Below are 57671 nucleotides of genomic sequence, written 5' to 3'. Positions count from 1 at the left end.
GTCCTTCAGGGCGTTCACCATCTTGGTGCCCTTCGGGTGCCAGAACACCATGCCCGGAGAATGGTCTTCGATGTGGTAGAGGTCCATTTCCTTACCGATCTTGCGGTGGTCGCGCTTTTCGGCCTCTTCCAGGAACTTCAAATAAGTTTCAAGACCTTCCTTGTCGGCAAAGCAGGTACCGTACACGCGGGTCAGTTGGTCACTGTTCTGGTCGCCATGCCAGTAAGCACCGGACATCGAGAGCACCTTGAAATTCTTGAGCTTGCCTGTAGAAGGCACGTGGGGGCCGGCGCAGAGGTCTTCAAAGTTCTTGCCCGGTTCGCCAGTCACGTAGAAGCTGAGCGTACCGTCGCTACCCTCGCGGGCGAGAGCGCGCTGCGCGTTATCCGTCTTGTACTTGTCGCCCTCGGTGCGCTTCAGGCCATCGGCGGCGCTGACTTCGCAACGGGTAAACGGACGGTCTTCCTTGATGATTTCCTTCATGCGCTTTTCGATGCGCTCGAAATCCGACTGCTGGATCGGGGTCGGTGTCATCAAATCGTAGTAGAAACCCTTTTCGATAGCCGGACCGTAGGCGAGCTTCGTGCCCGGGAACAGGTCGCAGATGGCTTCGGCAAGCACGTGGCTGCAGCTGTGACGCAGGAGCATCAGAGCATCCGGGTCGTCGTTGCTCGGCGTGATAATCTTGATGGTGCCGCTCTCGGTGAGCGGGCGCGTGAGGTCGAGGACCTTATCGCCGAGTTTGACGCCAAGCGCCTTGCGTGCAAGACCTTCGGAAATGCCCTTCGCAATTTCGAGGCCGGTGGTGCCCGATGCTACGGAACGTACGGAGCCATCGGGGAAGGTGAGTTCGATTTGAGACATAAATAATCCTTTTTGTGGGCGGTTCTCGCCCGGTTCCCCAGAAATACGACATCTGGCGGTGCGCACAAATGTAGAATATGATATAAGATGTGGCTAGTGGGAGGTCCTCCTAAAACCCCGTATTCATCAGTCCATAGACAACAACCGAAAAAAACGCCCCTCCGAGCGCTCGAAGGGACTTGCTATTCTAATAGTAACTTATCTAGTTAATCCCAGGAGGGATTGTTTAAATTCTTTATTCTGGTTGGATTTGGGCGATGAGCTGTCCTTCCAGGAACTTCTAAATTGGCTGACTTCTGAGTGTTCCTCAGTCTTCGAGCAAACTCGTCGGCACTCATTATGCTTATTGTTGGACGTTTTTTTTCTACGAATTGACCTGTGGTAGTCTTGGTCTTTTCGTTATGATGTTTTTGGGGCTGGTAGGACTTGCTGCAAGGCTGTTGGGCTTCCTTTGCAAGAGATCTACCAAATAGCACGATCAGGTTCTTGAAGAATACCTTAATACTGATCATCGAGTTCTCCTAAAAACAGAGGGCTTGAAGCAATCGTTCTGAGAATTCTTCTCAAATTAGACGGATCGGTTAAAAGTGTGCCTAATAATTCAGGTGAAAATTTTCTGTAGTACATCAGATTACTCCTTGCTGACGCCATTCGGCATGTTCTTTTTCAAGCTCGTCGAGTTTCCTCTCGAACCGTTGCATCAGAGGCTTTAGCTGCTGGTAAAACTGAATCGTCAGTAGCAGAGTTTCCAAATCTAACTTCGCGTCATTTTCCTTGCGGACTTGGAGTCCGCAAAGAGACATTGCGAATGGTGTCCACCGGAAGTCGCCTTTAGATTTGTTTAGTTTCTTATTTATGAAACGGAGTCTGGCTCCTGAATCACCTTGAATTTTCATCCAGTATTCGGCATCGGCATCATACTGACTTTGAGGATAAGGCTTATATTTAGCCATAATTAAAATCCTTTATTGTTGTTCCCGTCGTCTTCCGCTGGCGAAGAACTTGGGGCGGTTTTATTTAATCCAGCGACGTTAGGATAAACTACTCTGCACAAGATGTGCAGAGCTGTTTAGAATGAGGTGCATAAAAGAGCGTTTACTCTTCGAGCCACTTCAAGAATTTTGATACGGCAGTTGAGACTGCCGCTACGGCTGCAGCCTTGCCGATTTCCACGAGGATCTTTTCCATGGTGAAATTCTCCAGGTTGTTCATTGACTGACCCTTCGCTGTAAAGGTGCAATGAGTGAATGTTCAGCTTATTCTGATAAATAGATACTAGGAGAAATTCTAAACTTGACTCTGTCACGGATGCTGTGACTCGGCCTTAATAGTATTGGCCCTGAAGAAACATGGGGCACCTAATAATGGGCTTAACCGTAGAAAAAATCGGATATTAGCCTGAAATAATATGAGACTCCAAAGGAGTGACCATATTATAGAATTTAAAAAAAAAGCTGTCAAGGGTGATGGGGATTTTTTTTGTTTTTTTATATTCGCTTTTGAAAATTGGCGATATGCTGAAGATGACCCTAGTTTTGACATCTATGGATTTAGTGATCTCGCAGAAGGTGGTTATGATGTGACGTTGGGGCTGGGGGGAGTTCATAATAAGGGCTTTCAGACATATTACGCCGCTAAAGACGCCCTTTGTGGCATTGATAATTCTAAGCTGAAATTTGGTTGTATAACGACGGAGACTCCTTCTTTGAGGGGACCTGTTGTCATCAACTCAGTTGCTCCTATACGCTGCGTAAAGGACTGATTGAAAAAATAGATTGAATTGTTGTTATATTTTGAAGCATGAAAACTTTGATGTATTCCGTTGTTTTTCTTTTCTCCGCATTCATTGTCGCGTGCTCTACGCCGACGGTTTCTAGCGATGAATCCGATGAAAAATCTTTGTCAAGTGTAGAACAATCTTCATCCAGCGTTGCAACAAAGTCAATATACGAAGCGGTGGAAGAATCCGGTTTGTACACGACCAAGGATTCCGTGGCCGCTTACCTTTGCAAGTTTGATAAGTTACCGAGCAACTATGTCGGTAAAAATGAGGGGCAGTCCTTGTACGAATCTAAAACAGGGAACACTTTCGAAAAATGGAATTTTAATCCGTGGACAACGCTTGGCGTGATGATTGGTGGCGATGTCTTTGATAATCGCGAAGGTCTGTTGCCTAGCGGAAGTTACCACGAAGCGGATGTCGATTACTCCGCCAAGAATCGCGGAACGAAACGCCTGATTTACCAATCCGACTGCGTTATCTACTATACCGCAGACCACTACGAAACTTTCAATAAATTGGAAGTCCGTTAGAAAAATCTATTGATTTTCTATACCTACACCTTATACCGCGCTCTTTGCCTAGCAACGCAAAGTTCCGCTTGTTTGGCGTGTTTTTCGTCTAAAGCCTTGTAAAGGCTTTCACGACCGAGTCCGGTCTTTTCGGCAATCTGCAACATTCCCTTGCTTCTGGCGATATGCCCAATGGCGCGGAGAAACAGCGCGGGGTCATCAGATTCGCTGACTGTGTTCAAGTATTCGGCGACGATTTCCTCGTTGTCGAGGTATTCGGCAATGTCTAAGCGCTTGTGCATACACAACAATGTATCTAATCGGATACGCATTGTCAAGAGGTTAACTTGAATAAAAAAACTCCCCAACTTGAGGTGAAAATTGGGGGGGAATAGTCCGTTTAAGCCGTATTTTTTATGTTAGGAATGAAAATTGATAAAATATGCAAAAATAATTCCTAGAAAGAGGACGTTCGGTATTATTTCTTGATGGAACCGAAGATTTGACTGAAATTGGAGAAAATGGCGTAAAATCGGCATTTTTTGCCCCAAAAACACGCAACGAAATCCGGCTTATATATGAATAGCACACTTTTTCGTACGAAAAAGTGCGCTTATAACACACTAATTCGGTTGAAAAAGTGCGTTTCATTATTGACAATTCGGTTGGAAAAGTGTAGTTTTGGGATATGTTCAAGAGAAAAATCCTTAAAGAATTTGAAAATTGGAAGATCTCGGGGGGCAAAAAGAAGGCCCTGGTTGTCAAGGGAATGCGCCAAATCGGCAAGACATCCAGCGTCCTGGAATTCGCCCGCAGCAACTACGAGAACGTCGTCTATATCAACTTTAAGGAAAATGAAAATGCGAAGAAGGTCTTCGAGGGAGACCTGAACGTGAGTCGGATTACCATAGACCTTTCCGCGCTTTTTCCTAATGTGCATTTTGTCGAGAACAAGACCGTCATCATCTTCGATGAAATTCAGGAATGTGCAAACGCCCGCGCAAGCATCAAGCCTTTTATGGAAGACGGTCGCTACGATGTCATCTGTACCGGTTCCCTGCTTGGTATTAAGGGGTACAACCGAAAAAAGGGAAAAGGCGTCCCAACCGGTTTTGAAAGAATAATTTATATGAAATCCATGGATTTCGAGGAATTTCTGTGGGCGAAGGGTATCGGCGAAAACGTCATCGCATACCTAAAGGATTGCTACGAGAAAAAGGAACCCGTGAGCGAGGCGACGCATAACGCCATGCTCCGCTACTTCAAGGAATACCTTTGTGTAGGCGGGCTCCCTTATGTTGTTTCTCGATTTGTCGAGACGAACGACATGAACGTCGTTTGGCAGGAACAGCAAGACATTCTTGAAGAATACAAGGACGACTTTGGCAAGCACCTTGACGAGAACGAAAACGAGGAAATCGACCGCACGCTTCTTGGCCGTATCAATCGCGTCTTTGATTCAATTCCCGCCCAACTCGCGAAGGAAAACAACAAATTCGTTTATTCGCAACTAGAAAAGAAGGGTCGTTCCGAAAATTACCAAACCGCAATCCAATGGCTCTACGACTGCGGCATAATCAACATTTGCCACAACCTGACCAACATCGCAGAACCCCTTGAAGGCTACAAGATCGAGAATACGTTTAAGATTTATGTGCAGGATTCCGGCCTGTTCGTCGCCATGCTGGAACGCGGCACCGCGGCCAAGATTCTAAGCGGTGATCTGGGATTCTATAAAGGCGCCATCTACGAGAACATCATCGCAGATTGTTTCTCTAAACAAGGTCGCAAACTATTCTATTTCCGCAAAGAATCTGGGCTAGAAATTGACTTTGTAGAAAATATCGGCGGCGAACTCGCCATTATTGAAGTCAAGGCGACAACGGGACGTTCCAAGTCGGCAAAGACCGTTTTGAATAACGATAACTACGCAGCCAAGGTTTGCTACAAGCTTTCCGAAAACAACATCGGTGTTGCAGGCAAGATGGTTACACTGCCGTACTACATGGCAATGTTTTTGGAGTGATTTTATAAATTGGCAGGGGAAAGCGTTAGACTTTCGCTACAACCACCCCAAAATAAATCACAAATCCTCCATAACAAAAAAAATCTTTCAAAAACTATTGCATTCTCGGCCGAATTAACTTATATTACCATTGTAAAATCACAATTTGACCGTTACAAAATGTTTTTTAAGGATGTTTCGAACATAAGAACAGGGCTGGTTACGGCCCGAAAACAGGCAAAAGGGCCCGAAAACGGCAATTTTCGGGAATATCGCCTGCTCAGCCTCCGTTGTATCAAGGAACCTGGCGTTCTGGACGTGGGCCTTGCCGATCCCTACGCCGCCAACGATGAACTGAAACCGGAGTTTTTGACCCAGCAGGACGATATCCTAGTTCGTCTTAGCGCCCCATACACGTCCGCTTTGGTCAATGACGAATCCGCCGGCTTTGTGGTGCCCTCCCATTTTGCGATTATCCGCGTTGATAAGTCGAAGGTGGATCCTGCTTATGTGCTGTGGATTTTGCGCCAGCAATCCACTTTGAAGCAAATCTACCAGAATGTAAGCGGAACCATCGCGTTCGGCACAATCAATTCCAGTTTCTTCAACGATTTGAAAATCGACATCATCCCGCTCGAAAAGCAGCGGTTAATCGGCGAGATTCTGAAGCTTTCGGAAAGGGAACAAGCCCTGCTTTCGGAACTTGCGAAGGCGAAAGCGGAACTGAACATGGCGATAATGGCCAATGCGTACAAAAGTTTAAGTAAAGGAAAATAGCAATGACGACAAAACAAAACATCGAAAAAGTCCTCTGGAATGCATGTGACAGCTTCCGTGGTAAAATCGACAGTTCCCGCTACAAGGATTACATCCTTTCGATGCTCTTCGTGAAATACCTGAGCGACGTGTATAAGGAAACTCGCGAGAAGTACGAAAAGCAGTACAAGGGTGACAAGCAGCGTGTGGAACGCGCCATGAGCCGCGAGCGTTTCGTGATGGATGAATCTTCCACGTTCGATTACCTCTACGAAAAGAGGAACGACAACCAGATTGGCCAAAAAATCAACGTGGCATTGGCGGCAATCGAAAACAACAACAGCGCCAAGTTGCACGACGTGTTCCGTGCTATCGACTTCAACTCTACGGTTGACTTTGGTGAGCCCAAGGAAAAGAACGCAACCCTCAAAAACTTGCTGGAAGACTTCAAGGATCTTGACCTTCGCCCGTCGCAGTTGGATAACGCAGACATCATCGGCGATGCCTACGAATACATGATTGCAAACTTTGCATCTGATGCGGGCAAGAAGGGCGGCGAATTCTACACCCCGAACAAGGTTTCTGAACTTGTCGCGCGCTTGGTGAAGCCCAAGGAAAACGACCGTATTTACGACGGTACTTGCGGAAGCGGCGGCTTGCTGCTCAAGGCGTTTGCACAAATCAAGAACCGCAAGGCCCGCATTTACGGTCAGGAACAGAACATGCAGACATGGGCACTCTGTCGCATGAACATGTTCCTGCATGGCGTTGACGATGCCGTGATTTGGCAGGGCGATACGCTCTCGAATCCGGGCAATATCGAAAACGACCACTTGATGAAATTCCAGTGCATTGTGGCGAACCCGCCTTTCTCCCTGGACAAATGGGATAGCGGCTTCTTGGGCGATGTTGCTGAAAATGACAAAAAAGCGAAGATGTCTGCCGACCTGGACACGTTCCACCGCTTTGACTGGGGCGTTCCGCCGACATCCAAGGGCGATTACGCTTTCGTGATGCATTTCCTCCATAGCCTCGACGACGCTACGGGCCGTATGGGCATTGTGCTTCCGCATGGTGTGCTGTTCCGCGGTGCAAGCGAGGGGAAGATTCGCCAGACGATTATCGAGAAGTTCAACTTCTTGGATGCCGTTATCGGGCTCCCGGCGAATTTGTTCTATGGTGCCGGCATCCCCGCCTGTATTCTCATTTTCCGCAAGAACCGCGGAGCCAATAATCACGTCCTCTTTGTGGATGCAAGTGGCGACGAGCATTACGAAAAGGGCAAGAATCAGAACATCTTGCGCGAACAGGACGTGGCGAAAATCGTCGACACCTACAAGACTTATCTTGCCGACCCGAGTTACGGAGGCGAGGAAAAGTACAGTTATGTAGCGACTCTCGACGAAATCAAGGAAAACGACTACAACCTGAATATCCCGCGCTATGTCGACACTTTCGAAGAAGAAGCGTTGGTGGATATTGACGATGTCAAGACGAACATCAAGAACATCGAAGATGAACTCTCGAAGGTCCAGAAGCAGATGGCTAAATATATGAAGGAACTCGGACTGTAAATACAACAATTATCATTTTCGTGAAGCCACGAAAATGATGTTGAGATATCATAATAAGGCAGAAATAGGAGCGTGGTATGGTAAAAAAGATGATTCAAGCGAAAAAAGAGACGATTCATGCCTTAGGGATTGATATTGGTATCTATACCGCAGATTTCGAAAATGAGTATATCTCCCTGACGGATATTGCTCGTTTTAGAAGTTCTGACCCAAGAATTACGATTCATAGTTGGCTTAGAAATAGGGATGTGGTGGATTTTTTGGGGTTGTGGGAAGCCCTTCATAACACGGATTTTAAACGTAGCGAATTCGATACGTTTAAAAAAGATGCCGGTAGTAACGCTTTTACTTTCTCTATAAAGAAGTGGACCGATGAGATGGGAGCGGTGGGCATTGTCTCGAAGTCTGGCAGATACGGTGGCGGTATTTTTGCGCATAGCGATATTGCCATGGAATTTGCTTCGTGGATATCTCCTGAATTCAAACTGTATATTGTCAAGGATTATCGGCGCCTAAAATCGGACGAAAACAGCCGCCTGTCCCTAAATTGGAACCTGAATAGGGAAATTTCCAAGCTGAATTACAGGATTCATACTGATGCGATTAAGGGAAAACTCATTTTGCCGCAGTTGACCTCGATGCAGAAGAGTTTTGTTTATGCCGATGAAGCTGATTTGTTGAACGTGGCTCTTTTTGGAGAAACCGCCAAGGAATGGCGGGATGAAAATCCGGATAAAAAAGGGAATATTAGGGACTATGCCGATATCCCGCATCTTTTGGTTTTGGCGAACCTTGAAAGTTACAATGCCATTTTGATAAAGGAAGGGGTGCCGCAATCAGAACGACTTGTAAAATTACGTGAAACAGCAGAAAGTCAACTAGGAACTATTCTATCGCTTGATTTACAAAAGCCGATTTTGATTGAAAATGGAACAAAGAGGATAGTGAAGTAGACCATTTTCGCGGAGTCACGAAAATGGTAAGGAGTTTTTATGGCAAAAATGGTTAACGATGCGTTTGATGAATTTATGAGAGATTCTGTAAATTTAGATCCTCAAGATGTGTCTGATGCAAAGGATAGTAAGAATCACTTGGTAGATATAATATCTAGTTATGATAGTGATGATTTCTTTCATCTTTGCAAAGATTTTAATGAGGAATTCGGGTCTTTTGCAAGAAAAACGAAAATGGGAATTCTGGATGATATTGATATGATGTTTGGAATATCCGCGGATGGAGCAACTTATAATTCGAATGACAATTGGCAGAATGTAAGAGTTTATGGAAATTATCGTGTTAAACAGCATCGAGAATGCATGGACGAAAAGACTGGTTTGCTTAATAGTAGGCTAGTTTTAAATAAGTTCAAAGACCGTTTAGGACAGACATATTCTACTTCAGATCATCCTGTTCGAAATGGAGAAGCAATAAAACTTAAATTGACATATAATTGGTCGTTTGATGTTGTTCCATGTTTTTATACAGTTGAAGATTTTTTTCTTATTCCTAATGGATATGGTGGTTGGAAAAAGACTGATCCAACGAAGGATCGTGATTTTGTGAAGAAAGTTAATAAAAAGCATAATGGAAAGGTATTACCTTTGGTTAGATTGTGCAAAAAATGGTTCGAAGTGAAAAATGTCAGAACCCCAGCGTCATATATGTTTGAAACTATGGTTGTGAATTATTGTAATGATCGATTGATGCTTAGTGAATATATAGATTTAGAATTTAGGGATCTGTTGAATTATTTGAGATATGCCGTTTATTACCAAGCTGTTGACATGAAGGGAATACAAGATGATGTTAACGAGCTTAGTGATGAAGAAAAAGAAATTATTTCTTTTAAAGCTTATAAAGATTATAAAAAAGCGTGTTTAGCAATCAAGGCTGAACTTGATGAAAAGGACTGGAAAAAATCAATAAATCTTTGGGGCGAAATTTTTGGAGAGGACTTTCCGACTTATGGCTAGTGTTTTTGAAAAACAAAATGAACCTGAAATGCAAATGCTTCTTTGTGCTCAACGAAAGGAGTATTCTAAAGTAAAAAGAGGAAGATTCTGGTTTCTTTTTGCATCTGTAATTGTTGTCTCGACTTTAACGATATGGGTGGCTATTACAGATAACTCTAAAGTGGATAGCGTTTTGACCGTTCTTAATGTCGGAATCATTTTTCTTCGAGAACGAATAATGCGTATTTTTGACAAAAAACAAGAATTTGCAGCCAAGATTCAACAATATTTTGATAGTTCTTGTTACAATACCGCTATTGGTAAAAAAATAATAAATGGAGAATCACTATTTACAGATTCCAAGATTGCTGAAATTCAAGCTGGTGTTTGCCATGAAAATTTGAATGATGTTGCAAACTGGTATTCTGATTATAGGTCGATGCCTGCAGAAAAACAAGTTCTCTATTCGCAGAGAGAAAATTTATCATGGGATGAAAAACTCCGAATATTTTATAGAAAAATAGTCATCATTTTACTCACGTTAATTTCGTTATTTATCATCATTTATGGAATAAAATCATCTGCACCTTTTGAAAAAATGTGTGCTTTGATTTCTTGTATTCTCGCATTTATAGAATGTGCTTGGGATAGTATTGAAAAAATAACTAGAGATTTGCGTAGATTAGATAAACTATTTGCTCAATATGAGGAAACAGAAAAAGCCGTTTGTTCTGGTAAAATTGGATTTCACAAAAAACTATCTGATTTGCAAAATGAAATATTTACACATCGAAAAGAAAGCTTTTTGATTCCTGATTTTGTTTATAAGTTGAGAAAAGAATCATATCAAGAAATTGCTGATGCTACGGCAAAAATGCTAAATTCAAAATGACGGAGCGGCTTATGGAAAAGAAACAATTAGTAAGCGCGTTGGAGCGATTGGCTAATGAGGGCGATAACATTGTAGAATCTGCTGAAAGTCGTCCTATCAGTTCGTTCAAGTCTGCAATGTTTTGCAGTTTCTCTTCTTTCATGGAGTGGCGATCTGCAGTATTAACCATTTTAAAGCAAAACGGGTTGCACCAAAACGAGTTTGCCAATCAAATTGAAAAAGTTTCTGAAAATACCGCTGCAAGGAAAGTGTATGTTGAAGCTGCTGTTCAGCAATTAAAAGGCCTTATAAAAGCATATGAACAGGATTATATAGAAATAGAAAATAATAATAAAGCGAAAGGCGGTGTGTCAGATCTTGAAAACATCTTCAATAAATTTACTCGTGTAGTTAGACAGTTGCGTTCTCGTCACGACAATCGTGAAACTCTTACGATTAAAGATGAATACGATGTCCAAGATTTATTGCACGCTTTGCTTGTATTGCATTTTGATGATGTCAGAGCGGAAGAATGGACGCCTTCGTACGCAGGTGGATGCGAACGAATGGATTTCTTGCTAAAAGATTTGCAGACGGTGATTGAAGTTAAGAAAACTCGTTCTAGCATGTCGAAGAAAGAACTTGGCGAAGAATTGATTATTGATATTGAAAAATACAAGGTTCATCCTGATTGCAAGCAACTTTACTGCTTTATTTATGATCCTGATGGATATCTTGGCAATTCTTCCGCAATTAAGAACGATCTTGAAAAAAATCATCAAGGTTTTGTTAAGATTTTTATTAGACCTGAGGTTTGAGAATGACTCCAGAGATTGAAAAGAGAATTAAGGCTGTGCGGGCGGGGCGTGTTCCAGCTGGGTATAAGAAGACTCCCATAGGAGTTGTGCCGAAAGAATGGAATATGACAAGCCTTAAAGATATTGCTAATCACGTTATTGAAAAGAATAAGAATAATGCTGTTCACCTTACGCTTACAAATTCTGCTACAAAAGGTGTTATCAAGCAGGAAGACTATTTTGATAAGCAAATATCAAATAATGAAAATACAGATGGATATTACCTCGTCAAAGATGGCGATTTTATTTATAATCCGCGAATATCAGAAAGTGCCCCTTGTGGACCGATAAACCGTTCCCATATAGGCGAAATTGGAATTGCTTCGCCTCTGTACACGGTTTTTCGTTTAAAAGAGAATGTCCAAAATGTAGATTATATTGAATTGTATCTTAAAAGTCCTTTTTGGCACCGGTATATGTGCGGTGTCGCGAATTATGGTGCACGTCATGATCGTATGAATATTACAAATGACGATTTGTTTGCAATGCCATTGCCGCTGCCACCGATTGGTGAGCAGAAGAAGATTGCGGAGATTTTGGCGACGCAGGATAAGGTGATTGAGTTGAAGGAAAATCTGATTGCCGAAAAGCAGAGTCAAAAGAAATATTTGATGAGCATTTTGCTGGGCGACGATTTCAAGAAACCCTTCAAATTGAACGGTGTAACCATTGATAAGAAAAAATGGGAAAAGAAAAAATTTGAAGATGTTTTGACATTTTTGAGAAATAATACATTTTCTCGAGCAGATATGGATGACTCCCAGGGACAAGTAAAAAACGTCCATTACGGAGATATTCTTGTTAAATATGGAACTATTCTTGATTGTGATAAGGATGTCATCCCATTTTTGAAAAAAGAAAAGCAGAATTATTTAAACATTGCTTATTTAGAAGATGGCGATATTATAATTGCCGATACTGCAGAAGATGAAACATGTGGTAAGATGGTAGAAATAATTCACAAAAAAAATAATCTAATAGTTGCGGGTTTACATACCATTGCTTGCAGACCTGCAAATAAATTATTTGCCTCTAAATGGCTTGGTTATTATATGAATTCTCCGGCATATCATAATCAACTAATTCCTTTAATAACAGGCATAAAAGTATCTTCTATTTCTAAATCAGTAATTTCTGAAACCAACATCGCTATACCCACTCTCCCCGAGCAAAAGGCGATTGCCGATGTCCTTTCTGCGGCAGATGAAGAAATTTCCCTTTTGCAAAAGGACTTGGAACAAGAAAAGCTCAAGAAAAAGTCTCTGATGCAACTCTTGCTCACCGGTCTTGTGAGAGTGAACGAATAATGTTCAAGGTCACAAATTGTGACCTTGAAGGGAATGCGGTATGAGTGTAGCGAAGGATTTAAAATCATCAGAAAATTGGAAGTCGCAATTTGCGACCTCCAATCTGGTTGATTCAAAAATCGCCAATAAAATTGTGGTACTCCGTGATGTCCAGGTAATGATAGATCGCGATATAGCGGAATTGTATGAAATTGATACAAAAGCTTTAAAGCAAGCTGTTAAACGAAACATTGAAAGATTTCCAGACTCCTTTTGTTTTGAATTAGATAAAGACGAATTTGAAAATTGGAGGTCACAATTTGTGACCTCCAAATCTGACCGACAAGGTTTGCGTTACGCTCCTTACGCATTCACAGAGCAAGGTGTTGCTATGCTTTCGGCTGTTTTGCGTAGCGAAAAAGCGATTAAGGTCAGCATCGAAATTATGAACGCTTTTGTGCAAATGCGTCATTATTTGCGTAATAATCTTGCTCTTGCCAATCGATTGACTGCCGTAGAAAATAAGGTTGATTCAAAATTCAAGATAATCGACGAAAATTTCTCGAAGATATTCACTGCATTAGATTCATCTCCCAAGAAAGCGAAAGAAGGAGTGTTCTTCAAAGGGCAAATTTTTGATGCTTATGCCTTTTTCCAAGACCTCATTAAAACAGCGAAAAAAGAAATCGTCCTTATCGATGGTTATGTAGATTTATCTGTTTTGGAAAGGTTCAAGGCAAAGCAAAAGAATGTTTCGGTGAAAATTTATACTGACCCGAGAGCAGAACTACGGCAAATTGATATTGACAAATTCAATGAACAGTATCCAACTTTAGACGTTGCGCGCACAAAAAAGATGCATGACCGGTTCATGATTATCGACAATAAGGAACTTTATCATATCGGAGCGTCGCTCAAGGATTTGGGTAAGGCGTGCTTCGCGTTTGAAAAAATGGATGAACCCAAAAAATGGATTTCAGCCATTCTAACGGACTTGAGGTAATTATATGGCAACTACTAATGAAATACTAATAGTTCGTTCGCAATATAAGATGGCGGATTAAGTGGCGGATTATTTGGCGGATAAAATGGCAGATTATTTTGGCACATTAAATGGCATATTAAATGGCACATTAGGTTAAAAGGAGCATGATTTATGAGTTTTACAAATCAATCAGACTTGATGCTTGAAGATAATGCAAGCAAGTACCCCGCAATCGAAGTGCTGGCGAAGCTGGGCTATACCTACATTTCGCCCGAAGATGCTGCCCAGGAGCGTGGCACGCAATACAATGTATTGCTCAAGGATATCCTCCGCAAGCAGCTCCAGAAAATAAACCAGTTTGAATACAATGGTATTGCTTACAAGTTCTCCGCCGAGAATATCGAAAGGGCTGTCGCAGAACTCGATGTCCCGTTAACCGAAGGTCTGGTAAAAACGAGCGAACGCATTTACGATGCATTGATGCTCGGCAAGAGTTATCAGGAAAAATTGGTGGACGGGACAACGAAAAGTTTCAACCTGAATTATATCGATTGGGACAATTTCGAAAACAACGTTTTCCATGTGACCGAGGAATTCTCTTGCGACAGCTGGGACAAACAGAAAAATGCCCGCCCCGATATTGTTGTGTTCGTGAACGGAATTCCTTTTGCCGTTATCGAGTGCAAGGCTCCCGATATTTCTGAAGAAAAGGGTGTCGAGCAGAATATCCGCAACCAAAAAGCGGAGTATATTCCGCAGCTGTTCAAATACGTGCAGATGGTTGTCGCAACAAACAAGAATGCGGTCAAGTATGCGACTGTGGGCACTGGGAAAAAATTCTGGAATATATGGCGTGAACAGGATACAGAATGGCAAACGAAGCTTGTCGATCAGATTGTGGCGGGGCGTGTCCCGACGGAACAGGACAAGACGCTGATTTCGCTGTTCGAAAAAGAACGCTTGCGTAAGTTCGCGAAGTATTTTGTCGTTTACGATGCCAACATCAAAAAGATTTGCCGTTATCAGCAGTTCTTTGCGGTAGAGGCGATTATGAAGACCATTGCCGAAAATGACCCGGCAGGCAACCGTCAGAGTGGCGTCATTTGGCATACGCAAGGCTCGGGCAAGTCGCTTACCATGGTGATGGTTTCCAAGTATATTCTTGAAGAACTGTGTTCGGTAAGCCCCAAAGTGATTGTCGTGACCGACCGTAAGGAACTTGACAAGCAGATTGCAAAGACGTTTACGCACACACGCCTGACGCCGGCCCGCGCTACAAGCGGCAAAAACCTTTGCGACCTGATTAACGAGGGCAAGGCCGATGTCATTACATCGATTATCAACAAGTTCAATACGGTAGATAATCAGGGTGTCAAGAACAATTCCAGGGATATTTTCGTCCTTGTTGATGAAAGCCATCGTTCGAACTACGGTTCGCTTGCGACCAAGATGCGAACGGTGTTCCCGAACGCCTGCTACATCGGCTTTACCGGCACGCCGCTTCTGAAGAACGAAAAGAACACCTTGCAAAAGTTCGGCAAGCTGATTCATAAATACACGATTAAGGATGGTGTAGAAGACAAGGCGATTGTACCGCTGATTTATGAAGGCCGCTTTGTGGACCAGAAAGTCGATGAAGAAAATATCGATTTGTGGTTTAAGATGGTGACGAAAAAGCTGAGCAAGTCGCAAATTGCAGAACTGAAAGCGAAGTGGAGCAGCATTCAAAAACTTACGTCTAGCGATTCGCGTATTCGGCGTGTTGCAATAGATATTTATCAGCATTTTATGGACGGCTTCAAGGAATCAGGATTCAAGGCGATGCTGGCTTGTAATTTCAAACGCGATGCCGTGCGCTACAAGCAAATTTTCGATACCCTTTGCGACATCAGGACTGAGGTAGTCATTTCGGCCCCGGATATGCGCGAAGGCCACGATGATATTGACGAAAGTTCCGATGACCTTGTTGTAAGCTTCTGGAACAAGATGATGAAGCAATATGACGATGCCGATGACTACGAGGATACGCTGAAAAGCCAGTTCTACGATGGCGAAATTGACATCTTGATTGTCTGCAGCAAGTTGCTTACGGGTTATGACGCTCCGAGAACGCAGGTCCTTTACATAGACAAGGAACTTAAGGATCATGGGCTGCTACAGGCGATAGCTCGTACGAACCGACTATACGAAGGCAAGGATTTCGGCCTGATTGTAGATTATCGAGGCCTAATTAGCAAGTTGGACGCCGCCATGGAAGTGTATAGCGGTGCTGGACTTGAAAATTACGATTCGGCGGACATCAAGGGCGTTGTCGTCGATGTCATGGCTTGCGTGGCACGCCTCCGCGAGACGTATTCGCAACTATGGGATGTTTTCGCACCGGTCAAGAACAAGGAGGATACGGAAGAGATTGAAATCTTTTTGGCAGATACAGAAGTTCGTGCCAAATTTTACGATGCACTCTGCCTTTTTGGCCGCGCTTTTACAATGGTGATGAACTCCGTGAAGGCTTTTGCCGCGTTCGAACGCAAAGAAATCGAAATGTTCCGCGATACCTTCGTATTTTTCTCGAAGATTCGCCGCAGCGTGAAAATCCGCTATGCCGATGCGCTCGATAATTCGGAATACGAACCGCAAATGCGAAACCTGCTGGATACTTATATGTCCGTGAAGGATGTACAGCAGATTTACGAGCCCATCGATATCATGAATATCGGCGATTTCGACAAGGTTGTTGAAAAACTGCCGTCGGACAGATCTAAGGCCGATGCTATCGTATCGCACCTCACAAAACGCATAAAGCTGAACCGCGATGAAGACCCTGCCTTTTACGATAGCTTCTCCAAGAGAATCAACGCCGTCTTGGAAGAATTCAAGAATAGGATTCTTTCAGAAAAGGAATACCTCAAGAAGATGTTTGAGGTGTTAGGAGATTTCCGTAGGGGCGACACCAAACAGAAGTTCCCGGAAAAGATTGCGGGTGATTTGGATGCGCAGGCATTTTACGGTGTTACCATGCCCGTACTTTCTGAAAAATACAATATGGATTTCGAAACTATCGCGACTGTTTCGCAGAAGATAACGCAGATAGTGCGGACTCATGATACCGTTGACTGGAAGACGAATATCGATATCCACAACCGCATTAGGCAAGATATTGACGACTTGTTCTATGAACTGGAAAACGACAAGGGAGTTGCTGTGGATTTTGACGACATCGACAAAATCACGGAAAGCGTACTGAATGTCGCCATGAGGAGATTCTGATGCTCCGTACCGTTGAGGCCGATGGCAACGCGATAAGTTATACGCTTGAGCGAAAGCCTGTCAAGAATATTAATCTGCGTATCCGTGCCGACCAATGTGTTTATGTGTCGGCACCCAAAGATGTGGCAGCAAAGATGGTTGATGCATTCGTTGTGGAAAAATCGGCGTACATATTGCGCGCACTCAAAAAGTTCAAGGACAAAAACCGTGAGACTGTTTCAGAGAACAAATTTGTCAATGGCGAAACGGTCAAGTTCTTGGGCCGCAACTTGCGTCTCAAAATAAAGAATGCATTGCGCAGTAAAGTAGAATCAGACGAAAGTTATGTGACCTTATATGTTAAAGACGTGCAAGACGCCGATTTGAAAAAGCGCGTGCTCGAAACATGGCTCCGCAAAAAATGCAAAGATGAAATAACGGCTATTTGCAAAAAAGTTTACCCACAAGTAAAAAAATATGGCATCGCATTCCCGGAAATCCAGCTCCGCGAAATGGTTTCTCGCTGGGGTTCCTGTTCCCCGAAAAAAGGATTCATGACATTCAATACGGCCTTAATCGCTATGCCCGTGTCGTGCATCGAATACGTAGTCACGCACGAATTTACGCATTTCCTATACCCGAACCATTCCAAAAAGTTCTACCAGCAGCTGGCGACATTCATGCCCGACTGGGAAGAACGGAAAAAACGGCTGGAAGGGTGATATCAATAATTAGGATAATATGCAAACTCCACTTGAAATTCTGAAAACGGTCTTCGGCTACAGTTCCTTTCGCCCGATGCAAGAGGATATAATAGCGAATGTTCTCGAGCACTGCGATTCGCTTGTACTAATGCCGACTGGCGGAGGAAAATCCCTTTGCTATCAGATTCCCGCTTTGATTCTTGAAGGGACAACGGTGGTTGTATCTCCGCTTATTTCTTTGATGAAAGACCAGGTGGATGCCTTAAATGCTAGCGGCATTGCCGCAGCTGCTCTCAACAGCAACAATAGCGAAGAAGAGAATTTCAAAATCCGGGCGCAAGCAAAATCAGGGCGGCTAAAGATTCTGTATATTTCACCGGAACGCCTGCAAAGAGAAATTCCTTGGATGCGGCAAAATTTACGCGTCCCCTTGTTTGCGATTGATGAGGCGCATTGTATCTCTCAATGGGGACATGATTTCCGTCCGGAATACACCCAGCTCGGAAATTTACACGATGATTTTCCGCAAGCATGTATAATGGCGTTGACGGCCACGGCAGACAAACTGACTAAAGAAGACATTGTCAAACAATTACGCTTAAATTCATATAAAGTTTTTATCAGTTCGTTTGATAGGCCGAACTTGAGTTTAGATGTACGCCGTGGATATACGGGTAAAGAGAAAACGAAGGCAATTCTTTCCATTATCAAAAGGCATGCGAACGAATCGGGCATCATTTATTGCCTTTCCAGAAAGAATACGGAAAAAGTTGCTGAAATTTTGAGTAATGCAGGTGTTGCAGCGAGAGCGTATCACGCAGGAATGTCGTCAGAAGAGCGAAATGCTGTACAAGAAGATTTTATAAATGACAAGATTGATGTAGTTTGCGCGACCATCGCGTTTGGCATGGGAATAGATAAAAGCAACGTCCGTTTTGTAATACATTACAACCTGCCTAAAAGCATTGAAAGCTTTTATCAGGAAATTGGTCGCGCAGGGCGTGACGGTTTGCCTTCAGAAACGGTTCTGTTTTATAGTTATCAAGACATCGTAACGCTTCGTGGGTTCGTAAATGAAAGCGGACAAAAGGAAATCAACTCCGAAAAACTTGACAGAATGCAAGAATATGCAGAATCGCTGATTTGTCGTCGCCGAATTTTACTGAATTACTTCGGCGAATGTGATAGCGAAAACTGCGGAAATTGCGATGTCTGCAAAAATCCGCCACGCCGCTTTGACGGGACCATCTTGGTGCAGAAGGCTCTTTCTGCCATAAAGCGCACGAACGAGCAAATCGGTTTCTCGATGACGGCACAAATTCTCAAAGGCTTCAATGATGAAGAAATTGTGCAAAATGGATATGATAAAATCAAGACGTTCGGTGCGGGAGCCGATGTCACCTTGAAAGATTGGCATGATTATCTATTGCAAATGTTGCATTTGGGATTTGTCGAAATTGCCTACAATGAATCCAACCATTTAAAAATCACCGATAGTGGTAAAGAAGTCCTTTCGGGAAAGAAAATCGCTGAGTTGGCTGTTCCTGATAGGACGGAACCGGAAAAAGATCGGAAACGAAAAAAGAAGGGATTCGTTCATTCGGCTTTTGACAAAAGTGTTGCCGCTGATGACGGCTTATTTGAAGCATTACGAAAGTTGCGCAGAGATATTGCCGATGAGAACAACTGGCCTGCTTATGTTGTACTTTCGGACAAAACTTTAAAAGAACTGTCTAGCACGCCTCCGCTGTCCATCGAAGACTTGTATGGCGTATTCGGTTTTGGAGAAAAGAAAATTGAAAAATTCGGTCAACGATTTGTTGACGCGATTACGGATTTTCTTGGCAACTCCGGGCGTTCGGTGCAAATATCGCACGATACTATTCAGCAGGATAACGGCATGTCCCATATGGAATCTCAGAAACTGCTGTATGCCAAAGCATATGAGCCCTGGAGCGAAGAAGATGACTTAAAACTGGAACAGCTGTACAATCAAGGATTGACAACAAGTGGACTTTCTAAAAAAATGGGACGCGGAAATGGAGCGATTCGTTCCCGGCTAAGAAAATTGGGAATTGTAGAGTAGCGAATTCCCTTGACGCAGACAATCTATTTGTGTATATTATAATCGATATTTGATAATCCTCGTGACAGTCGACATAGACCTTCGGGTCCGTACGTGCATTCGCGGCGGGGCGCATTAACCTTCTTGTTGATGCTGTTGGATAGCTGGTAGGAACACGACCTACTCGAGTGTGCTCGCTAAGGCGGGTGCCAAGTAACGCCAGGGCTGCAACCACTTAGTGCTTTAGCACTTAGTGGGCCATGGTCCCCTTTAGGGGAGAAAGCCCCCGCCAACAGAATCGCAAGACCATCCCATAAAAAGAAAACAATGCCATAGTTGTCGCAAAAAAATGTGACAACTACTCAATACGCATTTTTTGCGTGTTGTTAAATCATTTTTTAAGGAGATATCATGTTCGATGAAATTTTCGGAAAATTCAACGGAGGCCCGAATCGCGGTGCTAACAACGCCATCGGGGATTTTGCCAAGGTGCTAGAAGAAAAAGATGCGGAAATCAAACGGCTTAAGGAACTGATTCTGCGTTGCCCAAAATGCGGTGCGAAACTGCGTTACCCGAGAGGATGAAAGGGGTGCCGATATGGATGAAAAAGAATTGAGGAAAATCATTCGTCAGGGCGAAGGCTTGACAGTCGAATTCAAGAGGGCAAAGACTGCATTGCCCGACAATCTTTTTGAATCTGTTGCGGCATTCTTAAACCGCAATGGGGGCCATATTGTCCTTGGTGTTACAGACGACAAAAAAATTGAGGGCGTTGATCTCAATTGCGTCGAAAAAATTTGCAAGCAAATAGCGAATTTAAGCAACAATCCTGAAAAGTTGGATCCTCAGAACTTGATTGACCCGCAAGTTGTTGACTACAAAGACAAAAAATTGATCTACTTCTTTGTTCCCGCCAGTTCGCAGGTCCACAAGACCGGCAAGAAGGTCTTCGACCGTAGCGTCGATGGCGATTTTGTGGTAAAGACGCAGAGTGCAATTAGTGCGATGTATTTGCGCAAAAGCAACAGCTATACGGAAAATACGGTTTATCCGGGGCTTCGCGAAATAGACATTAAGCGCGGAATGCTAAAAAAGGCCAAGGATTTGATTCGTTCCATCAGGTCCAATCACCCGTGGCTCAAGTTGAACAAGGAAGATTTTTTCAAAGCGGCTGGTTTGATTCGCTATGATTCTACCATTGGAAAGTCGGGCTATACGCTTGCGGCACTTATGCTGTTCGGTACGGACGAAGCGATTTCAAGTTATTTGCCATATTATAAAATTGAAGCAATAGTCCGCAAACAAGACTTGATGCGCTACGATGATCGCTTGACCGTCACATGCAATCTGATTGATGGTTACGAATTGCTGAATGGGTTTATCGAAAAGCATCTCCCTGACAAATTCTATTTGGATGGGAAAACTAGACTCTCTTTGCGTGACAAGATTTTTAGAGAAGTGATTGCGAATATGCTGATTCATCGTGAATACATGAATCCGATTCCAACAACACTCGTTATTTATAAAGATAAGCTTGTGACGAATAACGCGAATAAGCCCTTTGCGTACGAGAAAATAGCATCTCAACTTTGTTCTTATCCTAAGAATCCGCATATCGCCACAATGTTTGCCCAGATGGGGTTTGCGGAATACCTCGGCACGGGCATCCGTAAAATTAGTGACCTGTGCGAAATTTATTCTGGGCTAAAACCCAAATTTGTGGATAATGATATTTTTATAGCGGAGATTCCGTTGACTGATCATGTGCCAGAGGGAGAAAAGAGCGGCGGATTAAATGGCGGATTAAATGGCGGATTAAGTGGCGGATTAAAAATTGAACTAAATGAAACACAGCAGAAAGTGTTCCTGGAAATCACAAAAAGACCTGGAGTTATGATAAAAGAACTTTCTGGCAGACTACAAATGCCTATTGACACACTTGATAAGGTTGTTTCGTCTTTGCGTAAAAAAGAACTTATTGAACGTCGTGGTTCTAAAAAGACTGGCGGCTATTGGGTAAAAAAGGAACCTACATCCACAAGCTGGTAATCCTTGTAGATTTCCTTGACGCGTTCCACGAGTTCCCTGCCGATGCTTTGGCCCTGGTATTCGGGGCGCACGAGAAGGTAATTTAAATTTTGTATCCAAACTTTCGTAATTTTTCGACGTATTTCGGGTCGCCTAGGCGCGCCTTGGATTCGGCCATAAACTTATCGTTGTCCTTGGCTGCGAAGCCGAGCTTGATCCGGAGCGCGATGAATCCGCTAACGACGCCGAATAGCGAGCATAGGATGCATGCCAGGGTAAGCTTTGTGGAATTGTTTCCATGCACGAGCGAAGTTTGAAGCAATACTCCGCAGATTATTGCCATTGACAAAAGCAATGCGGCTCCTTTTGCGTAGAATTTTGCATTCTTGCTACGCGGATCAAATCCGTCAATCGCCACCTCGCGCCAGCGCCTGTCCAGGTATTCGCTGCGGCAGGCCTTGCATTCGCGAATCGGACTGCCGTACATCCACATGTTGCAAGTTTCGCGGTTCTTGGTCTTGCATTCCGGGCAAACCCATTCGGCATAATTCATTTTCATATAAACTCCTAAAAGCTGCTAGAAAGATAGCCTTTTTAAAGCCTGCTATTCCTTCCGGCGATAAACATTCGCCAAAATCGCACCCGAAATGTTGTGCCATACGGAGAAAATTGCGCCGGGTACGGTCGCCATGGTGAGGTCCGAGAACGCTGTCGCCGCAAGGCTTGTGGCAAGGCCGGAATTCTGCATGCCGATTTCGATGGAGAGTGCCTTTGTCTTGGGTGTCGAGAATTTCAGCAACTTGCCGAGGCCGAAACCGCAGCCGTAGCCGAGCAGGTTATGGAGAATCACGACTGCAAACACGATAGCGCCCGTGGAGAGAATCTTTGCGGCATTGTGCGAGACGACCGCCGCCACAATCATCGCGATTGCAATCACCGAGACGAGTGGCAAGACCTTCACGGCACGGGCGGTCCATTTGCCAAAAAACTTGTTGATGACGAACCCGAGGGCAATCGGCACGATGACGACTTTCACGATGGAAAGGAACATCGCCATCACGTCGACGTTCACCGTCGTGCGGAGCAATAGGTAAGTTATTGCCGGTGTCAAAATCGGAGCGAGCAGCGTGTTCACGCTCGTCATGCCCACGGAGAGCGCCACGTCGCCTTTCGAGAGGTAGGTGATTACGTTGCTCGAAGTCCCGCCGGGGCAGGTACCTACAAGGACCACGCCCGCCATGAGGGCGGCATCGAGCCCGAAAATCTTGGAAAGCAAAAACGCGAGTCCGGGCATCACGATGAACTGCGCCGCACACCCGATGGTGATTTCCTTCGGCCGGGCAAACACAAGTGCAAAGTCGCTCAGCTTGAGCGTGAGCCCCATGCCGAACATCACGACCATCAAGAGGTAATTCACCCAGCTGAGTTCAATCCAAAGGGTCGATTTCGGGACAAACAGCGAAAGCGCCGCGATGGCTAAAACGACAACCGCCATCCACTTACCCACAAATTCACTGATTTTTTCAAGAACGTGCATTTTTAAACCTTTTAAAATTAACAAGAAAGATAGTCTTTTTCCCGACCCGTGGTTCAAATCTCTATGCTTTCTTCATCGCTTGCAATAAAGGCCTTGAGGCGTTCAATAGTGTGGTCGAAATCGTTCTTGACGGAACATTCCCAAATGGTTGCAACGCGGTAGCCTTGTAGCGAAAGTTTCCAGTTCGTCTTGATGTCGCGCACCATATTGTTCGTGAATTTTTCGTTCCAGAATTCGGGATTGCTCTTGGGGCGGCTCGTAAACTTGCAGCCGTGCTGGTGCCAGAAGCAGCCGTTTATAAATACAACTACGCTGTATTTGAGAATAAACAGGTCGGGTGTGCCCGGCAAATCGCGGCGGTGGAGTCTGTAACGCAGTCCCGCCTTAAACAGTGCCCGCCGCACAAGCAGTTCGGGCCGGGTGTCTTCCGAATGGACCGCCTGCATCATTTGCGAACGGTTCATGGGTGCGTGTTTTTTTCGACGGCATTTTTTCATGGGATTAGTATTTGAAAAGATAGTCTTTTTATTTATATTCAATGCATGACCAATTTTATCAAGAAAGCTTTTATCGTAGTCGCCTTTTGTGGCGCTTCGCTTTGCAGTTTCGCTGCAGATGTTAAACCTTACGTGGAAGCAGATGCGCTCCCGAACGCACTGAACTTCTACCCGGCACCCCCCGATACCATGTCGCCGCAGTTCATGTACGATATGTCGCAGTACATTTGGGGCAAGACGATGCGCAAGGATTCCGCACGTGCGGCCCTGGCCGTAGCCCAGGCGGTAGAAACGGTCGAGGACATGGCCAAGATGTTCAGCGAACCCTTCGGCATGGAAATTTCGGCAAAGAAGACTCCTGCCATCATGAACCTGCTCGAACGAGGAATCCGGACGCTTAAGCAGGTGGGGCGCTTGCCCAAGAGGCATTACATGAGGCGCCGCCCCTACGACCGCTTTAACGAACCGACTCTTGTCCCTGCCGAAGAAGAGCGCCTGAGAACGAATGGTTCTTACCCGTCGGGGCATACCGTCCGTGCATGGTCCATGGCTTTGTTGCTGATAGAGGTGAATCCGTCCGCTCAGGATGCCTTGTTGAAATACGCATACGAATGGGGACAGAGCCGCGTGATTGCCGGGTTCCACTGGCAAAGCGACGTAGACGCCTCCAAGGTACTTGTTTCGGGCGCCTACCCGAGCCTCCATACAAACGAAACCTTCATGGCCGACATGCGCAAGGCTCAGGCGGAATTCAAGAAACTTTCTGCCGCAAAGAACGGCAAGAAGGCGAAGTAGTTTTTCTACTTTACGATTCCGACGTCGCTCGTCTTGACGAAACCGCGGATTTTTTCACCGAGACGGATTTCGACGAATCCACCCTGTTCCGAAAGCACTTCGAAGGTTGTACCTTCAGAAAGCGTGTTCAGCGTTTGCGACTTGTTGTTCGGGGCGCTTGTCACGTCGGCATCTTTTGCGGTTACGACGCCTTCGATGTTGGTCTCGGCGACAAAAATCTTGTAGCCGGCACTCATCGCGATAATGCAGAAAACGCCAGACAGCGCAAACATCGCGCCAATCAATACGTTCTTAGTCTTGCCGCTGCGGCTGATGCGCCTTGCAATGGCGAGCAGTGCGATTGCCCAGAAAATTCCGAGCAACACCCACATCTGAGTCCTTAATGAAAGTGCGTGGTGGGCTTTGAACAGGCCGGAGAGAAGCGGGTTTTCTTCGCCGTCTTCTTCAACCTTGTCGCGGGTCATGGCCTGCGCGTACTTGAGATTGTGAATAATGTCGTCGTTATTGGGGGCGAGGCGCAGCGCCGACTTGTAATAGTAAATGGCAAAGCCGATCTTGCCTTCCCTAAAGTAGGCGTTGCCCAAGTTGTAGTAAAGGTCTGAATTTTCGGTGCCGTTGTCAATGCAGGTGCGCCATTCGTCAATGGCTCGCTCGAATTCGCCTTCGTTATAATAGACGACGCCGGATTCGATTCCGTTGCAATGTTCCGCGGCAAAGGTGCTTGTTGCTCCGGCAATCAGGGCGACGAGAGAAAAAAGAAAGACTTTCAACTTCATACTTCCTACTTCCTACTTCCAACTAATTCGCACAATTTTTCGACGTCTTTGAGCATTTGTTGCTGCTCGTCCTTGGTCGGGTTCACCGGAGCAAATCTGGCGAATGCGCACTTGTCAAGCCAGCTGTCGATAGCCGTAATGGTTTCGTTCTTGACGCCGAGCTTTTCGAGTTCTTCGTTCATTTGCGCTCTGGTCATGCCCTTGAATTCCAGGTTGGTCTTGTCGCTCAGGTAATCGATGAGGCCGTTTTCGAGGGCTGCATAAAGCGCCTTGGCGTCGCCCTTCTTTAAGGCTTCGCGGGCGTTTGCAAATCGGACCTTGAGCATCTTGTCGGCCTTGCCCTTACGCACCAGGGCTGCGTCGCTGTTGTGCTTGCGGCGACTGCGCACGGCAAAGGTGACAATCAGGTAGAACGGAATCGCGGCGGCAAAAATCACCCAGTAAACAATGCTTTTGTAGGGGGCGGTCGTGTTGCTGGCGTCGTTCACCTTGTGAATAAAGCGAATGTCGGAACCCAGCGATTCAATTTCTTGTTTTTGCACGGCAGCGGGGCCTTGGGCGACCGGTGCCTGGAAGATTGCTTCGGCGGCGGCTTCACCCTTTTCTACCACAACGTTCCAGGGGCCGGCCTTGGCAGTTTCGTAAGTCTTTTTGTTCGGGTTGAACCAAGAGTAAGTGATTTCGGGAATGGTGAATTCGCCCTTCTTTTTGGGGTACAGGAACACGCGAATGTTCTTGGTGGTAATCACCTTGTTCCCGGTAATCTTCTTGTTGATTTCGTTTTCAGGCGGTACCGAACGGAACTCGCCGAAGTCGGGGAGCTTGGGGTCGGTAATGGATCCCGGCAGACCGTCGCCCTTGATGTTGATGGTCAGCGTCATCGCTTCGCCGACCTTGAGGTTGGTGCGGTCGAAGTCCGCGCTAAAGCTATAGTTACCGACCATGCCGCTGAAGTCGGCAGGCTTGCCTTCGGTGGGGAGCGGCTTTACAGTAATATTAATAGTGGGGGTCTGCGTCTCGGTTTCTACAGATTCCTGCTTGACGCTTCTGCTCGAGAATGTCATGCCGCCCATTTGCTTGTTTTCTTCGACCACCTTGGGTTCGCCGCGCTTGGTGTACTTGAACTTGAACGGCGGAATTTGCAGGTTTCCGCTCTTGGTGGAGGCTAACCAGGCGAACTTGGCGCTAGCCTGCATTTCGCGACGGCTGCCGTCAACCGGTTCGAACTTCATGTTGGCTAGGTCGCTGCGGTGAACGATAAAGTCGTCGCCCGTGTTCATGTCGGTGGCCTGCAGGCCGCCTTCAAAGTGCTCGTAGGTGTGGAATCCGAGCGTTACGCTGAACTGTTCGCCCTCGTAAACGGACTTCTTGCTCGGGGTAAGGCTTACGGCCAGGGCGTCATCGGTGTAGGCACGCTGAATGCTGATGGGAATGTCGCCGGTGAGGTTGCGTTTTTGGCCGTCGATGGTCAAGAAAATCTGACCGACGCTGAGTCTGCCCGTCTTTTTGGGCGCTTTTAGATTAAAGGTGTAAACGCGTGCCTTGTAACCGCCGCGACTCCCGCCACTGAAAAACGAATTGAACATGTCTTCCATGCTGGGGCGAATCACCTGGTCGGCGCTGTCGAGCTTGACGAGCGAAAAACCGTTGGCAGTCTCGATTTGTAAATCGCTACGGTTTTCAGGAAGTTCTGCTAACGGGAATACAAGCTGGAGTCCAAAGGTCTTGCCCGATTCCACTCGTTCCCGATCCACTTGCAGGGACGGCCGTGCTTGTGCGCACAGGGCAGCGGCTAGGCAAAATAAAATAATTCGTTTCATGCCCCCAAAAATACCAAATTTTAGCCTGAAAAACAAAGAAAAGGGGGGAGGTCTCCCCCTCGCTACAGCCTTCGTCTTTCGCTACCCCCTCTGCGGGCACATCCCGCAACGCCCTATCCTCCAAAGGGGGGGGGCTTTTAAAAAAAGTTGCGGAATATATATTATTTCCCCTTGACGCGTTAGTAAATTTTTGTTAAATTTGGCGCGCTGTTAAAAAATGGCGATAAAACGTCGAAAAAAAAGGATGGAAGGATAATATGTACTGCATTCTCGCTGCCCTGCTGATCAAGAGCTTCAAGAAGTACGCCAAGCGCGCTTAATTCGCCGCCTGGCTATTTTTTTTAGAATTCTCTCTCTGGTGATTACCGGTTAAGCTGAATAGGCTGATCGGTATTTTTTTATACCTTAATCGAGGTGGCTGTCGCCTTAATCAAAGTTAAGACTACGGCGGTAGGGGGTAAAACCGGCGTTTTTGATGAAATCTTCGGCTTGCTCGATGCTGGTGAGGCCGTGGTTCTGGAGCACGTTTTCTTCGATGACGATGCTGTTGATGTCGTCGGCGCCGCTATGTAGGCCGAGTTCGCCGAGCGAGAGTCCCATGCCAAGGAGCGAAACTTCGATGTGCGGGATGTTGTCGAGGTACAGGCGCGAAAGTGCCAGGAGCTTGAGGTATTCGTCGCCGCGCACGTGGCGGATCGGGAACTTGTCTGTCTGCGGCTGGAATGTCCAAACCACAAAACTCTTGAATCCGTGCGCGATGTCCTGAGTCTTGCGCACGTATTCCAGGTGCTCGATGATTTCTTCGGGCGTCTCGACGCTACCGAAGACGATGTTTGCGCTACCGGGGAGCCCCTTCTTGTGGCAGGCGGCGAGCGTGTCGCACCAGACTTGGGCGGGCAATTTTTTCGGGCTCAGGATTTGACGCATACGGTCGGAGAGAATCTCGGCGCCGGCACCCGGCACAGAACTCAGGCCCGCCTCTTTAAGAATATCTAGCAGCTCGTCGAGCGTGATTCCGTTGAATTCGGCGATGCGCACGAGCTCCACCGGCGAAAAACCGCGAACTTTCACGTCGAGTTCTTGCGTAAGCATTTTCAGAACATCGGTGTAGTATTCAAGCGGAATATCCTTGTTCACGCCACCTTGCAAAAAAATCTGGTCGGCTCCTTTGGCCTTCGCTTCGAGCGTTTTCTTTCGGATTTCGTCCAAACTAAGCACGTAGGCTTCGGGACTGTGCGCGGGCCTGCAAAAACTACAGAAACTGCATGTGATTTCGCAAACGTTCGTGTAGTTGATGATGCGGAAAGCCGTATAGCCCACCTTGTTGCCCGGATTGATTCGGTGGCGTACGGTGTTGGCGGCTTGGGCGACCTCGGTCCACGGGGCGTTCTTCAAAATGTCTAGCGCCTCGGCCGGTGTAAGTCGAATACCATTGACAGCTTTTTGCAAAAGGGAATTCATCGGTGAGTAAGATAGAAAAAAGTGGCCGTTCTTTTCTATGTACTTAATTGGGAGCATCGCCCCCTTTGTACGTCAAAAGGGCTTTTTTTTTGAAAGTTGCGAGCCAAAATCCCTGCGATAATTGTATTTTTCTTTCGGTACCGAATGATACCTTTAAAAATGCACAAATTGCAAAAAAAGGTGAATACTATGCAAGTTGATTTGAACACTGTCGATTGGAAGACGCTCCCCTTCGGTTATTATGACACCGATTACAATGTCCGCTGCTACTACCGCAATGGTCAGTGGGGCAAAATCGAACTGTCTTCTTCCAAGGACATTAGCATCCACATGGCCGCTACTTGCTTGCATTACGGCCAGGAAGGTTTTGAAGGCCTCAAGGCTTACACGGGCAAGGACGGCAAGGTCCGTATTTTCCGCGTCGACGAAAACGCCAAGCGCATGCAGAACACGGCTAACCGCGTACTCATGGCTGTGCCGCCTGTTGAATTGTTCCGCGAAATGGTCCACACCGTGGTGAAGGCCAACAAGCGCTTTGTTCCGCCGTATGGCTACGGTGCAACGCTCTATATTCGTCCGCTCCTCATCGGTATGAGCCCGGAAGTGGGTGTGAAGCCTGCCGACGAATACCTGCTCATGATGTTCGTGACTCCGGTGGGTCCGTACTTCAAGGACGGGTTCAAGCCGGTGGACATGATGATCAGCCGCAACTTCGACCGCGCCGCTCCGCAGGGTACGGGTACGGTGAAGGTCGGTGGTAACTACGCTGCCAGCTTGCTTTCCCTCGCCGAAGCCAAGAAGCTCGGCTACTCCAGCACCATCTACCTGGATGCGAAGGAAAAGAAGTACATCGACGAATGCGGTCCGGCAAACTTCTTCGGTATCAAGGGCAAGACCTACGTGACCCCGAAGTCCGAATCCATTCTTCCGTCGATTACGAACAAGAGCTTGCAGCAGCTGGCTGAACACCTCGGTTACACCGTGGAACGCCGCCAGGTTCCGTTCGAAGAACTCGCTGAATTCTCTGAAACCGCCGAATGTGGTACCGCCGCCGTGATTACCCCGATCAAGAAGATCGTGGATCCGGTTGCCGGCAAGGAATTCACCTACGGTGACGGCAAGAATCCGGGCCCGGTTTGCACGGAACTCTTCACGAAGTACACTGCCATCCAGTTCGGTGAAGCTCCCGACCCGTTTGGCTGGACTGAAGTGGTGGAACTGTAGTAGACAGTAGGAAGTAGACAGTAGACGGTAGGAAGTAGAATCTTAACGGAAACTGTCTTCAGAATTTGAAAATTTCCCGCGGAGAAGTCTGCGGGATTTTTTTTGTGATTGCGATAATTGCGTTTCTACATCAAATAATATATATTGGTAAATAATGCGCTTGGGCTATGAAGGGGCTGTCTATGGCTTGTATTAAATGGTTTGTTTTTCTAGGCTTTGTAGTCATGCTCGCCGCTTGTGGGGACGACAGTGATTTGGTCATTGAAACGTCTTTCGATGCGGCTGTTGAAGATGTCGAAGATTCTTCTAGCAGTAGTGGTAGGGTCGAGTCTTCGTCCAGTAGCGCGGTGTATTCGTCTGCCGAAGAAAATTCTTCAAGTAGTTCGGAATTTGCGGAGGAAGAAAAAGGCAGGACTATTTCCGGTGTTGCCCAGAAGGGGCCGTTCGTCGCCGGGTCCACTGTCAAACTTTACGAATTGGATGAAAAAACTTTGACTAAAACGGGAAAGTTTTTTTCTGGAGAAGTCGATTCAGTTGGTGATGGTGGGTTCAAGGTGTCGAATGTGGAATTGACGAGCCCGTATGCTCTTTTTGAGGTGACAGGCAAGTTCCGTAATGAGCTGGCAGGCAAGTTCCCTCATGAGGTGATAGGTGAAGAGTCTAGCGATGAAATCACCTTGCGTGCTCTAGCCAATCTTGATGGACGCGAAAAGGTGAATGTCAACTTGCTTACGCATATGACGTATGAACGTATTCTTTTCCTGTTCGGGAAGGGGATGGACTTTGCTGCTGCCAAGAAACAGGCCGAGTCCGAAGTTTCCAAAGCGTTTTATTTTGGTCGCGAATTTGAAAATTTTGAAGACATAAATATTTTTGGCGATAGCGAAGAAAGTGCTGCTTTGCTTGCTACTAGCGTTCTTGTTGGCCGTAACGAGAATTATTTGATTATGTTCCTGGACACTTTTGGGAATGATTTTAGGAAGGATGGTACATGGAATGACGAAACCACTAGATACAATGTTGGAACCAGGTTTGATTACGATGTGCAGATTGTAGAACGAATCCATAATAATATTATGGGTTGGGAAAGCGGTCCTGTTCCGAAATTTGGAAAGTATATAAAGAAGATGTTGTGTGGCTTTCGAGGTTGGAGCAAATGCAATGTAGAATGTAAAGATGAAGGTGCTTTTATTCGCACAGGCAACAATTCATGGGATGTTTGCCGAGGTGGCGCGTTTTTTCGTGCTGATTACTCAACTGTAGATACGTATGGATGGGCTGCAGGAACTGATGGGGAACTACAGAAAGGCGACTCGACGGGTCGTATATATAAGTATGACGAAGACTTAAAGGCGTGGATAATAGCGGATTATGTAAGCTATGACTATGTTACCCTTATGCTCAATGGATGTACGCATAAGCGTGAAGGCGAAATTGGCTTGAATCCCAGGGATAAAACCTATTATGTTTGCGCGTATTATATGGATTCTGAAGTAGGAATAGATGGATACGATTGGAAGAGAGCGCGGGAAATAGATTTCATTAAGCGAGATAATAAATGCGATAGTGAAGACTTTGGCCGGATTATTGCCGGAATAGATACCGTCACAAATAGATATTACTGTTCCGCGAATGGTTGGGTGGATTTTATGGCATGGAGTTTTGATGTGCCGAAGGAATACCGTTTTTATCCAGATATTGATTATGGATCCATGACAGACAAACGTGACGGCAAGACGTATAGGACTGTAAAGATTGGTAACCAGACCTGGATGGCAGAAAACTTGAATTATGCGGGTGACGGGATAGGGCATTGCTACGATGATGTCTCTGAAAACTGCGAAACGGGAGGGCGCCTTTATAAATGGGATGTGGCAAGGGATGTTTGTCCCGAAGGCTGGCATTTGCCATCAAAGAAAGAGTTCGAAACATTGTTCTCTGCTGTAAAACGAGTGTATGACAAATATGACAAGGCGCAATACAGCCTTGCCGATATGTTCAAGGCTACCAGCGGTTGGAAGAATGAATACACGAGCTGGACTCAAGGCCTAGATGTGGTCGGTTTTTCTGCGGTGCCTGCAGGTGGAAAGCATATTTATTCATACCGCATGCCTGAATACAACCTTGCTGGCAGTTTTGCGTTTTTCTTGACTTCAACTGAATACAATGAAAGATACGTGTACGTGATGCTGTTGGGAACGGATGAAGCCTCTGTAGTATACGATTATGAGGAAGGCGTTCCTCATTATGACTCCAAGGAATCGGAATTTTCTGTTCGTTGCCTCAAGGATGCGAAATAATCGACGGAGGTGATTATGGTTTATACAAAATGGCATGTCTTGTTAAGCATTGTTGTCTTGCTTGTTGCTTGCGGGAACGACGATTTGGTAGTGGAAACGTCTTTCGACTCGTCTGTAGAAGATATAGAAGAAATATCCTCCAGCAGCAGCGCTAAGGTAAAGTTGTCGTCTAGCAGCAAGGGTATTTCGTCTGCCAAAGAGAATGTCTCGAGTAGTTCGGCGCGCGAACCGGATTCTTCGGCGACAGACTCCGTGCCTGCAGCAGTCATCAAGGACAAGACAATTTACGGTGTAGCCCAGAAGGGACCGTTCCTCGCCGGAACCAAAGTCAAGATTTACGAACTGGATGCAAAAACCTTTGCCCAAACTGGAAAATATTTTGAAGGAAAAGTTCAGTCAGATAAAGACGGCTCGTTTGTTGTGCCAGGAGTGACCTTGTCGAGCCCTTATGTCCTTTTCGAAGTTTCGGGCAGTAATATTACCTTGAACGCACTCGCCGACCTGAGCGACCATGATACGGTGAATGTCAATGTGCTTACGCACTTGGAACAGGATCGCGTCTTTTATCTGCTCGAACAAGGACTCAAATTTTTTTCAGCTAAGATACTGGCCGAGGTGGATGTCTTAAGCGCGTTTTACATTATGGGCTCGTTTGCAAGTTTTGTAGACATGAGTATTGCCGGCGATAAGGGAAGTGCAGAGTTGCTCGCTGTTAGTGTACTCTCGCTATGCTATGGTGGCGAAAGCAAATTAGCGGAATTCTTGAAGGATTTTGCAGCTGACATCAAGGAAGACGGTAAATGGAATGACGAAATTGCCAAAGCAAAAATTGCGGATGAAGCGCAAAATAAATATTTTGAAGGAAAACTTGATGCAATCTACCAGGATATCTTGGGTTGGAAAATAGGTTCTCTTCCGAGTAGTCAAGACTATATAAAGCGTATAAATGATTTCTGGTCTAGAATTTATGACATTGGTTTTTGTCCTGCTTATCCTGCTTATAGTACAGACTCTGTGGCAAGGCATGTCAATAATAAGAATAGTTCAATTTATAACTCCGACATTTGCTTTTATTGCAAGATATCGGGGGCTTGGACTTGGCTCAGGGGGTCGTGTATAGATGGACCTGTAGATGAACCTAAACAAGAGGAAGTCCCTGCTTCTGGGTTTGATGGCCAGTTGCGTGAAGGTGACAGGGGTGATGTAGAAAAGTTCGACGAAATTCTTGGTCGCTGGGTGGACGCTAACGAAGAAGATCGTACACTTATGCTCGATGGCTGTACTTTTAAGCGCCATGGCGAAATTAGCAAAAGTCCTAAAGATGGAGCCTATTACTATTGCGATAGTTGCCCTGATGCTATTCTTTGGTATAATATTGGTGCGGCACCTGGCGAGCCCCCAAGTTGGCGGAAAGCGGTGGATGTAGATTTCGTTAGGCGCGATGAAAAATGCGAAGCTGGAAATGTTGGCCGGATCATTGAAAGGGCTGATAGCGTTACCGGGAGCTTTTACTGTACGGCGAATGGTTGGACTAATTTGAAGGACTGGAGCTATGATGTGCCGAAGGAATTCCGTTTTAATCCGGATATTGATTATGGAACTCTGACGGACGATCGTGACGGTAAAAAGTACAAGACCGTGAAAATCGGAGACCAGGTCTGGATGGCCGAAAATCTGAATTACGCCGGCCCTAATGATGATATTAGCCGTTGTTACGAAGATGCGCCTGTAACCTGTGAAGCTGGGGGACGATTGTACAGTTTGTCTGTGGCGGATACCGTTTGCCCCAGTGGTTGGCACTTGCCTAAAAAGGAAGAATTTGAAATTTTGCTTACGACCGTGGGTGGAATAGATAAAGCTAGCAATGAGCTCAGGTCTATCAGTGGTTGGACGAATGATTACAGCGGTTCAGATGCCTATGGATTTTCTGCGGTGCCTACTGGAGGAGCGTTAGTTGAATCGCATTATGGAGATTTTTTCAGTTACAGCGGCTATAGCGCGTTTTTCTTCTCTAGCGATGGATACGTCTTGTCCATTCAGCTATGGGGGAGGACGTCCTTTTCTGGCAAGGGAGGTGCTGTCAATGATCCTAATGAAGCCTTACTTCCTGTCCGTTGCCTCAAGGATGCGGAATAGCCGAACGGCGTAAAATGCCTCGCACCTCAATCATCCCAAGCGTTCTTTAAGGCGGGTGTAGCGGCGGGTGCTGCGGTTGTTGCGGACGGCCTGGTGGAAGGCGCCGGGGGCAGAAAGGATCCACACGTGGCCTTTCGCGCGGGTAATTGCCGTGTAGATTAAGTTGCGCTGCAACATCACGTAGTGGCTGGAGTCGAGAATCACGATGACGGCGGGGTATTCGCTGCCCTGGCTCTTGTGGATGGTGCAGGCGTAGGCGAGTTGCAGTTCGTCGAGTTCGTCGTCTTGGTAGGTGATGAGCTTGTCGTCGAAGAAGACGGCGATTTTCCGCTTTTCTTTGTAGATGCTGTAGACGATTCCGACGTCGCCGTTAAAGACGTTCTTGTCGTAGTTGTTCTTGATTTGCATGACGCGGTCGCCCACGCTCCAGCCGATGCCGACCATCTTGTGGCGCGGAACGCCCGGGTTCAAGAGGTCTTGTAGGAACGGGTTCAGCTCGATGATGCCGAGCGGACCTTTGCGCATGGGAACAAGAATCTGCAAGTCGGATTTAAGGTCGATGTCGATTTTGCTTTTGACGCCGGTGGCAATGAGTTGCTGTAAGTGGAGCTTGGCTTCTTCGGGCGTTTCGAACGGGACAAAGTGGAAGTTTGGGCCTTCGATGGGCGACGGCGTGATGCCCTGATTGATGCGGGCTGCCTTATCGGCGATGTCGTTGTCGCCGGATTGCCTAAAGATGTGCTGCAGGCGCACACTTGGAATGCGCGGACACTGCAGCAGATCGTTGAGCACGTTGCCCGGGCCCACGCTCGGGAGTTGGTCGGCATCGCCTACAAAGACGATGCGGGCCGTTTCGGGCACGGCGTCGAGGAGCGAGGCCGCAAGCCAGGTGTCAACCATACTGAATTCGTCGACAATCAGCAAGTTGCAGTCAAGCTTGTTGAATTCGTTCTTGTTGAATTTTTTGGTGACGGGGTCGACGTCGAGCAGGCGGTGAATGGTGTAGGCCTTTTCGCCGCAGCAGTCGCCCATGCGCTTGGCCGCGCGGCCTGTCGGGGCGGCGAGCAGAATGTTTTCGCCCATCTTGCGGGCAAGGTGTAGAATTCCCTTGAGAATCGTCGTCTTGCCAGTGCCTGGGCCGCCAGTAATGATGCAAATCTTGTGGGCAGTGGCGAGGCGAATCGCTTCGCGCTGCACCGGGTGAAAGCTGAATTTATGTTCGCGTTCCCAGTCGACGAGTTCTCGCTCGAAGCCGTAAGTCGGCAACTCGTTTTCGTTGAGTCTGCGCTTGATGATTTCGGCGATTTTCTGCTCCGCGTTATCGAGCGGCGGAAAGAAACAATCATCGCCGTGGCGCTTGATGCGACCCGCTTCGCAAATGCGCTTGAACTGATCCAATAGATTTTGAATCGCGTCGTCGTCGGTGACATCGATGCGCAAATTCTTGAGCGTGCGGCCGATTAAATCGTTGCTTGGCAAATAGCAGTGACCGTCCGAAAGTGAAGCCTCTTGCAGCGAGTAAAGGATTGCCTCTTGCAGGCGCATGGGGCTGTCTTTGGGGATGCCGACTTTCATTGCGATTTCGTCGGCTTTCAAGAATCCAATTCCCCAGATTTCTTCGCAGAGAATGTAGGGATTTTCGCGGATTTTACTGATGGTGTCCTGCCCGAATTTCATCCACAGCTTTTTTGCAACGCTGCCCGTGATCTCGTGATTGTACAGGAACAACAAGGTTTCGCGGCTGTGGCGGTTTTCTTGCCAACTCGCAAGGAACTGTTCAACCTTCGCGGCCGAAAGGCCCTTGATTTTCTTGGCTCGGAAACGGTCCGGTTCGTAGTCCAGAATATCGCGAAGTTCGTCGCCGAAAGTTTCGACGATGGCCTTAGCCGTCTTGGGGCCTATTCCTGGGAAAAGCCCGCTGCCAAGATAGGCTTCTAGATTATTGTTTTGCGTTTCGACGATTTCGAAATGCTTGGCCTGGAATTGCTCGCCGAATTTAGGGTGGCGTCCCCAGTCGCCTTCGAAACGCAGGTTTTCACCTACGGAAAGTTCAGGCAAGGTGCCCGTAACGACCACCACCTTCTTGGTACTGTTATCAATAAGCCGCAGCACGGTGAAGCCGTTCTGCGGACTATGAAAGGTAATGGACTTGACGGAACCTTCGAGAACCATTTATTGAGCTTTGGGGACCTTGCCTTCGTCCAGTTCGGGGTTCCAGCGGTCAGGATCGAAACCTTCCATCTTGGTGAGCGTCTTGCCCCTAGTGCAAAGCAGGAATCCGAGAATGACGGCGTCGTGCAGGGCAATCACAAGGGCGGTCTTGTAGTCGAGACCGAAGCCCAGCGGAGCACCCTTCAGGTTTTCGGGGCTCACCCAAAGAATATAGTCGCAAGTAATGAAGGTCATGAACATGCACGGAATGAGTGCAATCCAGAAGTTCTTCTTTTTGCTGCGCAGGTAAACCGTGGCCACGCAAAGGCTGCACACGGCCATGAGTTGGTTGCTCCAGCTGAAGTAATTCCACAGGATGTTGAATCCTTCGGGGTTCAGGTTGCTCCAGAAGATGATGATGGCGCAAATGGCGAACATAGGCACAGTAAGGAGCAGACGGTTGCGAATGGAGGTCTGTTCCATGCCGGTGAGTTCTGCAATCGTGAGGCGTAGGCTTCTAAGGCTAGTGTCGCCACTGGTGATAGCAAGGACAATCACGCCCACGACAACGAGAATCGAAATCGGAGCCCAGGGAATCACGGTAGAAACGAGGACGCTCAAGACCTTGACGCCCGAAGCGCCAGTCAGGAGTTCCGGCATCTGGTGGTAAATGAACATGCCGCCGGCGGCCCAGACCATGCCGATCAGGCCTTCGATAATCATCATGCCGTAGAAGGTCTGACGGCCTGTTCTTTCGGTGACTTCGGTGCGGGCGACAAGCGGGCTCTGCGTGCTGTGGAAACCGCTAATGATACCGCAAGCAATCGTCACGAAAAGCATCGGGATGATTGGCTGACCAGCCGGATGCTTGTGGAAGTTGCTCATGATGTCGCTAAAGCAGAATTCGTCGAGTACGTTCAGGTTCGGGACGATTCCCACGAAAATGGCGAGGGAGGCAAGAATCAGGAGTGCACCGAAAATTGGGTAGATACGTCCGATAATTTTATCGATGGGGAAGAAGGTGCTCGCAAAGTAGTAGACGAAAATGCAGGCGACCGCGACCCAGAACAAGGTGGGCGATACGGCAGAACCAGCAAGAATCGGGGTGTTGATAAGGGCTGCAGGCGTGTTGGTGAAGACGGCGCCTACCAAAATGAGGGCGACCGAGATAAGCGTCATCACGACCTTGGCCGGTCCCTTGCCCAGGAACTTGCGGGAAAGTGCCGGCACGTTGTAGCCGTTGTTGCGCATGCTGACCATGCCGCTAAAATAGTCGTGCACGGCGCCGCCAAGCACGTTGCCGATAGGCAGCAGAATGAACACGATGGCGCCGAACTTGATGCCAAGAATCACGCCAATCACAGGACCGATGCCTGCAATGTTCAAAAGCTGGATAAGGACGTTTTTCCAGTGCGCCATGGGAACGCGGTCAACGCCATCCGGGTTTTCGAGGGCGGGAGTCTTGCGGTCGTCGGGGCCGAAGACATGTTCAACGAATTTTCCGTAAGTAAAGTATCCGCCGATAAGAATCGCGATACCGATCAGGAATGTAATCATGTGATGCCTTCTTTGTTATAGTTAAAAGTAGACTGTAGGAAGTTTTTATTCTTCGTTAAAAGTATCTTCGGTAGAGGCCTCAGCAGAGTTTTCTTCTACTGCGGGGGCTTCGGGCGCCTCAACCGGTTCATCAGCCGGAGTTTCTTCTATGGTGGAGGCTTGTTCTACCGGGGCTTCGGTTTCGCTGGACTGCGTTTTCACGTTCCCGCCGCGGACATAACCCTTATCCTTGGCAATTTCGTCGGGAGTCTTGTCCTTGCCGAATTGCGACTTGAAGTAGAGCACGTTTGTCGTGAAGCTGGACTTGCCGGCGTAATCGTAGCCGAGAACCGGGTGGAACGAGTTGATTTGCAAGGCGATTGCAATGCCGAAACGGAATCCGTTGTTGCCCTTGACGGTAATGTCGGGGTAGATTTCGTTCTTTCTGAAGTTGGTGTAAGGGTCGATCTGGTAGAGTTCGCCATAAGACAGCATTTCGGCACTCTGGTAGCCAAGCGACATCATGACTTCGAAGAAGTTGACGGGCTTGTAACCGAAAACGAACGAGAAGTTGTGCGTAGAAACATCGAGGCCAAGCTTGCCATCGAATTCGTCGGGACGGTAGCCGATGGTACTGGAGTTGTAAGCATAAACAATACTCACGTCAAACGGTTGGGCGGCTTTCGGGAGCATGTACTGGAAGAAGTGTCCGAAGCTGTACTGGAATCCGATGCCGAACAGGCTGAATTTACGGAGGTCGCTGATGGAGGGCAGGTACATCATGCGGAGTACGGCTCTGAAGTGGTAGAAACTTGCGCCCATTTGCAGGTAGGGGTAGGTGAATACGCCGAGACCGTTCAGGGTCTTGATTCCGTAAATGGTGTCGGAAGGAGCTTCCGGGTTGCCGTGGTCGCCAAAGATAGTCGGCTTGCCATCGTAGCTCTTGTCGTCATCGCCAATGGGAATGATTGAAATCGGAAGGCCCGCTTCAAAAGTGAAACTCTGCGGTACGGAAGCGCTTGCATACCAGTTGCTGTTGAGCACGTTGCCCAGGTTGTCGATAATGGGCTTGACGTAACCGGAACGATTGCCGTATTGGCTGTCGAACGCGGACATGGATTCAAACTGAGTGGCCCAACCGCTATCGTCCATAGCGGTTGCTGCTGCGGCTCCCATAATAAGCGCTGCGAGAAATAGCTTTTTCATACGCCGCCAAAGATAGAAAAAAGCGAGTGCAGCGCAAGTTTAGCTTGCTAAAACTTGCATTGCCGAGCTACACTATCTTGCCCTTTAGGGCAAATTAGAAAAGGCGCCGCTTGGGCGCCCTGTGTTAAAATTGGTACTGCACCGAAACGCTGGCAAAAACGAATGACTGCCACAAATACGGGTCTAGATCATTGTTGTCGATTCTAGAACAATGCACGTTCTTGAACCAGTTTTCGTAAATCTTGATGGCCGGAACCATGGCCAGATTTTCGGTAATGTAATAGTGGATGTTTGCAATGAAGGCGACTGCAGAACCCATAAATTCAGAGTCGTAGACATCGCTCCCGAAGAAGGCGGAATTTTCGGATTTCACGCTGCTGTAAGAATAGCCTGCGCCAAGACCGATCTGGAAAAATTCCGGATAGAATAAGTTGTATGTAACTTCAAGTCCGGCACGCCAAATGCGCACGTCCTGCTGGTAGGAGTCTTCGGGAAACCCGATGATGTCTTGTTCCGATTTCCAATACTGGAATCCGAGTCCGAAGGTGAATGCTCCGAGGTTCACGCCCACCATGAAATCGGGTGCTGCAGTAAACGCGATTGAAGGCGGGTGAATGTCGCCCTTGACTCCGGCGGTATCTTTGCCGGAAAGGACGCGGTCGTTAAAGTCGCCCTTGGAAACCTGCGCGCCAAAGCCTGCGCTTACATAGTAGGTGCGCGGCCAGTAATAATCTTCGGCAAATGTGAATCCGGCACAAAGGCAAATAAGCAATGCAATAGCTTTCAGTTTTTTCATTTTTTAACCCCTAACCAATAACCCTTATTTGCTGGCATAGTAGAACATGGCGTCGATGCACTTCTTGGCGGCAACGCGGGTTGCTTCGTCAAGTTCTACGTGCTGAGCCTTTTCCGGATGACGCAAGGTTTCCAAAATGTTTTCGAGCGAGTTCGACTTCATGTACTTGCACATGCTGCAGCTGCCAATGAAGGTCTTGTTCGGAAATTCGTACTGCATGCGAGCGTTCAGGCCGCATTCGGTGAGCAGCAGGAACGGCGTACCTTCGGGCTGTTCCTTGATGTAGTTCACCATCTGGCCGGTGCTGCCCACGTAGTCGCTGAGGAGGGCGACGCCCGGGTGGCATTCGGGGTGGCTTACGACCTTGAGGCCCGGGTTCTGGCTCCTAAAGAAGTTGATGAGTTCGGAATCGTAGGTCTCGTGAACGTAGCAGCAGCCGCTGTGGAGCACGATTTCTTTCTTGATGCCGCGCTTCTGCATTTCGTCGATCAGGTTCTGGCCCATGAGACCATCGGGCACAAACACGATCTTGTCGTTTTCGAGGCTAGAGACAATCTTCATCACGTTGCTGCTGGTGACGCACACGTCGCAGTTCGCCTTCACGTCGGCAGTGGTGTTGATGTAGCACACGAAGGTGTGGTCGGGGTACTTTTCGCGGAGTGCCCTGACTTCGGCGCCGGTAATGGAGTCGGCGAGGCTGCAACCCGTGAGCGGGCCCGGAATCAGCACGTCCTTGGTCGGGTTCAAAATTTTGGCGGTTTCGCCCATAAAGCGCACGGCAGAGAACACGATTGTCTTCGCGCTTACCTTGGTGGCGTCCTGGCTCAGCTTGAAACTGTCGCCGTCATAGTCGGCCACGCCCAGAATGATTTCGGGGGCAACATAGCTGTGGGCGAGGATCACGGCGTCGCGTTCCTTTTTCAGCTCGTTGATTTCGTTGATGAGGGGGAGCATCTGTTCGCACTTTTCCATGGAATAGGTGCAAAGGACGGCGCCCGGCTGAATGGTGCTAAGACGTTTGTAGAGTTCTTCTGCTGTCATGGGCCTAAATATAGCAAATTGTAAAAATATTTCTATATTTGAAAGCGAAAAGTTTCCTGTGCCCTGAAAAGCCCATGCGGGAGCCCTACTGGGTGGCCCGCAAGGAGAGAATCCCGTGAGAGCCGGGAGCGGTCGCGCCGCTGTAAGGGAGGACGAAACCGGCATGAACCAATGTCGCTTGCGATGTGAAGGAGCCGGGAGTAGAGTGAGCCCCGAGCCAGAAGAACTGTGGGAAACGCTTTTTGAGGAACGATGCGAACGACGTCTTTCTTAAAGGCCGCACGAGCTGCGGTCCTTAGCTGCTCGCTTATTGGGGGTGGGCTTTGTGGCGCCTTTGCGGAACCTTCGGGCAATTCCCTGGAGGATGTTTCGGTTATTTCGGCAAAATCAGTCGCGGTCGATGAAAATTCTTCAACGCAAGATTTGGGCTTGAGCGAGGTTTCTGCTCCCTCGGTGAGTGGTGTTGCCGTTTCTGGTACGGACTATATGGAAATCCAGCCGTCCGCCTGGGAAGGCCGTGGCCTGTCTGCTGCAGAAATATTGTCGTCACTTTCAGGAATTCAGAGCTATACGCAAGGGGGCATGGGTAGCTTTCAGACGGTGAGCATCCGTGGCATTGCGGCAAGAAACATCTTGATTTGTATTGACGGAATGCCGCTCAATGACGCAAGCGGCGGTGCAGTAGACCTTGGAGCGATCGATCTCAATAATATCGAGAAAATCGAAGTCTATAAGGACCGGGTGCCCGCCAAGTTTGGGGGAGCCGGGATAGGCGGTGCCATTAACTTTATCACCAAAAATTCCGTTCGTGCGATGCGTAATCCTACAGGACGTGTTTTGGCGAGTTATGGCTCTCACCATTCATTCGAGGGGTCTGCACAGGTAATAGCCACAGTAAAAGATAGCGTGCAGTTCTCGGCGACAGCGTCGATGCGCCATAGCGATAATGATTATGAATTCAAGAATCGCAATGGCACTCTTTATAACGGCAATGACGATTTTAAGGACAAACGAAGAAATGCCCAGTTCACGGAATATTCAGGAAATGTGCAGTATCGAATGCTTCATGGTGGCGGCTATTTTTCGACGCTTTCGGGTAATGTAATCCATACGGAGGCCGGAAACCCCGGCACCGAGGATTTGCAGACAGTCGTTGCAAAATTTACGGGGGATATGGGCCAATTTGCGTACCGCCTAGAAACCCCGGAATATTTCAATCATCTGCTCGTAGAAACGGGTGTTACCGGGAAATTTGAAAAAAATATTTCGGCATCGTATTATCCGCTTGATAAAATTGGTTTTTTGTCGCAGAATTATAGGGAATTTGGACTTGCGGGGTACAGGTTGATTCCCGATGTTTCGGCAAATCTTGTTTTTGGACAGTTTGAAGCGTTTTTGAGGGTGTCGGGAAGTGCTGAATATTGGGAATCCCGCGGGACTTTGCAAGATTTCGAAGTGAACCGATATACGGGGAATCTTGCGGGCAATATAGAATATCGCTTTTTTGAATGGTTCAGTCTTTTTGCCGAAGGAAACATCCTTAAGTCTATAGATGACATTGGTGGCGGAAGGGTCCTGATGTCAACAGGAATGGCTCAGGTAAACGAGTCGACTGACCGCGATTTGAATATGGGCGGATTGGTTCAGGCGAAATTCGGAAAGCAGGATTCGTGGTTCGGAGCCAATGTTTCGGTTGGACGATTTTTTAGGCAACCCCAGCTGATGGAACTTTATGGAGTGTATGCGGGAATGCTTTCTAGTCCTTCGCTTAAAGACGAATCGGCTCTCAGGTTTTCGGCTGGGGTTTATTTGTCGACCCCTCAAAAGCGTTCTCTGTTGCGTGCAACCTATTTTGAAACGCATGCGGAAAACGGAATATATTGGGTTACGAGCGGAAACCTGATGAAAGCGTTCAATATTAATGAATCGTGCATTCGTGGTGTTGAACTTGAACTGGAAAGTCATCCAGTGAAAATGTTCCAGACCGTATTGCGGGCCACCTTCCAGGACCCGCGTGAAGAAGGAAAAAACATGGCCTATAAAGGAAACCTTTTGCCGGGAGAACCTGTTCGCAGCTATTTTGCCGAAGGTACGCTCTTTTTGCCGTTTGATTTGAGTGCAACGTTCCAGATGACGTATAGAACCCGGATTTTCAGTGACCGACTGAATTTTACAAGGCAGCCTCCGGTAACGCATTACCACGCATCACTTTCTTGGTTGCCGTGGGATAAGACTCGCCTAGTTTTTGCCGTCAACAATATATCGGACGAAACCTATCGGAACATTTATACCCCCTACCCGGCGCCGGGTAGGGAATACAAGTTCACAATCATACAGGGGTTCTAGCCCCCGCGCTAAAATAGCGTAAAGCCAGAAAAGGACAAACCATGAATAAAAAACTACTCTCATTACTCGCATCGGTCTCGTTTGCGCTGTTCATGAGTGCTTGCGGTGACGACAGCAGTTCCTCGGCAAGCATTGAATGCTTGGACAACGAAAGCTGCCTGGACGACGAAGATCTCAGCAGTGATTCTGACGATGCCAAAAGTTCCAGCTCGGCCAAGTCCAGCAAGAACAAGTCCTCAAGCTCAGTCAAAAAAGACGAAAAGTCCAGTAGCTCCGAAAAGGTGACTTCTAGCTCCAGTGAAAAGAAGGACGAAAAGTCCAGCTCCAGCACAAAGGACGAAAAGTCTAGCTCTAGCGAAAAGAAAGACGAAAAGTCCAGTTCTAGCGAAAAGGTTGAATCTAGCAGCTCCGAAGCTCCGGTATCGAGTTCCTCTGAAGAACCGCAGTCCAGCAGTTCTGTCGAACTGAAGGTGACGTACCTGTCCACAACCCCGAATGCCGCTGACCTCGAAGTTTCGGGCGACACGCTGTTTGCAGTGTTCCAGCGTTATACTCTGTCAGATGACGGTTATACCGCCCTTTTCAACGACAACGGCTTGCTTGCCCTTTACAAGTTGAGTGACGGAACTCTTCTTGACACCATTCCTCTTGTGACGAAGAACCCGTCGGCCGTGAAGGTTGTGAAGGGTAACGTCTATGTGGCAACCCATGGCGAATACAATGAGTCCTGGGGAACCGATGCCGACGATAACCGCGGTATTGAAAAGATTGACCTGAAGAAAAAGAAGTCTGAACTTTGGGTGAGCGGTACTGCACTTGGTGGCGGTGTAACCTTGTTTGAAGTCAATGCCAAGACGGGCAAAGGCTATGTGGCAATCGACAAGTACTACGGATCGGTGCCCGTCGTGGAAGTGGACCTTGCAAGCAAGAGCGTGAAGAATATCGATGGCGTTACGGATGCGACCGGCGGATTCTTTATGGATGCGTCTGGCAAACTCTATATCGGTGACCGTGGATTCATGGATTGGGAAACCTATGAAATGGGGAACATGAATGTTCGCGTCTATGATGGCACCAAATTGACCGCGATGTTCAAGGACCTCGATCCGGATACGTATGAAGGATTTATGTACCAGCCTGCAGGAATATCCGTAGTTGGTGCTGACACGTTCATTTATATCTCCGACTATTCGTCTGGCAAGCTCTATTGGGTTGTCGATGAAGGTGGAGAAAAAGGTGTCTGCGATGATGTTGACGCTATCGCCTTCTCTGGCGATACGAAAATCGTGACCGTGAACGGCAAACTGTATGTTCTTGATCGCAAAGGAAAGGGCAGCATTTCGAATATCAATGTGTCTGCAAAGGCTGTTAACTGGCAACAACCTTTTGAATCTGAAAACCCCTACGATGTCGTAGCTATCGACAATAACTCGGCTTGGGTCGCCATGTACAATACGGCAGAAATCCGCAAGATTTCCCTTGGCGACGGTTCTACCATTTCGAGCATCGACACGAAGGAATTCAGCGCCAAGAAAGTCGAAGTCGTGGAAGCTGAATAATCAAAAAGACTAAGGCTCAGTAACCAATTCCATAGCCCTGCGGATCAGTTCCGCGGGGCTTTTTGTTTTGGGGGCGTTTTCGCCGAGGTACTGGCGGTATTTGCGGGCGCCGGGCTTGCCGTTAAAGAGGCCGTACAGGTGGCGCACCAAAATGGTGGCGGGCGTTCCGCGGGCGGCTTCCATTTCTACATAGGGGAGGTAGGCCTCGAGTAATGCTTTGCGGCTTTCGGGCTTGGCGGCGTTGGCGTCGCCAAAAATGCGCTCGTCGGCATTGCGCAGGAACCACGGATTTTCGTAGGCTTCGCGACCGACCATTACGCCATCCAAGTCCTGGAGCAGTTCAAGCGTCTGGTCGAGCGTCTTGATGCCGCCATTGATTGAAATGTTCAGCTGCGGCATTTCTGCTTTGAGTCGGTGTACTGTATCGTAGTTCAGCGGAGGTACTTCGCGGTTTTCTTTAGGACTTAGCCCCTTGAGCCATGCCTTGCGGGCGTGAATAATGAACACGCGGCAACCCGCATCGACAATGGTACCTACAAAGTCGCGGAAAAAGTCCCACGAATCGAATTCGTCGACACCGATTCGGCACTTGATAGACACGGGAATGCTCACGGCGTCTTGCATGGCCTTAAAGCAGTCGGCGACCAGGTTCTTGTCTTTCATGAGGCATGCGCCGAAGTTTCCGTTCTGCACGCGGTCCGAAGGGCAGCCGCAATTCAGGTTGACTTCCTGAAAGCCGGACTGTTCGACCATCTTGCTGCATTTGGCCAAATCGGCGGGATTAGAGCCGCCCAGTTGCAGCACCGCGGGGTATTCGAATTCCTGATGGCGCAGGAACTGGTCCGGATCGGTATGCAGCAACGCATTGGTCGTCACCATTTCGCTGTAGAGCAGGATGTGCTTGGACAGTAACCGCAAGAAATACCTTTCGTGGCGGTCGGTGCAGTCAAGCATCGGGGCAATAGATAATCTGCGGTTGAAGTCAAGATTCATAGATGTCGCTTCGCTTTGAGGTATGAGGTCGTGCTAAAGCACTGTGAGGTCGCTTCGCTTTGAGTTTTTTTTGCTCATTGCTCATGCCTCAGAGAGCCGAAGGCTCGACCCCACTGCCACTAAATAAACATCATCGTGTTGAGTTTGGCGCGGTATTTCCACGTGAGTTCGTGCTTCGGGCCGAGAACTCCGAACAAAGTAAGCATCGCCTTCTTCGCGGCGCCGTCGTTCCATTCCGGAGCTTCTACGTACAAGTTCAGGAACGCCTGCAAGGCGCTTTCAAAATCTTCGCTACAGGCGAGCTTGCATGCTTCGTGGTAAACAATCGCTTCTTTGCCTTGAACGTCCTTCTTGGCGGCTTCGGCGTGGAAGTCCAGCAGTTCCAGCAGCGATTTCGCTTCGCGGTACTGGTCGTCGGCTTCGGTGAACTTGGCAAGGACTTCCTTGGCTTTTTCGGTGTCGCCCATGCCGAGGCTTGCCTTTGCCCACAAGAGCTGCAGCTTCTTGTCGTCGGGGGTCTTTGCAAGCGCTTCGTCAAGCATCGGGAGCGCCTGGTCAAAATTCTTTTGGGCAATGGCGTCTTCCAAGGCCATCTGGAAGCGCGCTTCGTCACTCACGAAGAACTTTTCGAGGCGCTTCTTAAGGTCTGCTTCGGGCAACACGCCCTGGATGACGTCTGCAATCTGGCCCTTGTCAACAATGTGAACTTCGGGCACCGAGCGCACGCGGAATGCCTGGATCAGCTGCATGTTTTCGCGTTCGTCGCAACTCACGACGCCAAGCGTAAAATCCATGCTGGTCGAAAGCTGCCCCAGCAATTGGGAATACGGTGCGCAGTCGGGGTACTCTGCAGAAGAGAAAAGCACCGCTACGGCGCGGGTTTCAGAGGCCTGTGCGACCTCGGTTTCAAAATTTTCAGTGGTAATCTGTACAACTTTAGCCATACGCTAAATATAGAACTTAGAACTTAGAGCTTAGAACTTAGAACCAAGATAATGAGCTTTTTTCTAAGTTCTACCAACTAAGTTCTATCAACTAAAATACTATATTCCCCAATATGAGTACATGCCCTTATTGCAAATCGGAGGTGGCAGAAATCAAGTTCCAGCATCTGGACTTGCGCATTTGCCCCAAGTGCTATTCCACGTTTTTCCCGTGCGACCAGACGATGGCCTTCCGCAGCGACCTCACCGACAAGTCCCGCGAGCTCTGGCTCAAGGCGCTCCTTGCCAAGAACGTGCAGGACCCTGTTTGCGAAGACCCCTGCTGCATTGATCACGGCGAACCTCTGGTGCAAGGGAAACTCCCGGATTACGGTTACGACGGCAAAGTCACCTCTTGCTGCAAGATGTTCCACATGCCGCCTTCCATGACCATCACGCTTTTAAAACGTACTTTGGAACACCCGTTCCAGGTGCCCGCTAAAGAAGGCAAGCATCATTTCTTCTTTATCCGTGCGCTCGACGCCGTGGTAAACAAACTCTTTGGCGAAAAGGAACCTGACGAAGATCCGCTGGATTTGGTGCAGTACAGCCTTCACCTGAAACCGATTCTGGAACCTGAAGATTCTAATGGCTAAGACATATATTATAATAGTGGCGATTGCCGCCGTCATTCTCGGCGTATACTTTGCCTTGCCGGATCGTCACTTTGTCGATTCCGTGTTCCCGCTGCACGATGGCGCCTCTGTTTTTGAATACGACGACAAGGCCGATGGCGGTTCGTCCGAGGTGACGTTTGCATTGACGGATTCCTCGGCTTCCTTTAGTTGCATGCTTGGTGCCGATACTGCCAAGAGCGCCTGGTGCGGACTTTTATTGGACCTCAGTCAAGGTGAGGAGGCGGAATATCGCAACTGGACTTTTGTGGATTCGCTGATTTTTGAACTGGAATCAAGCGGAACCGATGAAATCCTTGTGAAAGTCTGGACGTTCGATCCGGATGTCACCGACATCTCCAAACCGCGTACGTTCCGCCTGCTCATGAAGGAAATTCCGCTGACCAAGGGCCGCCAGCGTATCGCCTTCCCGTTTGAACAGTTCTATACGCCGGACTTTTGGTATGACGACGAACATGTCGACCGTACGTTGAACCGCCGTCATCAGGAAACGGTGGCCCGCGTCGAAATCGCTCCGGGCTGGAATCAGCCGCGCGGCAAAAAGTTCTCGCTCAAGTTCTATTCCATTACGGCAAAGGGTGTGAGCAATTTTGCCTTTGGCGTCGTGATGTTCTTAATGCTAGGGCTCATGATTGTGGCGATCGGCCGCACGCATTCGTACAACAAGGAAAACGAAAACAAGAAGGCGGAACCTAAGGCATGAAAAAAATTATCATCGCAACAGCTACGCTTGTTGTTGCTGTCGCCGTATGGATTTGCCTGTTCGTCAAGTTTAGCGCAACTGAACAAATCCTGTTCCCTGGCGGCACGTTCCAGGTGTATGCCGTTTCTGACGCAAATGTGGGTGGATTCTCGACGGTCGAACTTTCCAATCAGGATTCCGTCATTTCTGCCCACGTGAACATTCGCTCGGGCATGGCTTACCCGTATGCAGGTGTGGGCGTTAATTTGCTCTCGGTCAATAATCGCCCGGCAAACGGATTCTTTGACTTCTCGGATTTTGATTCGCTTGTGATTGATGTCGAAACGGTCCGCATGCAGCGCGTGGGCATCAAGATTCTGAATGACGACCCCGTGTACAGTAAAAAGAATGTGTACCAGAGCTATCGCCCGATGGTCGCTCAAGCGCCGGTGATTATTCGCGACCGCGTGAGCCGCGCCTCCGTGTCGATGCTCGACTTTAAAGTGCCTGAATGGTGGCTTGCCATGCAGGGCCTTGAAGAAGACGATGGCCTGCGTTACATGAACCGCGGCATGCTCTTTGAAATCATGAACGGCGAAGGAACCATGCTCGGCATCCCCGACGACATCGTGGTGCGCTCAATCAAACTCTGGGGCGAAAACCGTACCTTCAAGGCGCTCATGTATGTGGCGCTTGTGGTAATGGTTTTGGTGTACGCGGGCGTTGTTGCGCTGACAGTTCGCAATTCCGCAGGCCACATTGCAAATCGCGAAAAGAAACTGGACGAATTGAAGACCCGCATGGCGCAGGCTGCAAAACTCCTGAAGGAATCGGACCGCTCGATTGCCGAAGTCGCACTGGCCGTAGGCGAAAAGAATCCGGCCGCATTCGAAAAAGCTTTCTCCAAAATCTATGGCGTAAAACCTCTAGAATATAAGGCTAAGAAATGAGACGTATTTGGACTGTAGACCGCGTGATGCGGCTTTTGATTATGGCCGCCGGTGTCGGCATCCTGCTTTGGGTGCTGCATTATTTGAGTGGCGTGCTCGCTCCGTTTTTTGCGGCGTTCCTTATCGCCTACATTTTCGATCCGCTGGTTACAAAAATCCAGAACAAGGTCAAGTTTCGCATTGCCGCTGTCATAGTGGTGCTTACGCTCATGATTCTTGTGGTGGGTGGAGCCTTGTGGCTTTTTATCCCGATGGTGGTGGGCGAAATCAGGCACCTTGGCGAATTGATTCCAAAACTGTTTAACGATTCTACGTGGGCCGAACGCTTGTCGATGTTCGTGCCGAAAAACTTGTGGCAAGAAATAAAGACGTTCATTTCTTGGAACAAGGTTGCTGTCGCCATGCAAACTCTCGATTTCTGGAATGCCGCGCAGTCCGTGGCCGGAAAGGTTTTGCCGAGCGCATGGAACGTACTTGCCAAGACTTCTAATTTGTTTGTATGGCTCTCCGGCGCAATCCTCATTTTTATGTACCTCGTGTTCATCATGCTTGATATGCCTAGGCTTCGCGGCGGTATCAAGAAACTGTTTCCGACAAGGTATAAAGAAGGTGCGTCTGATTTCGCAAAGAAGATGGACGTGTTCATGGGTAGCTATTTCCGTGCGCAATCCTTGGTCGCATTGACGGTTGGTATTTTGTATGCAATCGGCTTTGGAATCATCGGACTGCCAATGGGAGTCGCCTTTGGCTTGTTCTCTGGCGCACTGAACATGGTGCCGTACTTGCAGCTGGCGACAATCCCTGTGGCCCTACTGCTGGCAGTGGTCTATGCTCTTGACAAGGGAATGCCTTTCTGGGAAGTGGCCGCCATCGTTGCTGTAATTTACTTGGTGGTACAAATTATCGAAGACATGATTCTTGTTCCGAAGATTGTCGGATCGTCGATGGATTTGCCGCCCGTAGGCATTCTCCTTTCGCTTTCTATCTGGGGAAAGCTGCTTGGATTCCTCGGCTTGATCGTTGCGATTCCATTCACTTGTTTGTGTCTGGTGTACTTAGACAAAATTCAGAAGAAAGCAGACACGATTGTAGAGTCTGAAGGCGAACCACCGCCCGAGGCTTGATTTTATAAGGATTTTTCAAAAATTTTTCAAAAAAAATGTGCCGCGACGCAAAAAAAAAAGTATAATATCACTATAAAATTCTTAACCTACTCAAGGAGTTAATAAAATGAATAAGCAAGATCTCATCGACGCCATCCTCGCTAACAAGGAAGCTGGCATTGAATCCAAGGCTGCCGCTGGCCGCGCTGTTGACGCCGTTCTCGACGGTATCACCGCTGGTATCAAGAAGGACGGTCTCGTTCAGCTGATCGGTTTCGGTACCTTCACTGTTAAGGAACGTGCTGCACGTACCGGCCGTAACCCGCAGACTGGTGCTACGATCAAGATCAAGGCTTCCAAGACTGTTTCCTTCAAGGTCGGCGCTGGCCTCAAGGAAACCGCTAAGAAGACCAAGGTTGCTAAGAAGTAATTTTGCTCTAAAGCGATTTGCTTTTGCACTCGGGATTTCCCGGGTGCTTTTTTTAGTTCGGAACTCAGAATTTTGAATTAAGAATTGCTTGGTAAGGCGGCTTTGCCGCGATTATAAAACTCCGAACGCTAAACTCTGAACGCTGAAATTACTATCTTCTAACTTGTTGAACATCAAATGTTTAGGAGCAAAAATTATGGTTCGCAAGTTTGTTGGTTTCGCCTCTGTTTTGGCTGTTGCGCTCGCTTTTGCTGGCTGCGGCACTGCAAGTACCCAATCGGATGACCACTGCACCGTGGACCCGAACGCTGCGGATTGCGCTAGCGGAGAACCGGAAGAACCGGCGGCTGATCCTGCTGGCGAACCGTAAGCCGAAATTATTTTTCATTTTTTGTGTTTTGCCTTGAAAGCGTTACATTTTTTGTCTATATTTGCGCAAGTTTAAACCTTGAGCGAATTAGACAGGAAGATGAACAAAAATCTTGCAATGTCGAAGCCCCAGAGCTGCGAGACCTGCGCAATCCACTGTGCAACTGCAACGGGTTTTTCCAAGGTTAATAGTTTTTCTGATTTTATTTTTGCTGGACTTTTTAGTTCAGCTTTTTTTTATGTCACCCTGGAGCGTAGCGATAGGGTCCACGAGCACTTTAACACCAGAGTTTAAAAATTAAATAGCAATAACGGAGATAAAAAATGAAGATTGAAGGCATCGACAAAGTCCTTATCATCGGTTCTGGCCCGATCGTGATCGGTCAGGCTTGCGAATTCGACTATTCCGGCACCCAGGCTTGCAAGGCCCTGCGCGAACAGGGTTACAAGATTGTGCTCGTGAACTCCAACCCGGCTACCATCATGACCGACCCGGTCATGGCCGATGCCACTTACATCGAACCGCTGAACGTCGCCCGCCTCACCCAGATTATCGAAAAGGAACGTCCGCAGGCCCTCCTCCCGAACTTGGGCGGTCAGACCGGCCTGAACCTCGCCTCTGCTCTGAGCAAGGCTGGCGTGCTGGACAAGTACGGCGTGAAGGTCATCGGTGTGAACCTCGACGCTATCGAACGCGGCGAAGACCGCGAAATCTTCAAGGAAACCATGCAGAAGCTCGGTATCGACACCCCGCGCTCCGGCATTTGCCACTCTGTGGAAGAAGCCGAAAAGATCGTTGCTGAAATCGGCTATCCGGTGGTGGTTCGCCCGGCATACACCATGGGCGGTGCAGGCGGCGGTTTCTGCTACAACGTAGAAGAACTCCGCACCATTTGCAGTAACGGTCTTGAACTCTCCATGACGCACCAGTGCCTCATCGAAGAATCCATCCTCGGTTGGGAAGAACTCGAAGTCGAAGTCGTGCGCGACTCCAAGAACCAGATGATCGCCATCTGCTTCATCGAAAACATCGACCCGGTGGGCGTGCATACCGGTGACTCCTTCTGCGCAGCCCCGTTCCTCACCATCGACAAGAAACTCGAAGAAGAACTGAAGGAAAAGGCCTTCAAGATTGTGGAATCCATCGGCGTGATTGGCGGTACCAACGTGCAGTTCGCTCACGACCCGAAGACCGGCCGCGTGGTGATTATCGAAATCAACCCGCGTACCAGCCGCTCTTCTGCACTTGCTTCCAAGGCTACCGGCTTCCCGATTGCCCTCATTTCTGCAAAGCTCGCTGCAGGCCTCACCCTCGACCAGATTCCGTACTGGCGCGACGGAAGCCTCGAAAAGTACACCCCGAGCGGTGACTACGTGGTGCTCAAGTTCGCCCGCTGGGCATTCGAAAAGTTCCGCGGTGTCGATGACTGCCTCGGCACCCAGATGAAGGCCGTGGGCGAAGTCATGGCTATCGGCAAGACCTACAAGGAAACCCTCCAGAAGGCGATCCGCGGCCTCGAAAACGGTCGTTCCGGCCTCGGCTTTGCGAAGGACTTCAACAAGAAGAGCAAGGAAGAACTCCTTGAAATGATGAAGACCGCTTCTTCCGAACGCCACTTCCAGATGTACGAAGCTATCCGTAAGGGCGCTACCGACGAAGAAATCTTCGCCGCCACCTACGAGAAGGCTTACTTTGTGCAGCAGATGCGCGAACTCGTTGAACTCGAAGAAGAAATGCTCAAGACTCCGGGCCGCCTGCCTTCCGATGAACTCCTCATCAAGGCCAAGAAGGACGGCTTTAGCGACAAGTATATCGCCAAGATTCTCGGCATCCGCGAAAAGGACGTGCGCAAGAAGCGCACCGAACTCGGCGTGGTCGAAGGCTGGTGCGCAGTGCCGGTGAGCGGCGTGAAGGACCAGTACTACTACTACAGCACCTACAACTGCAAGGATGAATCTACCGCTTCCAACAACCCGAAGAAGATCATGATTCTCGGCGGTGGCCCGAACAGAATCGGCCAGGGCATTGAATTCGATTACTGCTGCTGCCACGCTGCAATGGCCCTCCGCGAAATGGGTTACGAAACCATCATGGTGAACTGCAACCCCGAAACGGTTTCTACCGACTACGATACTTCCGATAAGCTGTACTTCGAACCGATCAGCCTCGAAGACGTTCTCCAGATTTACCACAAGGAAAAGCCGGCTGGCGTTATCGTGCAGTTCGGTGGACAGACTCCGCTGAACATCGCCCGCGCACTCTCCGACGAAGGCGTGAAGATTCTCGGTACGAGCATCGACTCCATTGACATCGCCGAAGACCGCGACCTGTTCCGCAAGATGATGGACCAGCTCGGCATCCCGATGCCGGAAAGCGGCATGGCAACGAACATCGACGAAGCCCTCGCCTGTGTCAAGCAGATTGGCGGCTACCCGGTGATGATCCGCCCGAGCTTCGTGCTTGGCGGCCGCGGCATGGAAGTCATCTACGATGAGAACATGCTCCGCGAATACGTGGCGAAGGCCGTGGGCGTGACCCCGGATCGTCCGCTCCTCATCGACCGCTTCCTCCACAACGCTTTGGAATGCGAAGCCGACGCTTTGAGCGATGGCGAACACGTTTACATCCCGTCCGTGATGGAACACGTCGAACTTGCCGGTGTCCACTCTGGTGACTCCGCTTGCATTATTCCGCCGGTGACCATCACGAAGGAAAACTTGGCAACCATCAAGGATTACACCCGCAAGATTGCCGAAGCCCTCCACGTTTGCGGCCTCATGAACATGCAGTACGCTATCGAAGACGGCAAGGTGTTTGTCCTCGAAGCCAACCCGCGTGCCTCCCGCACGGTGCCTCTGGTCTCCAAGGTTTGTAACACGCAGATGGCCCGCCTCGCAACCCGCCTGATGCTCGGTGCCAAGCTCGAAGACCTCAAGCTCAAGGACAAGAAGTTCAACCACCACGGCGCCAAGGAAGCCGTGTTCCCGTTCGACAAGTTCCCGAAGGTGGACCCTGTTCTCGGCCCCGAAATGCGCTCCACCGGCGAAGTCCTCGGCCTCTCCGACGACTACGCCCTCGCTTACTACAAGAGCCAGGAAGCCGCAGGTTCCTTCCTCCCGAACGAAGGTGCCGTGCTGATTAGCTTGTCCGATAAGGTTAACTTGTCTGAACAGGCTATCGAAATCGGTAAGGAATTCCAGAAGCTCGGCTTCAAGATTTACGCTACCGAAGGTACCGCCAAGTTCTACGAGAAGGCCGGTGTCAAGTGCGAAGTGGTGAACAAGATTGCTGAAGGCCGCCCGAACGTTCTCGATATCATCCTGAACAAGCAGGTGAACCTCATCATCAATACGCCGTGGGCAAAGCGCGATGCCATCAAGGATGAAAGCGCTATCCGTAAGGCCGCCATTAAGTACAAGGTGCCTTACATCACGACCCTCGCCGGTGCCTACAACACCGTCAAGGGCATCGCGGCAGCAAGGAACGGACACGGCGCTGTGAAGAGCCTCCAAGAGTACCATGCAAGCATTGAAGAGATCTAAGGTCCCTGAGCCTGCCGAAGGGCCGTCTCAGCGCGTCATTGCGAGGGGCGAGAAGCCCCGAAACAATCCACTCCTCAAGTGTCACCCTGGAGCGCGAAAGCGCAATAGGGCCCAAAAACATTCAAAGGACTGCAGCGATGCAGTCCTTTTTGTGTATGGAGGGGGAGGAATCCCCCTGGTTCGCACTTCGTTGCTCTCCACCCTCTCTAGCGGGTGCTCAGGCGCCGCGCCCGCAACGCCCGGGCTTACCCCGCCCACCCGCCCAATTTTTAGCTAGGAATAATCTTATTTGTCGCGCGTTAGTGTGATTTTTGCTCTATTTTTAGGTTTTGGCTGATTGAAGTTTCTCTTTTGTTATAAAAAGAGTTATATTAGAATTGTAAAACTTTTTAGAGGTGCTTATAAGTTTAATGCCGTGTTGACATTTTGAGCATTTGCTCTTGTTCTCTACTTTGGAATCCACTAAATTCACGAACACTGAGAATAAGCGTGCAAACGCTCACGTCCCGTTTGGGGCGTGGGTCGTTTTTTGGCTTATTGAGTGTAGGGTCGTAGTGGAACCTCAAAGTACAATGAGCAAGATTCGCACCCGCGTCCTTTTTTTTGTGTGAAATATCTTCTTTGCGATAAAGCATGTGCTCCAATCACTGGTCTTGGATTTGTATTGCCTAAAAGGAGATGATTATGTTTTGCAGCAAATGCGGAAATGAACTTCAAGAAGGACAGGTGTTTTGCCCAAAGTGTGGAACGTCTGTAAAAGTCTTCAGTGAAGTACATAAGTCAGAAAGTAAAGTGTCACCTCTTGCTGATGAATCTTTGGCAAAGTCCCAAAAGGTAAATCCGTTTGGAGATGAATTCTATGAACCTCGTAAAAAGAGGGGTAATGGAAATATGGCTTGGATTATTCTTATTATCGCCATAATCATTGCATGCATTATTGGCATTAATGATAAATCTGCGGGTTCCTCACAAACATCTTCTGCGTCTCCTGAGCAACGCTGTAAAGATGCTCAAGGAAGACCCAAGGATACTGCTTGTCGTATTGCCCTTAGATCCAAAGGCTTTAATGTAGACAAGTATGTTAATTGGGGTGGCGCTGATAATGGCAAAAATGCCGCTATTTGTACTGCGACTGATGCTGCAGGAACTCTATACGCATTTGAAGTTGTTTTCGATGAAAAATGTAATGCTATTAGTGTGAAAATTGCAGATTTTTAGGAAAATAATAAGGGCGGTTCGTATGAAAAAAATGTTCACAATTGTTTTTTTACTAGCGTTTATTGCTTCCTATGCGAATTCCTTTGAGGCTGAAAAAGAATGCTTTGGTATGGATAACCCTAGTTTTGCACGAAAAACCAAGGATGAGATTGTCTTGTATGGGGATAAGAAGAATCCTAAGGTGGCTCTCGTAAAGTATGAGGTAAAGAATAATCCACGTATGCAAGACGGTTATCCAGATCAATCATTTTATATGATTGATCTTCCTAAGGTTGTGAAAAAAGTTTTTTCCATTGAATCATGGAATGATTACTTGTGTGGAAAATTTTTCCCATACGCATATCCCAATGTAAATGAAATAACTTCTGTAAAAATGAAAGGAGGAAGGGCTTCTGTTACGGATAGAGAAAAGAGTTATTATTTTAGAACAATGGATTTTGGTTTGGGCTTGGATACGCCTGAAGCTATAGATTCCTTTTCAATATCAATCCCAGGTAATTTGATTTATAATAACTATCCGGTAAGTAAAGTTTATCCGAATGACTTTGTAAAAAGAATAAGTGCAAATCTCTTTCAAGAAAAAAAAGGATATGCTGAAATGGCTGATGAATTGATAGAAGTTTTTGCAAAGAACGATTTTGAGGCGAGAAAAGATTATATAGAGGAATTAAAAAATAAAAAGTCTAGTATTGTAGCGACTGCTGAAATAATAAGCGATGCGATTGATAACTTTGATGATATGAAGAATGTTGATGAACATACAGATGTGTATAATATGGTTAAATCGTATTTGAAACAGATGAATGATAAATTTGATAGAGTTAGACCTTTTATGACCCCAAGTTCATCTGCATTTGCTGATGCTGTTCAATTATTTTACCAAGAATTTGAAAAACAATCAAATAGATATTTGAAAAAGATTAAAACAAAGAAGAATAAAGAAACGGAACAACATCTTGCAGATTATTCGAAGGAGTCTCTAGAGAATGCAATTGCTATGATTCAGCGAGGCGTGCATGGCTTAGGATTATCTAGTAATGAGTCTGATAGACAAATTGCGTATATTCTCAATGATTACGAAGCAAAATTTACAGAACTTTTGGAATCGATTGACTCAGGGAATTGTGGCTCTGCAAGGGTTGCAAATCCTGCTATATCTAGCTGTTTGAATGATTTTGGATTGATGTTTGATTTATTGGGAATCAAAAAGGTGGTTTATGCGAATAAGGGTGCAAATGAAGCTGGTGTAAACGTCATCGAATTAGATGATGGAAATGTTCTTGCTCTTTACGGAGAAGTCAAAGACGGTAAGGATAATAGGATTCTTATAAAAACCAAGTCATCAAGTATTTCAAGTTTGTTTTTCGATGACTTGGGAAATTTTTTGGGCTCTTTTATTGATGGAGAAAGGTTTCTGCGCAATAATTACCTTCCGCCTATGCAAGTTGTTTATGCGGGAAATGGACATGTTTTGAAATTATATGGGGACGAAGCAAATATGCTAAATGAATCGTTTTTCCCTGAAAATAAATTGTTCTTGTCTGCAACAGGAATTGCTTATCGAGAAAAATTGGCATGTGTTTTTGAAGCTGTCCAAGGAGATATGAAAAAATATAAAGAAATAGTTGGAACGGAGACGATGAATACGGGATCGTTGTCATTTGTAAAGAAAAATGAAAAGTTCCATTCCTTGTCTTGTTCGGAGGGGGTAATTTCACTACCTAAGAAAAGAAAATAAATGTTTTAATTAATACTGTTTTGGGTAACGTATATTTTCTTTCGCAAATTCCACTAAGGGGGTAAAAAAATAGGATGTTCCAATTTTTAGATTTGAAATAACCACAAATCAAACACAAAAAAAGGACCATCCTATGGAAAGAAATATAATCAAAATCGACGAAGCCGGCCTCAAGGACGACTTGAAAACGCTCATCCGAGGCACAGTCGAGGACACGCTCAACGCCATGCTAGACGAGGAGGCGGCAGACCTCTGCAATGCCGAAAAGCACGAACGCTCCGAAGGCCGCAGGAACTACCGCAGCGGCCACTACCACAGGAAACTGCTCACGGGTGCGGGAGAGCTCGACATCGCCGTCCC

Annotated in this window: 49 protein-coding genes and 1 riboswitch (1 of these 50 running past the window's edge); of the genes, 31 read left to right on the top strand and 18 right to left on the bottom strand. The window is 47.7% G+C overall.

Annotated elements, in window-relative coordinates; genetic code table 11:
* From thrS to BUC02_RS13240, 3 genes are all read right to left on the bottom strand, one after another.
* A protein-coding gene (gene thrS, locus BUC02_RS13250; protein ID WP_073323279.1) for a threonine--tRNA ligase crosses the window boundary here: on the bottom strand, positions 1-864 show its 5' portion. It extends 1074 nt beyond the left edge of the window; the window shows 864 of its 1938 coding nt (coding positions 1-864); the start codon lies at positions 862-864; its stop codon lies beyond the left edge, outside the window.
* Positions 865-1070: 206 nt separating this feature from the next.
* Positions 1071-1376 carry a hypothetical protein gene (locus BUC02_RS13245; protein WP_073323277.1) on the bottom strand — a complete coding sequence of 102 codons (306 nt, stop codon included), beginning with the start codon at positions 1374-1376 and terminating at the stop codon, positions 1071-1073.
* A 114-nt stretch (positions 1377-1490) separates the two neighbouring features.
* Entirely contained in the window at positions 1491-1817 is a 327-nt protein-coding gene (locus tag BUC02_RS13240) for a hypothetical protein (RefSeq protein ID WP_073323275.1), read from the bottom strand.
* Positions 1818-2664: 847 nt separating this feature from the next.
* Between BUC02_RS13240 and BUC02_RS13230 the strand changes: the two genes are divergently transcribed.
* Positions 2665-3177 carry a ribonuclease domain-containing protein gene (locus BUC02_RS13230; protein WP_073323271.1) on the top strand — a complete coding sequence of 171 codons (513 nt, stop codon included), beginning with the start codon at positions 2665-2667 and terminating at the stop codon, positions 3175-3177.
* 23 nt (positions 3178-3200) lie between these two features.
* Here BUC02_RS13230 and BUC02_RS13225 read toward each other — a convergent pair whose 3' ends face one another.
* Positions 3201-3458: an addiction module antidote protein gene (locus BUC02_RS13225; protein ID WP_073323269.1), complete on the bottom strand. Its 258-nt coding sequence runs from the start codon at positions 3456-3458 to the stop codon at positions 3201-3203.
* Between the two features lie 386 nt (positions 3459-3844).
* Here BUC02_RS13225 and BUC02_RS13220 point away from each other — a divergent pair, with 386 nt between their 5' ends.
* From BUC02_RS13220 to BUC02_RS13160, 14 genes are all read left to right on the top strand, one after another.
* Positions 3845-5182: an ATP-binding protein gene (locus BUC02_RS13220; RefSeq protein ID WP_073323267.1), complete on the top strand. Its 1338-nt coding sequence runs from the start codon at positions 3845-3847 to the stop codon at positions 5180-5182.
* 159 nt (positions 5183-5341) lie between these two features.
* Positions 5342-5938, top strand: a complete 597-nt coding sequence (locus BUC02_RS13215; RefSeq protein ID WP_073323265.1) for a restriction endonuclease subunit S — start codon at positions 5342-5344, stop codon at positions 5936-5938.
* A 2-nt stretch (positions 5939-5940) separates the two neighbouring features.
* Positions 5941-7491: a type I restriction-modification system subunit M gene (locus BUC02_RS13210; RefSeq protein ID WP_073323263.1), complete on the top strand. Its 1551-nt coding sequence runs from the start codon at positions 5941-5943 to the stop codon at positions 7489-7491.
* A 77-nt stretch (positions 7492-7568) separates the two neighbouring features.
* On the top strand, positions 7569-8444 hold the full coding sequence (locus tag BUC02_RS13205) for a KilA-N domain-containing protein (protein WP_254794227.1): 876 nt from the start codon (positions 7569-7571) through the stop codon (positions 8442-8444).
* 39 nt (positions 8445-8483) lie between these two features.
* Positions 8484-9464: an SMODS domain-containing nucleotidyltransferase gene (locus BUC02_RS13200; protein WP_073323261.1), complete on the top strand. Its 981-nt coding sequence runs from the start codon at positions 8484-8486 to the stop codon at positions 9462-9464.
* Entirely contained in the window at positions 9457-10335 is an 879-nt protein-coding gene (locus BUC02_RS13195) for an S-4TM family putative pore-forming effector (protein WP_073323259.1), read from the top strand. Before BUC02_RS13200 ends, BUC02_RS13195 begins: the two co-directional genes overlap by 8 nt.
* Before the next feature lie 11 nt (positions 10336-10346).
* Positions 10347-11132 (top strand): PD-(D/E)XK nuclease domain-containing protein, encoded by a 786-nt coding sequence (locus BUC02_RS13190; RefSeq protein WP_217653088.1) that lies wholly within the window; start codon positions 10347-10349, stop codon positions 11130-11132.
* A 2-nt stretch (positions 11133-11134) separates the two neighbouring features.
* Positions 11135-12478: a restriction endonuclease subunit S gene (locus BUC02_RS13185; protein WP_073323257.1), complete on the top strand. Its 1344-nt coding sequence runs from the start codon at positions 11135-11137 to the stop codon at positions 12476-12478.
* Between the two features lie 40 nt (positions 12479-12518).
* Complete coding sequence (locus BUC02_RS13180; protein WP_073323255.1) at positions 12519-13460, top strand: ORF6N domain-containing protein; 942 nt, start codon at positions 12519-12521, stop codon at positions 13458-13460.
* 153 nt (positions 13461-13613) lie between these two features.
* Positions 13614-16709 (top strand): type I restriction endonuclease subunit R, encoded by a 3096-nt coding sequence (locus tag BUC02_RS13175; RefSeq protein ID WP_083564600.1) that lies wholly within the window; start codon positions 13614-13616, stop codon positions 16707-16709.
* Positions 16709-17410: a M48 family metallopeptidase gene (locus BUC02_RS13170; RefSeq protein WP_073323251.1), complete on the top strand. Its 702-nt coding sequence runs from the start codon at positions 16709-16711 to the stop codon at positions 17408-17410. The genes BUC02_RS13175 and BUC02_RS13170 overlap by 1 nt, the downstream gene beginning before the upstream one ends.
* 19 nt (positions 17411-17429) lie before the next feature.
* Positions 17430-19478: a DNA helicase RecQ gene (gene recQ, locus BUC02_RS13165; RefSeq protein WP_083564599.1), complete on the top strand. Its 2049-nt coding sequence runs from the start codon at positions 17430-17432 to the stop codon at positions 19476-19478.
* 390 nt (positions 19479-19868) lie between these two features.
* The gene (locus tag BUC02_RS16315; protein WP_158213015.1) at positions 19869-20042 is read left to right on the top strand and encodes a hypothetical protein; all 174 of its coding nucleotides are present in this window, start codon (positions 19869-19871) and stop codon (positions 20040-20042) included.
* 13 nt (positions 20043-20055) lie between these two features.
* A complete protein-coding gene (locus BUC02_RS13160) occupies positions 20056-21507 on the top strand; it encodes an RNA-binding domain-containing protein (RefSeq protein ID WP_083564598.1) in 1452 nt (483 codons plus the stop codon).
* Here BUC02_RS13160 and BUC02_RS16785 read toward each other — a convergent pair.
* From BUC02_RS16785 to BUC02_RS13145, 4 genes are read right to left on the bottom strand one after another with little or no spacing between them, the layout of a single operon-like run.
* A complete protein-coding gene (locus tag BUC02_RS16785; RefSeq protein WP_217653087.1) occupies positions 21468-21578 on the bottom strand; it encodes a GNAT family N-acetyltransferase in 111 nt (36 codons plus the stop codon). The genes BUC02_RS13160 and BUC02_RS16785 overlap by 40 nt on opposite strands.
* 11 nt (positions 21579-21589) lie before the next feature.
* Complete coding sequence (locus tag BUC02_RS13155) at positions 21590-22045, bottom strand: hypothetical protein (protein WP_073323249.1); 456 nt, start codon at positions 22043-22045, stop codon at positions 21590-21592.
* Between the two features lie 45 nt (positions 22046-22090).
* Positions 22091-23023, bottom strand: a complete 933-nt coding sequence (locus BUC02_RS13150) for a bile acid:sodium symporter family protein (RefSeq protein ID WP_073323247.1) — start codon at positions 23021-23023, stop codon at positions 22091-22093.
* 53 nt (positions 23024-23076) lie between these two features.
* Positions 23077-23487: a very short patch repair endonuclease gene (locus tag BUC02_RS13145; protein WP_254794226.1), complete on the bottom strand. Its 411-nt coding sequence runs from the start codon at positions 23485-23487 to the stop codon at positions 23077-23079.
* Positions 23488-23565: 78 nt separating this feature from the next.
* On the opposite strand from BUC02_RS13145, the gene BUC02_RS13140 reads away from it, so the two are divergent.
* The gene (locus tag BUC02_RS13140) at positions 23566-24315 is read left to right on the top strand and encodes an acid phosphatase (RefSeq protein WP_073323244.1); all 750 of its coding nucleotides are present in this window, start codon (positions 23566-23568) and stop codon (positions 24313-24315) included.
* Positions 24316-24320: 5 nt separating this feature from the next.
* On the opposite strand, the gene BUC02_RS13135 is transcribed toward BUC02_RS13140, so the two are convergent.
* The 3 genes from BUC02_RS13135 to BUC02_RS13125 form a co-directional block, all read right to left on the bottom strand.
* Positions 24321-25091, bottom strand: a complete 771-nt coding sequence (locus BUC02_RS13135) for a tetratricopeptide repeat protein (RefSeq protein WP_073323242.1) — start codon at positions 25089-25091, stop codon at positions 24321-24323.
* Between the two features lie 5 nt (positions 25092-25096).
* A complete protein-coding gene (locus BUC02_RS13130) occupies positions 25097-26911 on the bottom strand; it encodes a BatD family protein (protein ID WP_073323240.1) in 1815 nt (604 codons plus the stop codon).
* 426 nt (positions 26912-27337) lie between these two features.
* The gene (locus tag BUC02_RS13125; RefSeq protein ID WP_083564597.1) at positions 27338-28372 is read right to left on the bottom strand and encodes a radical SAM protein; all 1035 of its coding nucleotides are present in this window, start codon (positions 28370-28372) and stop codon (positions 27338-27340) included.
* 159 nt (positions 28373-28531) lie between these two features.
* On the opposite strand from BUC02_RS13125, the gene BUC02_RS13120 reads away from it, so the two are divergent.
* The 3 genes from BUC02_RS13120 to BUC02_RS13110 all read left to right on the top strand — a co-directional run bounded on the left by BUC02_RS13120 (position 28532) and on the right by BUC02_RS13110 (position 34032).
* The gene (locus BUC02_RS13120; protein ID WP_073323236.1) at positions 28532-29596 is read left to right on the top strand and encodes a branched-chain amino acid aminotransferase; all 1065 of its coding nucleotides are present in this window, start codon (positions 28532-28534) and stop codon (positions 29594-29596) included.
* Positions 29597-29778: 182 nt separating this feature from the next.
* Entirely contained in the window at positions 29779-31896 is a 2118-nt protein-coding gene (locus tag BUC02_RS13115) for a fibrobacter succinogenes major paralogous domain-containing protein (protein ID WP_175549870.1), read from the top strand.
* 15 nt (positions 31897-31911) lie between these two features.
* A complete protein-coding gene (locus tag BUC02_RS13110) occupies positions 31912-34032 on the top strand; it encodes an FISUMP domain-containing protein (RefSeq protein WP_073323232.1) in 2121 nt (706 codons plus the stop codon).
* A 30-nt stretch (positions 34033-34062) separates the two neighbouring features.
* Here BUC02_RS13110 and BUC02_RS13105 read toward each other — a convergent pair whose 3' ends face one another.
* The 5 genes from BUC02_RS13105 to nadA all read right to left on the bottom strand — a co-directional run bounded on the left by BUC02_RS13105 (position 34063) and on the right by nadA (position 40762).
* Positions 34063-36204 (bottom strand): SF1B family DNA helicase RecD2, encoded by a 2142-nt coding sequence (locus BUC02_RS13105; protein WP_073323230.1) that lies wholly within the window; start codon positions 36202-36204, stop codon positions 34063-34065.
* Positions 36205-37740: a carbon starvation CstA family protein gene (locus BUC02_RS13100; RefSeq protein WP_073323228.1), complete on the bottom strand. Its 1536-nt coding sequence runs from the start codon at positions 37738-37740 to the stop codon at positions 36205-36207. It abuts the gene before it with no gap.
* Positions 37741-37785: 45 nt separating this feature from the next.
* Complete coding sequence (locus tag BUC02_RS13095; protein ID WP_139261164.1) at positions 37786-38925, bottom strand: DUF6588 family protein; 1140 nt, start codon at positions 38923-38925, stop codon at positions 37786-37788.
* A gap of 124 nt (positions 38926-39049) precedes the next feature.
* Entirely contained in the window at positions 39050-39721 is a 672-nt protein-coding gene (locus BUC02_RS13090; RefSeq protein WP_073323224.1) for a hypothetical protein, read from the bottom strand.
* 24 nt (positions 39722-39745) lie between these two features.
* A complete protein-coding gene (nadA, locus tag BUC02_RS13085; protein ID WP_073323222.1) occupies positions 39746-40762 on the bottom strand; it encodes a quinolinate synthase NadA in 1017 nt (338 codons plus the stop codon).
* Positions 40763-40817: 55 nt separating this feature from the next.
* Positions 40818-41011: riboswitch (cobalamin riboswitch) on the top strand.
* Between the two features lie 3 nt (positions 41012-41014).
* On the opposite strand from nadA, the gene BUC02_RS13080 reads away from it, so the two are divergent.
* On the top strand, positions 41015-43108 hold the full coding sequence (locus BUC02_RS13080; RefSeq protein ID WP_073323220.1) for a TonB-dependent receptor: 2094 nt from the start codon (positions 41015-41017) through the stop codon (positions 43106-43108).
* A gap of 41 nt (positions 43109-43149) precedes the next feature.
* A complete protein-coding gene (locus BUC02_RS13075) occupies positions 43150-44667 on the top strand; it encodes an NHL repeat-containing protein (protein ID WP_073323218.1) in 1518 nt (505 codons plus the stop codon).
* 9 nt (positions 44668-44676) lie between these two features.
* On the opposite strand, the gene dusA is transcribed toward BUC02_RS13075, so the two are convergent.
* Positions 44677-45660 (bottom strand): tRNA dihydrouridine(20/20a) synthase DusA, encoded by a 984-nt coding sequence (dusA, locus tag BUC02_RS13070; RefSeq protein ID WP_073323216.1) that lies wholly within the window; start codon positions 45658-45660, stop codon positions 44677-44679.
* 119 nt (positions 45661-45779) lie between these two features.
* Positions 45780-46604, bottom strand: a complete 825-nt coding sequence (locus BUC02_RS13065) for a tetratricopeptide repeat protein (protein WP_073323214.1) — start codon at positions 46602-46604, stop codon at positions 45780-45782.
* 143 nt (positions 46605-46747) lie between these two features.
* Here BUC02_RS13065 and BUC02_RS13060 point away from each other — a divergent pair, with 143 nt between their 5' ends.
* The 10 genes from BUC02_RS13060 to BUC02_RS13020 form a co-directional block, all read left to right on the top strand.
* Positions 46748-47239 (top strand): hypothetical protein, encoded by a 492-nt coding sequence (locus BUC02_RS13060; RefSeq protein WP_139261162.1) that lies wholly within the window; start codon positions 46748-46750, stop codon positions 47237-47239.
* The gene (locus BUC02_RS13055) at positions 47232-47981 is read left to right on the top strand and encodes a hypothetical protein (protein ID WP_073323210.1); all 750 of its coding nucleotides are present in this window, start codon (positions 47232-47234) and stop codon (positions 47979-47981) included. Before BUC02_RS13060 ends, BUC02_RS13055 begins: the two co-directional genes overlap by 8 nt.
* Positions 47978-48910, top strand: coding sequence for a helix-turn-helix domain-containing protein (locus BUC02_RS13050; RefSeq protein WP_073323208.1), 933 nt, complete (start codon positions 47978-47980; stop codon positions 48908-48910). The genes BUC02_RS13055 and BUC02_RS13050 overlap by 4 nt, the downstream gene beginning before the upstream one ends.
* The gene (locus tag BUC02_RS13045) at positions 48907-50034 is read left to right on the top strand and encodes an AI-2E family transporter (protein WP_073323206.1); all 1128 of its coding nucleotides are present in this window, start codon (positions 48907-48909) and stop codon (positions 50032-50034) included. The genes BUC02_RS13050 and BUC02_RS13045 overlap by 4 nt, the downstream gene beginning before the upstream one ends.
* A gap of 106 nt (positions 50035-50140) precedes the next feature.
* Entirely contained in the window at positions 50141-50443 is a 303-nt protein-coding gene (locus BUC02_RS13040; protein ID WP_073053306.1) for an HU family DNA-binding protein, read from the top strand.
* Between the two features lie 196 nt (positions 50444-50639).
* Positions 50640-50813 carry a hypothetical protein gene (locus tag BUC02_RS16310; protein ID WP_170930511.1) on the top strand — a complete coding sequence of 58 codons (174 nt, stop codon included), beginning with the start codon at positions 50640-50642 and terminating at the stop codon, positions 50811-50813.
* A 323-nt stretch (positions 50814-51136) separates the two neighbouring features.
* The gene (carB, locus tag BUC02_RS13035) at positions 51137-54355 is read left to right on the top strand and encodes a carbamoyl-phosphate synthase large subunit (RefSeq protein ID WP_073323204.1); all 3219 of its coding nucleotides are present in this window, start codon (positions 51137-51139) and stop codon (positions 54353-54355) included.
* Positions 54356-55039: 684 nt separating this feature from the next.
* Positions 55040-55573, top strand: coding sequence for a zinc ribbon domain-containing protein (locus BUC02_RS13030; RefSeq protein WP_175549869.1), 534 nt, complete (start codon positions 55040-55042; stop codon positions 55571-55573).
* Positions 55574-55595: 22 nt separating this feature from the next.
* A complete protein-coding gene (locus tag BUC02_RS13025; protein ID WP_139261160.1) occupies positions 55596-57311 on the top strand; it encodes a hypothetical protein in 1716 nt (571 codons plus the stop codon).
* A gap of 133 nt (positions 57312-57444) precedes the next feature.
* On the top strand, positions 57445-57671 hold a 227-nt coding region (locus BUC02_RS13020; protein ID WP_175549868.1), incomplete at its 3' end, for a transposase.

The organism is Fibrobacter sp. UWOV1 (assembly GCF_900142495.1).
GTDB lineage: Bacteria > Fibrobacterota > Fibrobacteria > Fibrobacterales > Fibrobacteraceae > Fibrobacter.
This window is presented reverse-complemented; position numbering and strand designations above follow the sequence as displayed.

Excerpts from the sequence above, each read along its gene's own strand:
- BUC02_RS13025 (WP_139261160.1), top strand. The coding sequence starts at position 55,596 with ATGAAAAAAATGTTCACAATTGTTTTTTTACTAGCGTTTATTGCTTCC.
- BUC02_RS13160 (WP_083564598.1), top strand. The coding sequence starts at position 20,056 with ATGGATGAAAAAGAATTGAGGAAAATCATTCGTCAGGGCGAAGGCTTG.
- BUC02_RS13215 (WP_073323265.1), top strand. The coding sequence starts at position 5,342 with ATGTTTTTTAAGGATGTTTCGAACATAAGAACAGGGCTGGTTACGGCC.
- BUC02_RS16315 (WP_158213015.1), top strand. The coding sequence starts at position 19,869 with ATGTTCGATGAAATTTTCGGAAAATTCAACGGAGGCCCGAATCGCGGT.
- BUC02_RS13115 (WP_175549870.1), top strand. The coding sequence starts at position 29,779 with ATGGCTTGTATTAAATGGTTTGTTTTTCTAGGCTTTGTAGTCATGCTC.
- BUC02_RS13210 (WP_073323263.1), top strand. The coding sequence starts at position 5,941 with ATGACGACAAAACAAAACATCGAAAAAGTCCTCTGGAATGCATGTGAC.
- BUC02_RS13190 (WP_217653088.1), top strand. The coding sequence starts at position 10,347 with ATGGAAAAGAAACAATTAGTAAGCGCGTTGGAGCGATTGGCTAATGAG.
- BUC02_RS13095 (WP_139261164.1), bottom strand. The coding sequence starts at position 38,925 with ATGAAAAAGCTATTTCTCGCAGCGCTTATTATGGGAGCCGCAGCAGCA.
- BUC02_RS13220 (WP_073323267.1), top strand. The coding sequence starts at position 3,845 with ATGTTCAAGAGAAAAATCCTTAAAGAATTTGAAAATTGGAAGATCTCG.
- nadA (WP_073323222.1), bottom strand. The coding sequence starts at position 40,762 with ATGACAGCAGAAGAACTCTACAAACGTCTTAGCACCATTCAGCCGGGC.
- BUC02_RS13205 (WP_254794227.1), top strand. The coding sequence starts at position 7,569 with ATGGTAAAAAAGATGATTCAAGCGAAAAAAGAGACGATTCATGCCTTA.
- BUC02_RS13225 (WP_073323269.1), bottom strand. The coding sequence starts at position 3,458 with ATGCACAAGCGCTTAGACATTGCCGAATACCTCGACAACGAGGAAATC.
- BUC02_RS16310 (WP_170930511.1), top strand. The coding sequence starts at position 50,640 with ATGGTTCGCAAGTTTGTTGGTTTCGCCTCTGTTTTGGCTGTTGCGCTC.
- BUC02_RS13080 (WP_073323220.1), top strand. The coding sequence starts at position 41,015 with ATGCGAACGACGTCTTTCTTAAAGGCCGCACGAGCTGCGGTCCTTAGC.
- BUC02_RS13135 (WP_073323242.1), bottom strand. The coding sequence starts at position 25,091 with ATGAAGTTGAAAGTCTTTCTTTTTTCTCTCGTCGCCCTGATTGCCGGA.
- BUC02_RS13185 (WP_073323257.1), top strand. The coding sequence starts at position 11,135 with ATGACTCCAGAGATTGAAAAGAGAATTAAGGCTGTGCGGGCGGGGCGT.
- BUC02_RS13230 (WP_073323271.1), top strand. The coding sequence starts at position 2,665 with ATGAAAACTTTGATGTATTCCGTTGTTTTTCTTTTCTCCGCATTCATT.
- recQ (WP_083564599.1), top strand. The coding sequence starts at position 17,430 with ATGCAAACTCCACTTGAAATTCTGAAAACGGTCTTCGGCTACAGTTCC.
- BUC02_RS13040 (WP_073053306.1), top strand. The coding sequence starts at position 50,141 with ATGAATAAGCAAGATCTCATCGACGCCATCCTCGCTAACAAGGAAGCT.
- BUC02_RS13090 (WP_073323224.1), bottom strand. The coding sequence starts at position 39,721 with ATGAAAAAACTGAAAGCTATTGCATTGCTTATTTGCCTTTGTGCCGGA.
- BUC02_RS13145 (WP_254794226.1), bottom strand. The coding sequence starts at position 23,487 with ATGAACCGTTCGCAAATGATGCAGGCGGTCCATTCGGAAGACACCCGG.
- BUC02_RS13240 (WP_073323275.1), bottom strand. The coding sequence starts at position 1,817 with ATGGCTAAATATAAGCCTTATCCTCAAAGTCAGTATGATGCCGATGCC.
- BUC02_RS13065 (WP_073323214.1), bottom strand. The coding sequence starts at position 46,604 with ATGGCTAAAGTTGTACAGATTACCACTGAAAATTTTGAAACCGAGGTC.
- BUC02_RS13120 (WP_073323236.1), top strand. The coding sequence starts at position 28,532 with ATGCACAAATTGCAAAAAAAGGTGAATACTATGCAAGTTGATTTGAAC.
- BUC02_RS13155 (WP_073323249.1), bottom strand. The coding sequence starts at position 22,045 with ATGAAAATGAATTATGCCGAATGGGTTTGCCCGGAATGCAAGACCAAG.
- BUC02_RS13170 (WP_073323251.1), top strand. The coding sequence starts at position 16,709 with ATGCTCCGTACCGTTGAGGCCGATGGCAACGCGATAAGTTATACGCTT.
- BUC02_RS13125 (WP_083564597.1), bottom strand. The coding sequence starts at position 28,372 with ATGAATTCCCTTTTGCAAAAAGCTGTCAATGGTATTCGACTTACACCG.
- BUC02_RS13245 (WP_073323277.1), bottom strand. The coding sequence starts at position 1,376 with ATGATCAGTATTAAGGTATTCTTCAAGAACCTGATCGTGCTATTTGGT.
- BUC02_RS13055 (WP_073323210.1), top strand. The coding sequence starts at position 47,232 with ATGGCTAAGACATATATTATAATAGTGGCGATTGCCGCCGTCATTCTC.
- BUC02_RS13180 (WP_073323255.1), top strand. The coding sequence starts at position 12,519 with ATGAGTGTAGCGAAGGATTTAAAATCATCAGAAAATTGGAAGTCGCAA.
- BUC02_RS13075 (WP_073323218.1), top strand. The coding sequence starts at position 43,150 with ATGAATAAAAAACTACTCTCATTACTCGCATCGGTCTCGTTTGCGCTG.
- BUC02_RS13045 (WP_073323206.1), top strand. The coding sequence starts at position 48,907 with ATGAGACGTATTTGGACTGTAGACCGCGTGATGCGGCTTTTGATTATG.
- BUC02_RS13195 (WP_073323259.1), top strand. The coding sequence starts at position 9,457 with ATGGCTAGTGTTTTTGAAAAACAAAATGAACCTGAAATGCAAATGCTT.
- BUC02_RS13030 (WP_175549869.1), top strand. The coding sequence starts at position 55,040 with ATGTTTTGCAGCAAATGCGGAAATGAACTTCAAGAAGGACAGGTGTTT.
- BUC02_RS13050 (WP_073323208.1), top strand. The coding sequence starts at position 47,978 with ATGAAAAAAATTATCATCGCAACAGCTACGCTTGTTGTTGCTGTCGCC.
- dusA (WP_073323216.1), bottom strand. The coding sequence starts at position 45,660 with ATGAATCTTGACTTCAACCGCAGATTATCTATTGCCCCGATGCTTGAC.
- BUC02_RS13200 (WP_073323261.1), top strand. The coding sequence starts at position 8,484 with ATGGCAAAAATGGTTAACGATGCGTTTGATGAATTTATGAGAGATTCT.
- BUC02_RS13175 (WP_083564600.1), top strand. The coding sequence starts at position 13,614 with ATGAGTTTTACAAATCAATCAGACTTGATGCTTGAAGATAATGCAAGC.
- BUC02_RS13140 (WP_073323244.1), top strand. The coding sequence starts at position 23,566 with ATGACCAATTTTATCAAGAAAGCTTTTATCGTAGTCGCCTTTTGTGGC.
- BUC02_RS13105 (WP_073323230.1), bottom strand. The coding sequence starts at position 36,204 with ATGGTTCTCGAAGGTTCCGTCAAGTCCATTACCTTTCATAGTCCGCAG.
- carB (WP_073323204.1), top strand. The coding sequence starts at position 51,137 with ATGAAGATTGAAGGCATCGACAAAGTCCTTATCATCGGTTCTGGCCCG.
- BUC02_RS13150 (WP_073323247.1), bottom strand. The coding sequence starts at position 23,023 with ATGCACGTTCTTGAAAAAATCAGTGAATTTGTGGGTAAGTGGATGGCG.
- BUC02_RS13110 (WP_073323232.1), top strand. The coding sequence starts at position 31,912 with ATGGTTTATACAAAATGGCATGTCTTGTTAAGCATTGTTGTCTTGCTT.
- BUC02_RS13130 (WP_073323240.1), bottom strand. The coding sequence starts at position 26,911 with ATGAAACGAATTATTTTATTTTGCCTAGCCGCTGCCCTGTGCGCACAA.
- BUC02_RS13100 (WP_073323228.1), bottom strand. The coding sequence starts at position 37,740 with ATGATTACATTCCTGATCGGTATCGCGATTCTTATCGGCGGATACTTT.